We start from the raw sequence: 54269 nt of genomic DNA, 5'->3' as shown, positions 1-54269 counted from the left end.
TGTCCCAGCCTTCCGTTTCCGCTTTTTGCAGCAATATGGCACCCATGGCAGCGTCTTCCATAAAGACGCCACCACTCCCCATGCGGGGCTTGCAAATGCGGGATAAGCGGTTGAGGTTCTCATACACACCAGGGATATACTCAGGCAGTAGCGCCCCCTGAATTTGTGTTAAATCCCAATCGATAATTCTCAGCTCAGGTTCTTCTACGTAGTTGTACGTGTAGGCGAAATACACAAAACCGGTGCCGTCGTTTTCTTGACCGCCTTTCAGTGCGGTGTCTGCGATGGCAAAGATCAGATCACAGGTTTCCGGCATTGCTACCGGCTTGCCATCCACCAGCCATTTATTGATATCGAACAGCGCGTCTTTCGACCAGTCTACGAATTCAGCCAGAAACTCCTGCCGGAACACTCGGGGCTCGCAGTTCTTTTCCTCTAACGCCAATTCATCCGCAGGTACATACGGGTTGGATGAGGTCGGCGCGTAGTGCTCGAAGAAGCCCAGCTTTTTGTTGTTGCATAGCGCGTAGAAAAAGTTATTTTCGTCTATACCATCTGGCGTTGAGAACACCCATACATGCCCGCGAGGAACGAGCAGCGTTGGTTTGATAGATTTAGGCCAAATTTCCTCCAGCATCTCAGGGGCTTTTGTAAACGCCGCTTCGTCTATCAGGACAACCTCATATTCACGGCCACGTCCAGCCAACTTGTTATCGTTGGTTACCCAGAAGTCGATCTTGCCACCGTTCGTCAGCAGAATGCGCTTTTCGCTGCGTGACTGGCTTTTGATGAGTGGGGCCAGCAGTTCGACCAGCTTGTCGAAGATTTCCTGATACTGACGATACTCGGCGGTGAATACCCCCACACGCCCGCCAAACAGCTCTTCAAGGCCGGGCCGGGTAAAACTTGCCGTAGCATAGGTTGCGGCAATATTGCAGAGCATCGCCGTCTTGCCCCAGCGTCTGCCACACCGCACAACGTTAAATCGGTGGTCTAAGCCCGCCTGCCAAATGGTGGCCTGGCCGATATGCAGTTGGGGGAGATAGATGTCCAAAAATCACCCCTTTTTGGTTTTTTGCGGTTTTACTATCTACCGGGGAGTGGGAGTGCGTTATGAATCACAATGGGGAGTGTTCCTCCGAAGTTCTTGAGGTTATCAATTTCAGCCCGGAGTTTTTCATTTGTTAATTTTATTCTTTGAATATTGAGAGCAGATTTCTCTTTATTCTCTGCAGATTCTTCTTGTTTATTGCTGGTCTGTACGCTTAAGTGTTTATCCAATAGCTCAAGGTTCTTCACTTTATCCGGCCATCTGATCTTTTTCAGGATGCCAACCATGTCGCGATCGTCACCCTGACCTTCAAACATTTCAGCCAGATCAAAACCGCTAAGGTATCGCCGCCAGACAGGGGGCCAATCGGAAACATTTTTAATGCTCATGTCCTCGTGCAAAATGTCGAGTACATCCATTTGGTCTATTTCGTACAACCGTAACAGTACATAGTTGGCATCGATGCCGAGCTGGTCGATCCGTTCTTGCTTAAGCTGATTTATCCGGTTTTTTACGTCTGGCTCTAAAAGCATACGCGGCCCGGCGCTGTACGCTGTTTTTTCACTGTAACCAGCTCTTATGGCCGCGGGGCCTGCTTTGAGATCTACGATATATTCCCGGCAGAAAAGCTCTTTTCTAGCATTGAGTTTTTTTGCCATGTCTAGTTAGTTCTCTAATAGGTTTTAGATTTATGGTGCATTATCGAAGCCACTCGATGAATGGCTCCTGTAATGCCATAAAAAAAACCCGCTAAGTGCGGGTTTTATGAAAGTACTTAAATTAACTATTTTTACTAGTTATTTTCGTTAAACTTAACAATATCATCATACGCTGCATCGAAGTTGTCATCATCTGACTCATACCCGTAGTCGGGAACAAAATCTTCGTCGCCTTCTTCATCGAGGTCATCCTCTTCATCGAAGTCACCTTCTTCATCAAGGCTACCTTCTGACGCATCGCTATCTTCAGGGACTAACTCTTCGCCACAACCGTCTTCACAATCTTCGTTAATATCGTTTTCTTCTTCGAAAACATCATTTTCGCCAAAATCGCTCATGAGTCTGCCTCCTACTATAGTGTTAAGTCCTTTCGCCACCATTTTACCCAACTTTGCACGTAACATCTTGCCCTTTTCACTTGTGTTCCCGTTGCCACTTAATCAGCCCATCAATCCGAGAGGCGCATACATCAAGCTCGTTCTGGGCTACCTGCAGCGCTACGACGGCATCGCCGAAAGTGGTGCCAGTGAACGGGGTTTTCTCGCATAGCTGCGTATATACGGCTGGCGGGTACACGTAGATCAGCTTAGGGGGCGCTGGCGGTGGCTTTATCTTCTCTGCGCAGGATACGCTTAACATCATCAGGCAAAGGCTGATTACCAGCGTCGCTCGACTCCAATGCTTTGCGTAACGTTTTGTTTTCAGCATCGGCCTTTGCCCTCTTCTGCTGTTCAATCTTCAACTGTTCCTCAGTAGCGCGGCGGTCAACATCGGCGGCACCTTTTAGCGCGCTGATCGTTTCATCACGGCTTTCTATACCCTTCGACAACTCGGTATTAGCATCACTTAGCGTCTTGTTCGCCTCATTGGCGTTATTAAGCCGGTAGGTCAGTACCCCGTTAATGCCACCAAGAGCTATAGCCACCAGCAACGCACCAATTAACCCGTATTTGTTTAACGCTGTCATCCGGGTATCTCCACATGCGGCGCATCCAGGAACTTAGCAGGTTTGTCGTGCGGGTTGCCCGTCCAAGTGATACCAAAGCGCAGTTTCACTCCCAGCTCGGAACCAGCCTTGTGCATAGCGTCCAGCACCGGCAGCCAGCACTTATAATCACTCCAGTCAGCGCCTACGGGCAGCAGGTCTACCGCATTGCCAGTGAGGTGTCGGCTGTCCATCGTCTTGCTAACGCCTTTCCTCACGTTCTCACGCTGCTGCGCTTCCGTTCGAACACCCTCGATAACGATAAAATCGACAGTAGTGATCTCCAGCGCCCGGCGCACCACTTTGACTAGCGCCGGATTTACCCCCACAAGGCTCCCCTCGCTGCGCTGGCTGAATCTAAAATTACTTGTCATTTTTCTGATCCTTATCGTCCATAGGTGGTGTATTGGTCTTCATGCTGGCAAAAACCCGGAGAATGGCGAGACAGCGCTCTACGCCCATGCCGCCAATAACCACACCGACGATCAGCGCGTTATCCTGGCTCATACCGAATAACTCCAGTGAGTTGATAACACCCAATGTTATTAACAAACAGATCAGCCCCGCATAGAGCGCATCAAGCCACGATTTACCGTCACGCAGCGTTAATAGCGTCGCCATGCCGAACGCAGCAAAAGAGCCGTATACGGCGGGGGCGTTGAGTTTTATCCACATAAGAAACGCCTCGACTAAGCCGGGCGGCAGATTGTTGTTCATCGCCAAGGCTCCGGCGTTAGAAATGAAAAAGGCCCGCCGAAGCGAGCCTTTAGATAGGTTGATAATGGTTAAAGTGCGGTTATTTCTAGTCGCTTGCCCAGCGCCTTAAGTGCAGCCTCGATCGTATCGATTTTGGTCGCATGGTTAAGGGTCACGATGCGGTTAACTTCCTGCGGTCGCGTCCCCATGCGGCGGGCCAGTTCTGCCGGTGTTGTGCCGGTGGCGATCATGGCGTTAAGCAACAGCACCTTGGCCGCCACGCTGGCTGGCACATTGATAAACTCTTCGCCGTTAGCGCTTGGCATCGGTACAGGTCGCCGATCTTCAAAGTAAAAATCAAACGCCGTTACCAGGGCGTCTTGCGCCAACGATAGCGCATCTTCCTTGGTATCTCCGCCCGTTAATGCTTCCGGGATGTCCGGGAACGATACACACCACCCGGTTTCGTCATGCTCAAATTTTACGGGATATCGCATACTTGACTAAGTGAACCTTCGCGAGTAACCAGCCCCGGAAGGCTGGTTTATTATTTAAGGCCAAGTTGCTTAAGAATTGCTTTTCTCAGCGGCTCCGGTATTTCCTTCCCCGGATGCCTTGGCATTATCGTCTGCTTGCCGTTGAGGTAGATTTTCAAGTGGTTACTACCGTTTGAAAACTCCGCCCCTTGTGCTGCAAGCCAACGCTGGAACTCGCGTTGCTTCACTTCCTCCTCCTGTTTGTTTAACTTGAAATTATTATAAACATTTTTGTTTACGCAAGCAAGAGGCAATCTAAACATTTTTGTTTATTTCATGTTTTTAGGTTTCAGGGGGCCGTCATAGTTGGGACCAACTGCATATGTCAAACCACTAGCGAATCATTCGTAAGCGGTTTTTAATGGATAAACATATTATATTTATATAAATTATATACGCTCATCATCTATTAATGAGTACTTACCTTTTTCAGCTAAAATGTATGTGTACTTATCCACGTAAGCAATTCCAAGCTTGCTCTCATATTGGATTGTTACAATAATCTGATTTGGGAGTGAATTAGCCTGAATATATTGTGAATCCCCCAAGTTATATCTTCCGCTTTTTAGTGAGTGAGCGTTAAATCCATGAAATGGCGCAAAAGGTGGTTCAGTCATTACTAATACCTTCATCGCTTCCTCACCAGCCGACTCCAATACGCCGCGATATGAATAAGTATCCCCCCCAGTGATAGTTCCGGGTTCCACTGATGGGATCTTTATTCTTGGCTTATATTGATTCTCCTTTTCGAACTTAGCAGTATTTATACTTTCCTGATCCATTTTAAGTTGATCTCTCGCTACTGAAACCATATCACGATATTGATCAACCGAGTTTTTTAACTCAACAGCTTGCAACTCCAGAGCTCTAGTGTTTTGTTGTAATTCTTTCTGCTGCTGTAAATACCCCAAAACGAGCCAGAGGAAAGCCACCGGAGAAAAAACTCCCGCCAAAAAATCACCTAGCTCGTTCCATGATGTCATTACATTCAATTTCAATGAAGCTACGGTGATACCGAGTAATAAAAAATACACACCTGTTACTGTCACACCTACCCAGAAAGTTTTCATTTCCCTCTCCAAAAAAATTTCAGAGCAGGCATTAAACTCTTCTCATTTAATCTTGTCAATTAACAGCAGGTTACAATAATTATTTCAAATGCAATAGTTACTATTCGATGATTTCACATCATTCTATAACCGCTCCCAAACGAGCGAAAAATTGGTGATTTTGGGGACTTTTTAACATAATGGTCGTTACCCGCACCGCCGAAACAGCACTCATCCCGCTGACCAGGTGAACGCCTTATTTCTGGCGATCTTCTTTCCCGTTTAGCGTAAATCGGACTGCATAAACCGTGCATAAAACAGGGTGCTTTTTGCATAGCCTATTTTATCGCTGGAACGCCTGTTCTGGCATGTTTTGTGGGTTAACGAGCTGTGGTCTGACAATAAGCCGATCGACGGTTTCATGGGTCGCAAACGAGCAACCGCATTTAGCGTCCTGGCATTTGTGGTAGCGCTCTTTGGTCGTGGCGCTCAGGTAGCGGCTAGACCGCGTGTGTGCGGCCTTACCGCACGAGGGGCAATGCATCATGCTTTCAGCCTCCTACAAACGCAAAAAGCCCCGCACGATGGCGAGGCTCTTGGATGGGGTCAAATTGCATATACAATTTTAGACGTTAGAAGCATAGCACATGTTTTTGTGCGCACACAACAGGTTCAGATTCCAGCACCTCGGGATCCATATCAAGCCGGATCCCCAGCATCGCCAAGCACCCCTCTAGAAACGCCTCTGATGCCGCTAGTGACGTTCGCACACCGTGAACATTCTCACCTGTTGCGTCTGCGATATGGCGCAACGAGTGCCCGCCTATGAAGCGCTGGCCGAGGATCAGTAGGTCATCTGCACCACGCATCATACCCATATGCGCCACACAGGCGTCAATGGCCGCCCCGTCCTCGTCCGAGCAACCTGGTTTACTCCGTTTTGGTTCTGGCGTGCCGTAGGGGGTGACCGACAGCGCGGGCCAATCGACCAACGAACAATACTCTTCGCTCGCCGCCCACCGCCCCCACCGTTCTAAAACTTCCTGCATATTTCTGCGCATAGCAATTGACCTCAACATTTTTCAACAGCGTTTGTAAAAATTTACCGCTCGTCTTTCATTTTCAAACTTGCTAACCGCTTAAGCCTCCCGGAATAAGCCTCCCAGTTCGCTGCCGAATCCATGGGGTGCTGTGTATCGATGTACAACCAAACAGAACCGTCTTTTTGTGTAATTGGTGGCGGAGCCAGTGCATTAATCGTTGCTTGTGTCAGGCTCCGCTTAAAGAAAAACGAATCCCCCAAGGGGTTATAATCCCTATTGAAAACTTCCCAAGAGCCGTCTTCCTTGCGCCGAATGCCGTAAGGCATACACTGCCTAAAAATCAGGGACATATTTCCTTCTCCCAAGCCATTATTTGTAATTTTCTTCAAGTTAATTGCCGAGGTAACAGATAGGTAACAGATAAAAGGGTATCTGTTACCCTGCCTCGGCCCTTGTGCTATAAGGCTTTAGCTTACTTTAGGTAACAGGTAACAGTTACTATCACCCTATATACGTATGCGCATGTGTAATATACATCAAATACCCTCTCGCACGTATGTATAGGTTTAATCAACTGTTACCTGTTACCTTTTACTTCTAACCCTTTGTTTTATTAGATTTTTAATCAGGTAACAGATACCCTTTTATCTGTTACCTATCTGTTACCTTTTCAGATGGCATTCTGCAATTTTTCGCACGTTTCAAAAATTGCGCGTAATTCGTCGTTGCTGAACTTGCTGTTTTTTACAAGTATCCAGAAGCGATATCCGATCCCGTTAACTTTTACCAATTCGGTCGCCGGTCTTTTTGTTTGTTCTTTCAGGATACGTGTAATATGTTTTTGGTTAATTTCTGCATCTATCCCAACTTCTTTAATTATTTCATTAACGATTTGCTGGTAAGTCATTGCCGGTACCGGTGGGTTTTCCAATACGGCTAACACCGCGACCTCAACATCACTCTTATTGCTCTCTATCATCAGCTCACGCTCTTTTGTAAGCGGCGCACGCTGCCAATTGAAGCGATTAATATCAATACCCATCAGGTACCAGTACACTTGAGCGATGAAATCAGCGTCATTTAGCGCGCCGTATAGCTGGTTATAGTGGCTCTCGTCTGCGGCTTCGTCAGGGCCACCCAACACGGCGATACGGCGATCTTCAGGGGGTAATGCCAGCGCGTCAAAGTGGTTGGTGTAGAACAGGAAACCCGTGAAGATATCGATCGTCATTTTCTTACCGTATTTCCGGTTTACCTCAAACCGTGGCTCCGTCAGCACATCGCGGATCTTGTCGTTGACCTCATACCGCTTGTCGTTCTCCCTCACCTCATCAATGGTACATAGCAAGGTGTGGTAGAGATAATCGTGAAACTGGTTATCACACAGGATTTTCATGCGTGTACGGGCGCAATTCCACGCCCCCAACACTTTCTCCATCATTTGGCTAACCCACCCCCTACCAGTACCGTGGGCGCTGGCAACGTGCAGGATAGAGATCGGGCAACGACGCTCCGGGCGCTGAACCATCCAGGCAAGCCGCGCTATGAAAAATTCGCGCTGCCACTCATCAGGCACCAGGTAGGCCATATGGTTAAGGAACGTGGCAACCTTACTGGTATCAGCCGTTTTAGCGTGCTCAGGTAGATAGAACTCGTTGATCTCATAACGGCCGTCTGAGCGCTCAATAAGCCGCCCCTCACCCGGTTGGTACCCGGTAGCCTCCGCAACTTTTTTGGTCGGTCGCTCTATCCAAACCTTTGTAGCCGGTGTCGGGTTGCCCTTACCTATCGCGGGGAACTGGTACGGCGCCATGAGGTTTTTAAACGCTTTCATTTCCATCATGCAGTTGTAAGGCGGCCGGGATAAGTCACACACCTTGTCGCCATCGACCACATAGATAAACCGCTCTAAAAAATGGCTGGTCATGTCAGTATCGATATCGGTAAAGCCCTGGATCTTTTCCTCTACCGCGGCCAGATCCTCAAAATCACCATCACGAAAGCCAATAATATTAAGGAAATCGCCGTCGTTACGATGGGCGCAACTGGCGTGAAGGCATTTAAAATGCCCCAGTTCAAACCCGGCGGTGCTGGCAGGGAAATACACCGTTGATGTGGTATCGGTCGCCGAGCTGTGGCCGTCTTCAAACGGACAGCGGATGTAACGCTCACCGCTGGCGCCAAAATCCAACGTCCAGCCGTTGGCATCCAGGTAGTCGGCTATTTCATCCGTGGCGCCGGGCGTGCTTACACTGCGGTCACGCAGACGCCCTGCCCCCGCCTCATGAGAGGAAACAACGGGGAGCATATCGGCCAACGCAGACCAAAACGCCTCAAGCTGTTCAGGGGTAACAGGAAGCGGATCGGCGGGTAAACCACCATCCCACTGAATACGAACGCCAGACTCATGCACGCCTGCAGCAACAAACTGCTGGCCTTCGGCTAAAAATTCGACAAGTTCGCCCTCTTCTTCCAGCTTGTGAACGCGCTTACGGTAATCACCTTCGACGGCTATTAGGTACAGGCACTTGTTGCTGTTCTCCCGGTACCGACGCGGAGGCAATTCGCCAAAGTGTTTAATCGCCAGATCACGGATCACAAGCTGGTATTCAGCGCTTCGCACGTCGCAATCAATACCAAACCAACCGCGACCGGTACGAACGCAGATCCCGTAATCAGGCTCCCGCATCCACTTCTCAAGGTCAGCGTCACTCGCGGGGGGCTGCTGCGCCCAATCGCTGATCCCGGCAACCAAGCGCTTGCTGTTATAGATACTCGGCGTCTTGCCAAGCTTTTTCATTCTACTTAAAGGGGAAATGCTCGCGGATGGATTGCACACAACAGGCCGCAGCTCACCACCCCGCCCAAGGATCAGGTCGAAGTGGAACCATTCTTCGAGCGTCGCCCCCCAGCGTTCTTGTGGGGTCATGAGTTACGCCTTTTCTGAGGACGAGTTGCCTTTTACTTTGTCATGAAGGTCACGAAGTGCCTGGGCTACAGACACCCGCGGATCGGCAAGCTTGCCCGTTAAAATGCGGCTAATGGACGCCTGACTAATCCCCGTTTCGCGGCGGATATCAAGCTGGGTAAGCCCGGAATCAATAAGAGACTGCACAATATCTCTAGAGGTTACTTGCTGCATGGTGGTTTCCTCACTGCGTTAAATTCAACTATGGATTTAATCCTAATTCAGATTTGAATTCAATGCCAGTGTAGAATATTCAATATAGAATAATCGGCCATAACTTACACCAGCCAAAGGCATAGCCATGCACCACACAACAGATCGGGCCATTTCAAACATCAATCACCTTATGCAGAAGAACAACATCGCCACGGTTGCCGACCTAGCAAAGTTGATCCGAGTACCGCAACCAACCTTTCATCGGTTGATGTCAGGGGAAAACCAAGACCCGAAATACACGCTACTCAAACGCGTAGCGGATTACTTCAAAATCACAGTGTCTGAATTGGTAGAGAAAGATCTGCGTGTGGTGTCTGAAAATAACGTTATGGGGGATCCTGAAAACGTATCCTTTACGCGCATCCCTGTAATGGGTAGCGCCCAGCTTGGTAGCGAAGGGCATTGGGTACCACTTGATAACGGCGACGGGTTTATACATTGGCCTTCAGCGGACCCCGAAGCCTTCGCACTCCGTTGTACTGGCGATTCAATGAAGCCCCGCATTAAAGACGGCGAGTACGTTGTCATTGAACCAAATCACGGGTACCTCCCCGGCGATGAAATCCTCCTAGTAACCAAAGACGAACAAGTCATGATTAAGACCTTCCTTTACGAACGCGATGGCGTCGTGTTGGTCATGTCAGTAAACGAAGAACACCCCCCTCTAAAATTCCCCGTTGGGGACGTCGAACGCATACAGTACGTAGCCGGTATAGCAAAGGCTTCATTACACGGAACGTACTAACTTCCAAAGGGTTTAAAGTTGCCGCCAAACCTAAGCGGTAATTTTTTACATGTATAAATTCAAAATTGAATTGACAACGTATTCATGCTTGGTTATAAATCCATTATTGAATTTATGAAAATTCAAAATTGGTAGACGCCCCTTGGTGAGCGATGCAATCACCGAACAGCCATCCTCCGAGGGTGACCGACTGGACCCGCTCTTTCTCAACCAAGAGGAAAAGATCATGTAACAGATAACGCAGTGAACTTACCGCTGCCCTTGCAACACGCGAGGGCTTTGGCAAGACCACTAAAAAGGGGTAACGCTATGACTACCAAGCAAAATGCAAATGATTTAGCCAATACCGCACGTAGCGAAGCAGCCAACACTTCAAAACGTACTATTGCATCAATAATCACCAACTGGAATGAATGTGTTAAACAAGCAGGCTTCACCGGTGTATATGATTTCCCGACCACTGGTTACACCCGCAAGTCACAAATCATCGCCGACCTGGAACGTTGCGCCGAGCTGCTGGACGATTACTGTGAACCTAACCCTTACGCCCCGCGTACCGTTGAGCAGCAGACTCGCGAATTTAATGCCGCACTTACTCGCGTTCTGGATGCCGATGATGCTCACGCAGAAGCGCTGGAAGTTAACGATTCTTTCAATTGTTGCTACAACCGTGCGGGTTGGTTGCCCCAAGAAGCATTCACTACTCTGACAGCAGCAGATCGGTATGCAGCGATTAGCATGGCGCACACTGAGGCGCTGGTAATTAACACCCGCCAGGAAGCAGCGAAAAAGACTGTTTTAGGTAAGGTCGTTTCAGGCGCTACCAAGCGCGCAGAGTCCTATGGACGTTTTTATATCGGCTGCCATGTTTCACATATCAACGTCGATTGCGCCAAAAGCTATGGCGGAGCGCTGTCAACCAATGACATGAAGTACGGGTGCTACTCAGTCGCCGCTTTCAAGTGACAGAACCACTGTTAATTTCGGCTGTAGGATTTTAACGAGCTTTTTACTATGAGTCTTTGAAATACTCATCGACAACGTCACGGTACTCATCGTCAATGCGATAAGCTATTTGGGTTTTTCGGTCAACAATACGACGACGGTGAGAAGAACAGAGTATCCGCTGTTGAGAAAGGCTAGTGACAGCTACATCGTCAAGATCGAGCCAGAATGTATTGCAACCTTCCATAACGAAGGGCTTAAGCACCGCTTTTTCTGCTTCGTCCAGTTTTTCGATCATAGACATAAGAGCACTATGCTCTTTCTCCGCCTGAGTTTTTTGTTCCGCAGCTTCAGCGCGTTTTGCCAAACACGAACGGCACGCAGTCAACGCCCGTTGTGCAGCATCGACTATGGCAAAGGCAATAGCGAAAATGATAAGCAAACTTATATAGGGGATTTTGACTTTATCCTCTACCGCATTTGTAGCGCTCTCCGGTGACAAAAGCACTAACCCGATCCAGACGATTAATACGTACATGACCTTCACCACTGGCTCGCTGCCAAATATTTTGGCAACCCATGCTGAAATCCATTCGGGCATTTTTATCACTCACAAAACTGTAGGGGTAACAAAATGCTACCACAGAATCTCGCTGTAGGGGTATGGCGGGCGCCTGACAGATTAACACCCATAACAATAAAACTATGCAGTTCTCCCTTGCCCCACTCCGCTGGGGCTTTTTTCTATCTGAAAGCGCATCCAGCTAACGGCGGCGGGTGCACTCCCCAATAGGAAAGGAGTAACTCACATGAATTCCCTTAAACAGCAACAACACCGGTACCGACTGACCGGTGCGGATTTCCACACCCCAAAAACCCGTGGCCTGCTTTTTCCCGCAGCGCTGCTTTTATTGACAACTTTCATTCTCCTTGTAGCGAGGTAAATATGAGTCTGGAATTAGCACTGAAAGAAAACACCGAAGTAATGCGGCAGTTGATCGCGGCGCTTGCCGGTGGCAAGACCTTCACCGCCGACACACCACACCAACCCAAAGCGGACACCCCAACCGCCGACAGAGAGGCGACCAAACCCCGTAAGGGGCCGTTCTACTGGAAAGACATCGCGCAGGGAGTTCAAGGGGTTGCGGACACCGTAGAAGAACTACAGTTCATCCTTGACCGCGGCGCGGTAGAAACAACAAAGGTGGAATACCTGCAGCTACAAGAAGAGGCAAGTAAAGCCACGTTCAAGCCAGTAACGCTCGAAAGCCAACCGTTGCCAGTTGCTGTGGCGCTTGCCTACCTGTTTGGTGAGAAAGGTCGTGCCTTTAACGAGGAAATGATCACCGAAGCGATTGCCATCACGGAAACCGAAGACGGCAAAGAACGTGACGCGCAGATCGACGCGCTGACGATGGCACTCAAGGGCGTTCCGCGTGCCGCTAAGCTACACGGTGAAGGGGTATTCGACCTCGCGCTACAGATGTTTGAACATTGGAATGCGCTACCGGGTATCGCCGAACGCCGCACCTATGCCGAACTGTTGCTCGATACACCAAAAGAAGACCGCGCCAAGATCAAACCCGTTAAGCCGAAAGGCACCACCAAGCAGAAAGCAGAAACGCCGGATGTTGACCCTAAAGCGCTCTTTGCTGAGGCCGAACAACTGATCCTGACGCTGGCCAAAGGCGGCTACCGCAGTGAAGCCGTGAAGATCCTGGCCGACTTCGGCGCGACCCGCCTGGGTGCGGTTAAACCCGAAGACCTCCCGGCGGTAATTGCAGCCGCTGAGAAAGCGTTGGAGGGTTAACCATGCCAGACCAACATGCTCGATTATCACCATCCTCCGCCCACCGTTGGCTAAGGTGTGCGGGTAGCCTGGCGCTGGAGGCGGGTATTGAGGATAGCGGTTCTGAATTCGCTATCGAAGGCACCGCCGCCCACGCCATTGGTGAATGTGTTCTGCGTAATCGCCTGGATCCGACACTCGCGGGTAAACCGATGAAAGGCGGCCAGCAAGCCGCCGATTACATTGGTACCTACCCGCTGGCGGGCGGAGGTGAATGCGCAGACGCGGGGCCGCAAGTCACAGAAGAGATGGCGGAAAACGTTCAGATCTATGTCGATACGGTGTGGAATCTGGCGGAAGGTAACACATTGCTGGTCGAGCAACGTGTCGATTTCTCGGATGTGATAGGGGTACCGGAGCAATTCGGTACAGCCGACGCCGTTATCTTTGCCGGTACCGAACTGCAGATCCACGATTTGAAATTTGGCCGCGGCGTCAAAGTGGACGCAGAGAAAAACGAACAGCTACAGCTCTATGCCCTGGGCGCCCTCGATCAGTTCAGCCTCTTGTATGACTTCGTTCGCGTGCGTTTGTTCATTCACCAGCCACGGCTTAACCATTGCTCTGAGTGGGTTATCAGCGTTGAGGATCTGCGAGCGTTTGGCGAACGCGCCAAAGAGGCCGCCGCCGCCGCCATCACCACTGCCGCAATTGCAGAGTGTGAAGGCGTCGAAACATTACCGGCAGACGTGTTTACACCTGGCGAGAAACAATGTCGCTGGTGTAAGGCGGCTGGCGGTCGGTGTGCTGCTCAGGCGCAGAAACACCTTGATACTGTTGCGGGTGATTTTGTTGACCTCACGCAGCCGCTGGCCCCCCAGTTGGATGATTCCCCGCAGCGTATTAACGTACTCACCCCCGAGCAACTGGCAGACCTTTACGGACAGGCCGACGCTATCGAGGGCTTTTGCAAAGCCTTACGCGCCCGAGTAGATGCCGAGTTGAACGCCGGTCACCGCGTACCGGGATACAAGCTGGTCGAAGGCAAGCAAGGCAACCGGGCATGGAGCAGTGAGGAAGAAGCCGAAGCCTTGTTTAAGTCGTTCCGCCTTAAGAAAGAACAGTGCTACTCGTTCAAACTGATAGGCCCCGCCCCTGCTGAAAAGCTGTTGAAGAAAGCAAACCCGCGCCAGTGGGCAAAGCTAGAGAAAATAATCACCCGCCCGGATGGCAAAAACACCGTAGCGCCGGAAAGCGATCCGCGCCCGGCAATCACTATCAACCCTGTAAACGATTTTGAAGATGTAGACGCTATCGACGCGGATGCAGAGTCTCTTATCTAAGGAAATGCCCCATGAAAATTAAATTAGCTAACGTCCGTTTGGCCTTCCCTGAGCTGTTCGAAGCAAAGCAGTTTGACGGTGAAGGTGATTTCAAATTCTCCGCAACCTTCTTAATCCCCAAGAACCACCCCGCCAACAAAGAGATTGAAGCGGCGATCCTCTCGGTGGCTAAAGCTAAGTGGGGCGCGAAAGCCGAATCAATCCTCGCCTCTATCCGCGGCAATAACCAGAAATTTGGTTACCGCGATGGTGCTGAGAAACCGGAATACGATGGCTATGAGGGTTGCATGTACATTCGCGCCAGCAACAAGGCCCGCCCCCTTGTCATTGACCGCGACCGCTCCCCGCTGACCGCTGCAGATGGCCGCCCTTACTCCGGTTGCTACGTCAACGCAACGATCACCATTTTCGCCTACGAGAACAAGGGCAAAGGGATCAGCGCTTCGCTCGGCGGCGTCCAGTTCTTCAAAGATGGCGACGCCTTTGCCGGTGGCGGTATCGCCAGCGTTGACGAGTTTGACGAAGTGAGCGACGGCGCGGACGCCGAATTGATCTAACTCTTCCCACCCGGCCCGCGCCGGGTGCTTTTCCTACAAAAAAAACGCCATACTAAGGTTGCTGCGGATCCTTATTTCGGTAGTCTGAACAATCAAGCGTAAGTAAACGTCCGTTAATAGCCATTATTTTTTTTCTTGTTGGGTAGATAATCATTAAGAATATAGAAAAAAACACACATGCCAGTGCAAGGATAACGGCCTCTATCAAACTAACTTCCAACCCATCATACTTAAAGTAGGCCCACACCAAGAATGCTGTATAAACCAAATAAATAATCGAGGTAAGCCGAGCTAAAAAAGCTCTGCGTTTATATTGCCTATTAATTTCAAAATAAAACCTAACACCATTGAATTTTAAAAAACTCAATAAGTGGTTAATTCGCCACTGAGGTAATTTCAAATCTAGCCTACCCATTATAAAGATAAGATGTTGCCTAGCTCTTGAGTTATTAAAGCCAGTAAGCTGTTTCATTACTCTCTTACGTAATTCTCTTGAGATATATAGTTTTTGATGATCCGATAGATGCTCACCGTAGTCTTTATAATAATTATTTAGTTGTGTTATTTTGCTGGTTTTAAAAAATTGGAAAATTGATTGAAGCGCCTTCCAAATTGCCGCAACAATCGGAAGTATAGCGCCTAGGGTTTTCCATAGCTCATCCTTTATTAATAATTCCTCGTACATTCTTCATCCTTTAAAACGGTAAATAACATGCCTAATATACTTTGGCTTGACCTCGAAACCTACAGCGAAATACCCATTAAAAACGGTACCCACGCCTACGCGGAGGGTATCGAGATAATGCTGATTGCGTGGGCTATTGATGACGCCCCCATCAACGTTCACGACTTCACCGAAAGCAACATACTCCCCCCGCAACTGCTTACCGCGTTGGGCGATGAAGATGTCCTGATCTACGCCCACAACAGCCATTTTGACCGCACTATGCTACGTCACTCTCTACAGCGCCACCTACCCGGCGTAGTTGCGGGCGGTGTTGAGCGCTGGCGCGATACAATGGTGAAAGCACTGGCTCACGGTCTGCCAGGTGCGTTAGGGGCGCTATGTGAAGTGCTCAGTATCTCGCAGGACAAAGCAAAAGATAAGGAGGGCAAAGCGCTGATCCAGCTTTTTTGCAAACCTCGTCCCAAAGGCAACAAACTGCGTCGGGCAACCCGCAAAACGCACCCGGAAGAGTGGCAGCGTTTCGTGGCTTACGCCGGTCTTGATATTGAAGCAATGCGGGCGGTAGACAAAAAACTACCGAGCTGGAACTACCAAGGCAGTGAACTCGCGTTGTGGCACTTTGACCAGCATATCAACGATCGCGGCGTGTGTATGGACATTGAACTCGCAGAGGCTGCATTACGCACCGTTGACGCAGAACAAGCCATTCTGGCAAAGCGCACGCAGGACATGACAAACGATGGAGTGCAGGCGGCAACCCAGCGCGACGCTATGCTACGGCATATCGCCAGCGCGTTCGGCGTCGATTTACCCGATATGCAAAAGAGCACGCTTGAACGCCGCATAGCCGACCCTGATTTACCTGGCGCACTGCGAGAACTGCTGGCGATCCGTTTGCAGTCCAGTACCACCAGCACCAGCAAGTACAAAACACTGCTCAAAGGGGTAAGCAGTGATGGCCGGTTGCGCGGCACGTTGCAGTTTTGCGGCGCGTCACGTACAGGCCGCTGGGCCGGTCGCCTCTTCCAGCCTCAAAACCTCCCGCGCCCAACGTTCGCTCAAGGCGAACCGGACCAACAGGAACAAATAGACAGGGGAATCGAGGCCATCAAAAACGGATGTGCGGATTTACTCTACCCCAACGTAATGGAGGTTGTCAGCTCGTCGTTGCGCGGTTGCATCATGGCACCCAAGGGTAAAAAGCTGGTTGTGTCTGACCTATCAAACATCGAGGGGCGCGTGTTGGCCTGGCTGGCGGGGGAAGAATGGAAGCTGCAGGCGTTCCGCGATTTCGACGCCGGTACTGGGGCCGATCTCTACAAGTTGGCCTACGCCCGCGCCTTCAACATGTCGCCAGATGAGGTGACAAAAGACCAGCGGCAAATCGGTAAGGTGATGGAATTGGGCCTCGGCTACGGCGGCGGGGTGGCGGCGTTCGTCACCTTCGCCCTGACATATGGCCTCGACCTTGACAAGCTGGCCGACGCCGCCCTACCGAACATTCCGCTATCTATCCAGCGTGAGGCGCAAAGTTGGTGGCGTGCTTCTGTCCAGCAGAAGAAAACCTACGGCCTAAGCGAAAGGGTTTTCATTACCTGCGATTCGCTTAAGCGCATGTGGCGCAACGCTCACGTTGCTACCGTGCCGTTCTGGTATGACTTGGAAGACACCGTGCGCCGGGCGATAGCGTCGCCAAAGGTAACCCTACAATGCCAGCGGCTTAAGGTGCGTCGTGATGGTAGTTGGCTGCGTATCGCCTTGCCTTCTGGCCGTGCCGTCTGTTACCCCGGTATAGGGATTGAGGGCAGCAACTTAAGTTACATGGGTACCAACCCGTATTCACGTAAATGGCAGCGCTTGAAAACTTACGGCGGGAAACTGGTGGAGAACGTCACACAAGCCGCCGCCCGTGATGTCCTTGCCGGTAACATGCCATGCATTGAGGCCGCAGGTTATGACATCGTTCTGACGGTTCACGATGAAGTGATCACCGAAGCACCAGACACCGACGACTATTCACACGATGCGTTAAGCGCCCTACTCGCAACTAACCCCAAATGGGCCTTAGACCTGCCGTTAAGCGCTGGCGGATTTGAGGCTTACCATTACAGAAAGGATTAATTTAAATGAAAAGGTGTAAAACCTGTAATAAATACACTGGCGCGCCTAAACCGGTAACACTTGGCGACAAATGCGACTTTTCAATCTCAACCAGCAACGGGCGCACCACTCGGCACCGTGTCGTAACTGGCAAACTCTATCGTACATGGGCGGGTGGAGAATGCGACGTCCTGTACAGGGGAAAGCTATATCGTGCCGATTTGATAACTCACCCCGACGACCCATCACCAATTAGCCTGGCCTTGATCGGGCGCTGCACCTGCGTTTAATGAGGTAAACACATATGGCATTTGAAAACCATGACAGCCCGTTATATTTCCGGGTTGCGCGTGAGGCTGCCCAAATCGAGCGCGAAGGCGATTACCGCCGTGCTGCAAAGGTGTGGGTAAAAGCCTGCCGCTTATCACGCAACACCAAAAACCAAGCGTGGAGCGAAAACCGCTCCGACTTTTGTATCGCCCAAATAGCGCGGGAAAAGTTTAAAGAAGGGGTAAGCCATGCACTCACCACATAGTAACACCACTGCGATAACGAGCGTTGTCGCTGAAATGGACGCCCAAGATCATAAGTGGGGTGCTGACCGAAATCAGCACCCTTTTTTGTGGCTAACGATCTTGGTGGAAGAAGTCGGGGAACTCGCTCAAGCGGCGCTACACCGTGAGTTCGGTGGTCCAGCTTCGGCGGGATTCAGAATGGAGGCGGTACAGGTGGCTGCCGTAGCCCTACAGCTTATAGAGCAGATAGATAGAGAAACGGCGGCAGATAATGGCCTACATCCGTGAATCAGTGATCGAGGCCAATCTGGTTAAACAGGTCAAAGCGGCGGGCGGCACGGCGTATAAATTCACGTCACCCGGCCGCCGTGGCGTTCCCGATCGTCTGGTGCTTTTACCCGGTGGTCGTGCTGTTTTCGTTGAGTGCAAAGCGCCAGGAGAAACACCACGGCCAGATCAATTACGCGAACACAACCGGCTGCGGGCCTTGGGCTTTGCGGTGGTAGTGCTCGACAGTAAAAATATGGAGGGGATATTGTGAGTAAACGTGATGACCCACAACTACGGGTACGCATCCCGCAGGGTTTAAAAGACGCTCTGGAGAAAGCAGCCAGGGAAAACGACAGAACACTGACAGCTGAGATCACCCGGCGGCTATTGAAAAGTCTAGAGGATGATGGCCTCACTTTTTTGGAGGAAGATTGAGAACCTCCCTTAGCCGCTCTACCGCGGAGCGTAGCTCGTCTTTGTTTGCATCTGCATAATCTAATGCGTACTCACGCTCATACTTTTCTTTCCAGTATGTAGCCTCATCAGCCATATTCTCATAGAGAGACACAAATTCGTTGTAACCGTTACTATCCTGAACTAAAGCATCTTGATTTAACGTCGTTTCAAGCCTATCAACTATTTCTGCCGTAAGAGTCCGCATATTTTCCTTTGCTTTTTCCTCCAAATCGGCCTTTAGCCCCGCGGGGATTCGAACTCTTAGCTGCGGATCTTCTCTGCTCATAAATCTCACCTGGATGTTGCCTTAAGAAATTATGCCTCACGGTGAGGTTGACAGCAACGCCTCACGGTGAGTACAGTTATATGGTCCTCACCGTGAGGCGTAAGGAGATTAGCAACATGGCTATCAAGGTCACACAGTTACATCACGTTGATATTTTTCACTTTATTTCGGATTTTCTCGAGACAGCGAAGCTTCTCAGCTCCTTGGAAACAGGAAACCAGTTAGCTTTTGAACTGATTGATTTTGCGCAAAAAGCCGCTCAGGAGGCAGCAAATGCAAACGAACAGCTTTGAAATGAAAAACGCACCGGTAGTTGGCGCTACCAGTGCGTTCAAACAGCAATTAAGTGAGAACTTAACGGGGTATAGCTTAGCAAACCCCACCGATACTGTCATCACCATGTCTAGCCGTGAGATTGCCGACCTGGTCGAAGCGCGACATGATAGCGTTAAACGTACCATAGAACGCCTGGCGGAGAAAAGAGTAATTCAGCTTCCACCAACGGTGAATACTGAAATAATCAATGGGTTAGGGAAAAAACAACAATCTACAATGTATCAAGTTTGCAAACGCGACAGCTATGTAGTGGTTGCTCAACTTTGCCCTATATTTACCGCTCGCCTAGTGGACCGCTGGCAACTGTTAGAAGCGCAGGTATTATCCCCCTCCGTTGACCCTATGACCGCGCTTAACGACCCCGCAACCATGCGCGGCCTGTTGCTGGGGTATACCGAAAAAGTGCTTACCCTTGAAAATCAGGTGCAGAAAATGAAACCGGATGTTGACGCCCTACACCGTATCGCAAAATCGGATGGAGGTACCTGTATCTCAAACGCAGCCAAGGATCTTCAAATCAGGCCAAAAGACCTCTTCACTTACCTCAGTGCCAATAGCTGGATTTACCGTCGAGCAGGTGGCAAAAGTTGGCTAGCGTACCAAAGCAAGATCCAGGCGGGCCTGTTGGAGCATAAAGTTACCGTAATCACCCACGGTGATGGTACCGAAAAAACTGTCGAACAGGTTCTGGTCACGCCAAAAGGTTTAACCAAACTTTCGCAGTTAATAGCTGAGCTAGTAGTGTAATAAAAATCCCCCTTCCATAAATACCTTAGGAAGGGGGATTGTATTAAGGTTTCTTCGGCGGAGGGGCTACAGGGGTTGTCGCATCAGATGAAGGTGGCTTATATCCCCCTGTTGCAATTCCTCCTGGCTCGGTTCTACTCGGTTTAGCTGGGGTATACCCGAAATTATTATCACTTCCGCCATTACGTACATTTTTAATTTTATTAGTCATAACATTTTCCTTAATTTTTTAATTTAAGCCGTTGGTGTCATTTTAAAAAACTCAACGGTCCTGATATCTGAAGATAATATTAGTATACCCAGGGTATCCTCCCGAGAACGCTCAAACCCACCATCTCCATTTACAACCCAGTGCTCACTTAGATAAATTTGTTCTGGTTCAGGGGCACTAGAGGCAAAAGCATCACCACGATATGCACCACCTATTTTACTTCCATCATTCAAGGTAACAACGACCCAACAATTAAGCCTTAAGCTAAAAAAATAGTCCCATGGTTTCCCCGTTGGATGTGGGAGTCTTTTGGCAACAAGATCCCATTTTCTTAGTAAAATTAAGCATCCCGGATTTACGGAAGGAAAGACAAAAAGCAGGAAAAAGCCATACACATAAAATATTATACTTTCGCTATCAACATATCCGTTTGTATAGAAATAAAAAAACGGCAATCCCCAGACTGCATAATTAATGCAGCTATAAGCTACTGCATCAATCACTTGCTCTGAAGATGTTTTATTAACTGAAGGTATTAACACCGCATACACTTTCAAACTAATAAATCCGGGGATCACAAAAAACATGAAGATAAGAATTTTATTTAAATCCAAAATTTCCATAATACTCCCCTAAGAACAAATCCATATGGTAAATAAGGATACCTTAAAAGGTCATCTATGCAAAAAAAATTCACCCCCCGCCCCTACCAAGACCTGATCATCACCCACATCCACGACACGCCCCGAGCAAACGTCTGGGCCGGTATGGGTATGGGTAAAACGGTGGCCCTGCTCACAGCGCTGGAAGATCGGTTCATGGCGGGCAGCGAGACACAACCAGCGTTAGTGCTGGCACCGTTACGCGTGGCACGTTCGACTTGGCCCGACGAGGCCGACAAGTGGGACCACCTACGAAACATCGAAGTACAACCGATTGTAGGCACAGCGAATGAGCGACTGGCCGCGCTCAAAAACAGTAACGCGAGCGTGTACACGAGCAACTATGACAACCTCGTATGGCTGGTTGAACAGCTCGGCAATCGCTGGCCGTTCGGCACCGTGATCCCCGATGAGAGTACAAGGCTAAAGTCGTTCCGATTGCGGCAGGGTGGCAAGCGTGCTGCAGCGCTGGCGAAAGTGGCACATAAGCATGTCCACCGCTGGGCCAATCTCACCGGCACACCTGCACCTAACGGCCTGATCGACCTATGGGGGCAAGCCTGGTTTGTTGACCAGGGCGAACGCTTGGGCCGCACCTATGGCGCGTTTACGTCGCGTTGGTTCAACAGCATTCAGTTCCCCGGCCAGCAATGGTCGAAGCTGGAGCCCTGGCCCTTCGCACAGGAGCAAATGCAGGCAGCGCTAGCTGATGTGACTATCTCACTGGATGCCGCCGACTGGTTCGATATTGAAGAACCTATCCACAACGTGATCCGCGTTGATCTACCGGCCAAGGCTAGGCAGCAATACCAGGCAATGGAAAAGGAAATGTTTCTGGAGCTGGAAGGTAACGACATCGAAGCACCGAACGCGGCCGCCAAGACGGTGAAGTGTTTGCAGTTGGCGAGTGGGGCTATCTACACAGACGACCAAGGTAATTGGCAGGAAATACATGACGGGAAGCTACAAGTGCTAGAAAGCGTGATCAGTGAATCGGGAGGGATGCCAGTGCTGGTCGCTTACCACTGGAAACACGACCTCGCCCGGTTGTTGAAGGCGTTTCCCAAAGGCCGCCACCTGGACGACGATCCGCAAACGCTACGCGACTGGAACGCGGGAAAAATCCCGGTGTTGTTCGCCCACCCGGCAAGCGCTGGCCACGGCCTGAATATGCAGGACGGGGGAAACATTTTGGTGTTCTTCTCGCACTGGTGGGACTTGGAACAGTACCAGCAAATTATTGAACGCATTGGGCCAACCCGGCAGATCCAGGCTGGTTATAACCGCCCAGTGTGGATACACCACCTTACTGCCGTTGGCACCATGGATGAAATGGTAATGGAGCGGCGCAATTCTAAACGTGAAGTGCAGGATATCCTGTTAGAAGCAATGAAAAAGAGAGGCATGTGATGAACGAGCAGGTCATAAAATTACCCCCGGTGCTTATCACCCGAGAAAAAGTGCAGCAGTTACTTGGCGGCATGTCGAGAACGACGTTTTGGCGCAGGAAAAAACAGTGGGCAAAAGAGGGTAAGCCATTCCCCTCCCCAGCTCCTGGAACAAACCCGATCAACGGTGGCGAACAATACCGCTTCAGCGACGTTATGCGCTTCTTCCGGGATCACGGCTTCATTGATGATACACAGGCTGATATATGAGCGGCGAGGGTGTCGAGCGCCTCTTGCTGTTCTTTCAGGTATGAGTGCTGGTCATATACGGCAAGCACTCCCCCCAGCTTATGCCCAAGCACTTTTTCCGAAACATGGGGAGGTATGCCCAGCTCACTCATCTTTGTCTTAGCTGTTCGGCGTAAGTCATGCATTGCCCAGTCATGCACCCCCATCTCATTACGGATCTGTTCCGCAAGATTAAGCAGCACCCCTGCCGACATCGGCCGATCTTCCTTACTAACAGCAGGTGGGAAAAGTTGCTTGATGTCCGGGTATAGATTTATCGCTTCCTCAAGCAGTGCCACAGCATCCCTCGAAAGTCCCCTTTCAAACGGCTGGCGAGTTTTTGAGTTTTCCGCAGGAACTCGCCACGTTCTATTTTTTAAGTCAAACTCCCCCTTCTTCGCCTTTCTGAGTTCAACCCCCCTAGCGCCAGTTAACAGCAACAGTTTTACGAGCAGCTTGTTTTGATAGGTTATGCTGGATCCTTCCAGGGCATGCCAGAATCGGCCAATCTCATCGTCGCTAAAGTAACGTTTCACGACCTTAACCGGCGTTCCTACGTCGTTCACCCGCAATGCGGAGATCGGGTTAAGCTTTATCTTTTCCGTTCGGACGCAGTAGGCAAAGGCCTGCTTGAGCTTTGAGAGCATTATCCCTGCAAACGTCTCCGCGCCGTTCTCCCGCATTCTTTTGAATACAGGTTGCCAGTGGGATATCTGCATATCATCGACTACCATAGCGCCAACATAGGGCGATACGTGGCGAGCGAATGCCCTCTTCCAATACTCAAGTTTGACGAGTCGGGACGCCTGGGCACTCGCCGCCCAATGAGCCAAACAGGCATCTACCGTGGCCGCGCTTGTTTGCTTATCAAATGCCATGGCCTTAACGGTTATCGGATCTTTGCCCTCAGCAAGCGCCCGCTTGGCCTCCTGAACCATATCACGCGCATCTTTTAGTGATATGGCGTCATAAGTTCCCAGTGTCATGCGTCTGGCTTTACCAGCGTAACGGTAACGGTACTGAAAGACGATCAGCCCCAATGGGGTTATGCGGATGGATAGGCCACCGCCGTCCGGCATCTCAATTAATTTGGGGATTGGCTTGCCGTTGAGTTTGCGCAGCTTGGCGTCAGTGAGCACTGTGTACATCTCCGATTATGTACACTGATATGTACACAATTTTCATGGCTTGGACTGAAACAATGTAGTACAGATTGAAACATCACATTCAGTCTTTATCAAGCTACACAGCGATTTGAGGCGAGAAAATGAAACGGGGTGGGATTTAGTGAAACTGGGGGCATTGCTTACACGACAGATCACATGCAGTACAGATATTTTGATTAGTAATAAGTAAGTTATGCATCATATCTCGCCCACAATTGCCAGATTGGCGCACAACTTGATACGCCAATAAAACGCGTACCTTCAAGCGGCTGTTTACAGCCCCGTGGATAGTAACATTAAATTTGTAGCGGATAAATAAAGCGCAATCGCACCCGCATCAATAGGTTATTGCCGCCTACCGAAACAATTTGTAAGACTCCGTGAATATCACGATGCTTGACTTTTAAACATAGCACGGCCAAATTAATCCGGGTAAAATAATAAAATCCGGGTATAAAAAGGAAAAATACCATGGCCTCCGCCAAATGTACCGCATTTCTACGTTACCAGCGTGTCGCTACGGGCTCCTACGCCGAAGTCTCCAAAATGCTGGCAACGATCGATCTTTCAGCCGGTGGCCTGCTGGTGTTTGATGATGCCACTGGTGCGCAGGTCGATTACCCCTGGCCTGAAGGTTATACCTGGCCGCAACCTGAGGAAAACACCCCAGCACCTGAGGCAGAAGCTAACGCTCAACCCTCCGTTGGCCGGCCAAAGCTTGGCGTAGTGGCTCGTGAAGTGACGCTTCTCCCCCGCCATTGGGAATGGTTAGCACAACAGCGTGGCGGTGCCTCTGCGGCATTGCGTCGCCTGGTTGATGAAGCTCGGCACAATATGGCGGAGCAAGACCATGAGCGCCGGGCAAAAGAGAATGGCTACCGCTTTATGACCGCTATAGCCGGTTCTCTTCCTGGTTATGAAGAAGCGGTGCGTGCGCTGTTTGGCCATGATGGCAAACTTTTTGCCGAACGTATCGCATCCTGGCCAGCCGACATCCAGGCTCATCTGGCCTGGATGACCCGTGATGCGTTCACCTCTTGAGAGTGCAACGATAAGCACGATCAATGCTATTACACTCCTTTTAAGTGCAGGAAAACGTTAAATGCCAACCCGTTCGCAACAAGGGCAGATGCCGCTTTGGCGTATCTACCTGATCTTTTTAGTGCCGATGGTACTGTCCAACTTCCTGCAGGGATTTTCCGGCACCCTTAACGGCATCTATATCGGCCAAATGCTCGGCACTCATGCGCTGGCCGCCATTGCCGGTATGTTTCCCGTTGTCTTCTTCTTTATCTCATTGGTGATTGGCGTCGGCGCCGGGGCATCAGTGCTGATTGGGCAGGCATGGGGGGCCAATGAGCCGGAGAAGGTGAAAACCATCGCTGGCACGGCGCTGATGCTGGGCATCATCATTGGTTTGCTGGCCGCCGTGTTTGGCTCTCTGTTTGCGCGGCAGGCGTTACAAACTCTGGGCACGCCGCCAGATGTGCTGGAAGAAGCGGTTTCCTACGCCCGTATTATGATGCTGATCATGCCGCTGCTGCTGGTGTTTATTCTGTTCACTCAGCTACTGCGCGGCGTCAGCGATACGGTTTCTCCGCTGTTGGCACTGTTGCTGTCTACCAGCGTTGGCTTGTTGCTGACGCCAGCGCTGATCCTTGGCTGGCTGGGCTTGGCCCCGTTGGGCATTCAGAGTGCAGCCCTGGCTGGAATGGTGGGGAACGCGCTGGCCATGGTCTATCTGGCGCTGCGCCTGCGCCGTAAACAACACGTCCTGGCCCCCGACCGTGCCATGCTGGCCGCATTGAAGCTCAACCCAGTAGTACTACGCAAAGTGTTGCGCATTGGTTTACCGACCGGCTTGCAGATGGTGGTGATCTCGATCTCTGAACTGGCCATTCTGGCGCTGGTAAACCGCCACGGTTCAGATGCAACCGCAGCCTATGGGGCTGTTACACAGATCGTCAACTACGTGCAGTTCCCGGCGCTGTCGATCGCCATTACGGCTTCGATTCTCGGTGCTCAGGCGATCGGCGGTGGACATATGGAACGGATTAGCCCCATTCTGCGCACCGGGTTGATGATCAATTTCTGGCTGACCGGCACGCTGATTGTCTTGGGCTACGTGCTTTCACATTGGTTATTGGGCCTGTTCCTCACTAACCCTAACGTGCTGGCACAAGCAGAATATTTGTTACATATCATGCTGTGGAGCATGCTGGTATTTGGTTTTCAGGCGATTGTCGGTGGTATCATGCGTGCCAGCGGCGTCGTATTGGTCCCCGTGTCCATTTCAATTTTATGTATTCTGGTTGTGCAGCTACCTGCCGCCTACCTTCTCAGCAGCCACTTTGGCCTCGAGGGCGTATGGATGGCCTTCCCGATTGCCTATTTGGCCATGCTGGCGTTGCAGAGCGCTTTTTACAGGCTGGTATGGCGGCACAAAAAGATCGAGCGCTTGGTATAGCGTTGTTGATACAAAAGCGTGTTGAGTACGTTCACCGTCCATTATTTTTTGGGGTTTGTTTCTATGTTGACCATTCTGCAGTTGTTTCAAGCCATCGGGCTGGGACTGGTGTTGCTGCTACCACTGGCTAACCCACTCACCACCGTGGCGTTGCTGCTTGGCCTGTCGGGTAATATGACGAGCGAAGAACGTAATCAGCAGTCGCTGATGGCCTCGGTGTATGTGTTCTTTATCATGACGATAGCGTTCTACGCTGGTCAATTGGTCATGAAAACCTTCGGCATTTCCATTCCCGGCCTGCGCATCGCCGGTGGTTTGATTGTCGCCTTTATCGGTTTCCGCATGCTGTTCCCGCAGCAAACGGCGAGTGAAACGCCGGAGGTGGAAACCAAAAGCAAAGAGCTGCGCAAAAAGACCTCCGCCAATATCGCCTTTGTGCCCTTAGCAATGCCGAGCACCGCCGGGCCGGGTACTATTGCGATGATCATCAGTACTGCATCCAGTATCAAAGAAAACACGCTAGGCTTTGCCCATTGGGTGTTACTGGTGGCTCCGGTGGCGACGTTCCTGGTGGTTTCCGTGATTTTGTGGGCCTGCCTGCGCAGTTCGACCGGCATCATGCGCCTGGTGGGCAAGAGCGGCATTGAGGCCATCTCCCGCCTGATGGGATTCCTGCTGGTCTGTATGGGCGTTCAATTTATCATCAACGGCGTATTGGAAATTATCTCCACCTATACCCCAAACACGTTCTAAATAAACCTGCAACCAAGGCGTACCAAGGTGGTGCGCCTTAACCTCAGACGCAGGTCATGCGCTGGCTGCAGCAACAAATCGGCGAATTTGCTCTATATGTTGCGGGCCGTAAGCGCACTGCCCGACTTCGATCTTCGGTTTGTTGCGCCCATGGAAATCGCTGCCGCAGGTAACGAATGCCGCGCGTGCAGTGGCAAAATCATACAACTGACGAGCCAGTTCCGGCCCATGGTAACTGGAGAATACTTCAACCCCCATCACCCCTGCTTTCAGCATACGCTCAATCACCTGAGTGTGATCCTGCTTAACGTTGGCACCGATATGCGCCACGATCGGGATGCCACCATTCTGGCGGATCACCTCAACCATGTCGCTCATGGCCGGGTAGGTTACCGGCATGTAGCACACTTTGCCTGGCCCAAAAAAATCCCAGTAAAAGTTGATCAAAGGCATATCCGCTCTGGCGCCACCGGCACGATAAGGAACCAACAGCGGATGCTCGTCATTGCGCTCATCTTCCAGTATCACCTCCCCCATCTGCTCTTCCTGTGGAAGAGCGCCACCACACAGCTGCTGCAACCGCTGTTCATCCAGATAGAAATTCAGTTCACGCAGCTTTTCGAACTTTCTTGGCGTCAACTCCCGCTGGATCGCACTAAAATTCTGGTGGATCGCCACAAAGTCTTCACTGGGGGTAAAACCATATCCCAGCAGATGATAGTTGCGCCCCTCAAAGGTGCAGTCAATCTCAATACCGGACAACACATTCAGGCTGGATGAGGCTAAGGCTTTGGCTGCTGCTACCGAATAAGCGCTGTTATGGTCGGTTACGGCCAGTGTGCTGATCCCCTGCTCCTGGCAACGCGCGATCAGCACGTCAACCGGGAAGTCCGCATCATCGCTATAGTTGGAATGCATGTGCAGATCAATCTTTTCCATCTTATCTCCTCGGTTCCTGCTATCTGATTCGCACCATTGATTATGCTGGTTTTATCACAGGCCCATTTGGTCTTTTTGACCAAAGCACACTATGTTTAACCTGCAATTGAAGCACTGCGCTGGCCTGATGAATTTAATACCCATTGTATTACGAGACTAACAAGCCCGTCGGTGAAGTACATCTCAGCGATAGCACATCATCCGCAAGGCCCATCTGCGGTTCTACACGATGATTATATTGAGGGAACATCAATGCTAAAAACTCTTCACGCTTTCATTTATATTTTGCTGATTTGCTGGCTGGTTCCTGCCACGGCGGAGACCAATAACAACCCTCAAGTTCAGGTAAGCGACAGCGTTTCTTATCAGTTGATCGACCGCTGGAGCAGTGAGCGGTTAAACCAGATTCTCAATGTCGATACCCCTAAATTTGCCGGAGTGACGGTTAAATATACCCCGGCCCACAACGCCGTTAACCTGTATCGCGTAACCTATCATTCGGTGATCCCGGAGCTCGGCAACCGGCCAACGGTCGCTTCAGGCCTGCTGGCGATCCCAGATACCGCAGGTAAAACATTCCCACTCGTGTCTTACCAGCACGGCACGGTCTATGGAAAATATCAGGTTCCCTCATTCCCGGAACAGTCACCGGAAACCCAGTTGATGATCGCGCAGTTTGCCGGGCAAGGCTATGTGGTTATTGGTGCTGACTATTTTGGCTTAGGTGTTTCTACAGAGCCTGAAGGCTACATGGTGAAAGGCAGCCACCAGCAGGCCACTTATGACATGCTGGTGGCCGCCCAAAGCGTGCTCAAGCACATGGGGCTGAGCAACGATCGTCTGTTCCTTTCCGGCTGGTCACAGGGCGGTTTTGTGACCATGGCTATGCTTGAGAAGCTGGAGAGTGTCGGCATCAAACCTCAGGGCACCACCACCGCCAGCGCCCCCGTTGACGTGTTTGCTTTGATGAACGGTTTTCTATTTTTCCCGCGCAAATTTGACGCAAGTTGGTTGAACAGCATCGTGATCCTATCGGCTTTCGCTTACGAGAATTACTACGGGATTCCAGGGATGGCCCGCGCATTGCTCAATGACGAATATTACGAGGTCGCCAAGAAAGCCTATGAGCGCCAACCGTTCAATCCAGACGATATTCCTACCGATCTGCACAAACTGATACGGCCGGAATATTTCAACCCGCAATACTTTGCCAACTCGGCCTACGGCAAGCTGATCGCTACAGCCCAAGCCTATCGCTGGGTGATCCAGTCACCGGTTCGTAACTATTACGGCGAAACAGACGAAGCCATCACGGTTGGCGTTGGCCGTATGGCGATGACCTACGCACAAGCGATGGGCTCAGGTAATACCAAGGTTGAGGCGATCTCCACGGGGGATACCACGCACCGGGGCACCTTTGCGACCGCCGTGCCGCAGTGGAAATTGTGGTTCGATAGCAAATAATGCGCATTAAGCCGTTTGGCTTTCCTGCTAAACACAAGGCCCCGGTAAAGGGGCCTTGTAGCGATATGGAAAGACGTTGAGCTGATTACTCAGACATCGCCTGATAGGCGGTAGTGACCTTCCAAAGATAGCGCGGTGCCTGGGGTGCCGGGTGCTTCTTCTGGATATGTTTGTAAAACTCATCCGGGCTCATCTGGTTAATACGGTTTACCGCTACGCGCTTATCGGATGAGAATGTGCGCAGCATCGCCCCGGCGCCATTGACATAAGAAACAATGGTGGCATAGCGAAGCGTTTGTGGATCGGTAATCCCGGCTAGCTGCTGGCTTTGAAGAATATTGATATAGGCCGTTCCCAGATCAATATTAACCGCCGGATCCTTCAACTCACGTGAACTGGGTTGCCCATCTTTTCCTTTCATGCGATAGGCATCACGCCCGGCGGTTGACGCCTTCAGTTGCATTAATCCCACGGCATTTGAGGTGCTGACGACGTTCGGGTTAAACCCGGACTCCACCTGAATAATGGCTTTAATCAGCTTTTCATCAACACCATAGTTACTGGCTGCCTGACGAATATAATCACTATAAGCGACCGGTGTACCGGTACGGTTGCTGGATGTTTGCGGTGGAGGCTTGAGCCAGCCGCCCGATGTACCACTGCTTGCGGTGTTGCTGGTTGTCTGCGGATCGTTCGCGCAACCGGCTAATAATGAGATTGCCATCAGGCAAACGATTTTTGTTTTCACAGAATCCCTCGCTCCTTTTAATAAGTTGCTTAGCATATACAACCTGTAAGGACGCTTGCATGACTTTTTTGGTCTATTCTAAGGGTATCCATATATCAAGAGGTGATTTATGAGTCAATCTCCACCCACCTGTTTTGTGGTGACTTTCAACGTTCAGGAAGACGGTTTTACCGACATATCCAAGCTAAGCGGGCAGCTTACTCGCGAAGGTTTTACCACCACAGTCACGGATGAACGAGGCATTCGCCATCAACTGGAGAGCACCAGTTTTGCGTTGATTACGCCGTTAGATCAACAGGTTGTGCAACAACTGGCCCAGGGATTCGGCCATGCTGCCTTAGGCAAGCCCCCACAGGTTACCGTTGCCACCTCCCGGGACTACGTCAAGCGGTTACATGCTGATACATTAAAATAGCCTGATTCACCGTCGTGGAGTTCATCGCCGATCTTGGGCACGAAATCTGCGACGGTTCCCTGATCTCCTCTACCCTTTATTGCCGCTGATAAATATCAGGCCGGACGATATGCCAGGCAAAGTTCTCTTCATTAATTGGCTGATAACCCACTTTTTGATATAGCCACGGAGCACTGTTGGTCACCAACATAATGCGCCGCAGGCGTTGTAACACCGGATGCTCCAGCGAACACTCCATTAGCCAACGTGCCAATCCCTGCCGCTCAAATTCTGGCGTGACGAAAACGTCGCACAAATAACCAAACGTTGCATAGTCAGTCACCAAACGGGCAAAACCAATTTGCTGATGCGAATGGTAAAGCCCAAAACACAGGCTGTTTTCTATCGACAGGCACACCGTTGCCGATGAAATCCCTTTTGCCCAACTGCTAGTGGTCAAAAATGCGTGGGTAAACACCAGATCCAATTCACTCTTGTCGGTGCTGATGTGAAATACACCACGCTGCCACTGCATATTTTGCTCCATTTACCACTCCTGATACACACTGATTAAAGACACAGCGCACAAACATCGCTGAGCTGCCAGTAACTTGCAACAGTTTGCGTACTTAAATTAATCAATAGCGTATATACTTTGACCGGAACACGGCAGTGAAATTATCGTCAATAGTTGGTATGGCTGTGCGCCATGTCGTGTTTTCGCAATTGGAAAGACGCTAACCTAATGAAATCGCAGGCAACACAGAGGGGAATGACTATGTGGCAAGCCGTTAGTCGTCTGTTGAGTGAACATCTTGGCAGCGCAGAAATCCGCGAAAGGACTGAACTACCCGGGGGCGAAATTCATTCGGCGTGGCGCGTGAGTTACGGTGACAGCGAAGTGTTTGTGAAATGCGATACCCGCGAACTGCTGCCGATATTCACTGCCGAAGCCGATCAACTGGCCCTGTTGGCGCGCAGTAAGACCGTACGTGTGCCCGAAGTGTACGGTGTTGGCAGCGATCGCGATTACAGTTTTCTGCTGCTCGAATATCAACCGCTTAAACCCTTAGATGCCCATGGTGCACACCGTCTGGGCCAGCAGTTGGCTCGCCTGCATCAATGGAGTGAGCAACCACAATTCGGCTTGGATTTCGATAACGATCTTTCCACCACACCACAGCCTAATGCCTGGCAACGCCGCTGGGCCGAATTCTTTGCCGAACAGCGCATCGGTTGGCAATTGCAGTTAGCGGCGGAAAAAGGCATGACCTTCGGTGATATTGATGAAATCATCGACGTGGTGTATCTGCGGCTGCAAAACCACCAGCCACAGCCTTCCCTACTGCACGGTGATTTGTGGCCCGCCAACTGTGCGCTGGCCGCCGATGGACCATTCCTGTTCGATCCTGCCTGCTACTGGGGCGATCGCGAGTGCGATCTGTCCATGTTGCCGCTCTATCCAGACCTGCCCGCGCAGATTTACGATGGCTATCAAAGCGTCTGGCCGCTGGAGGCTGGCTTTATCGAGCGGCAACCGCTGTATCAGCTGTATTACCTGCTCAACCGCAGCAACCTGTTTGGTGGCCAACATTTGGTTAACGCCCAGCGCGCCGTCGACGCTCTGCTGCGTCCTGACGCCTTCTAAATCATCAGGGCGCTGCAAGCAGCGCCCTAACATTTCCCACCACTGCTACACAGCGCCCGCCATCTGCCCCAGCAGTTTAAGCACAAAATAGGCAATCACTGCGATGATCGCTGGCAGAATATACAACGGGAAATACTGCAGAAAGATGGTATGACGCGGCAGCGTAATCCGTTCTTCTAACTGCGCACGCGTTTGCCCGTCACTCCCTTTCGCCTGCTCTAAAATCATCTGATCTTCCAACCCTTCACGGATAAACTTCACCTGACGCGACATCCGCGCCCCGGAAGTCTGTAACGCCAAGCCCACAAAAATCAGAAAGTAGATGATGATGAACATCAGATTCGCCCCGCTGAACAGGCTTTTCTCCAGGTCCGGCACCGGCGAGTTGTACCAGAAAATATTCAGGAACGAGGTATTAAAACGTACCATATCCACGATAACGTGAACAAAATCCAGCATCACGGCGTTAATCCCTTTGGTTTTCTCACTGTGCTGATACACAAAGCTCAACAGCGAAACCAGCGTTGAAAGTAACGCCGGGATAAAAACCACCCATCCCAGAAGACGTTTCAGTATGGCAATGCGCCCAGCCTGTTGATACGTCATGTATTCCCCTTGTGTCAGTGACATAACCATAATGGGCTAAGTCTACCTGTAGTTAATGAAACTCGCCCACCGTTTTCTTTACCCAGCGCTGCCGGCAAAAATGTTAAACTGGCGAAAGCATAATCTTTTACCGGCGCAGTAGGAGTTACTCATTAATGACTTATTCACAACGCATAGATACCGCTATTTTTGACATGGACGGTTTGTTGATCGATTCAGAACCTCTGTGGTTGCAGGCGGAACTGGATATCTTTGGCGAGCTGGGGCTGGATCTCTCCGATCGCCACAAGCTGCCAGATACGCTGGGCCTGCGCATCGATCTGGTGGTGAAAATGTGGTACCAGTCAATGCCGTGGCAAGGCGTATCACAAGAAGAGGTGGCTGAACGTATTATCGAGCGGGCTATTGAACTGGTGCGCGAACAACGCCCGCTGCTGCCAGGCGTGCAGCAGGCGCTGGAGCTGTGCCGCAGCCTGGATCTGAATATCGGCCTGGCCTCTGCTTCGCCACTGCATATGCAGCGGCAGGTTCTGAAAATGTTCGATCTGGAAAGCTATTTCGATCAACTGGTTTCTGCCGAATATCTGCCCTACAGCAAACCACACCCCGAGGTTTACTTGATTGCTGCAGAGCGTCTGGGCAGCGAGCCTCAGCGCTGCATCACGCTGGAGGACTCCTTCAACGGCATGATCGCCACCAAAGCGGCACGTATGCGCTCGATTGTGATCCCAGCCCAAGAATACCATCAGGACCCCCGCTGGGCGCTGGCTGATTATAAACTGCACAGCCTTGAGCAGTTAACCGCCGATCACTTGGCGTAATCCTGCGGCATCGGCTCCTGCTGATGCCGTTTCTTTCTTCTCGCATGACATCGCACGCGCTTTTTACAGCAAAACCCCGACTGCGTCATAAAATAAATAAAACACCATTTCATTTTTATTGAATTCATTTATCAGCCGTTCTATGCTGGCGTTACAAAGAAAACGCCGGGCAACCGGTGACCGCTGTTACTGCCACACGGCGCAAGCTGGCGGTCCGGTGCTTTCTTCCTCAAGGGTGAATTTCAGAGAAGAGAGATATTGCTGATGGACGTTCGTCAAAGCATTCATAGTGACCAGGTTAAACAACTCGATACCGCTGGATTACGCCGCGAGTTCCTGATCGAAAACATCTTCGAAGCCGACAACTACACTATGACCTACAGCCATATTGACCGCATCATTATCGGCGGGGTTAAACCGGTGCATGCCACGGTCAGCATCGGTGACGATGTGGGTAAACAACTGGGCGTGGGCTATTTTCTTGAGCGCCGTGAGTTGGGCATGATTAATATCGGTGGGCCGGGTGTGGTGAAGGTGGACGAGCACACCTACGAAATTGGTCAGGAAGAAGCACTGTACGTGGGCAAAGGTGCACAGCACGTTACATTCAGCAGCGTGGATCCGCACAACCCCGCCAAGTTTTATTACAACAGCGCCCCTGCGCATACCCATTATCCAAATAAAAAGATCACTCTGGCCGAGGCCTCACCGCAAACGCTAGGGGACAACGCCACCAGCAACCGCCGCACCATCAATAAATTCATCGTGCCGGATGTCTTACCCACCTGCCAGCTCACCATGGGCTTGACCAAACTGGCAGAAGGCAACCTGTGGAATACCATGCCTTGCCATACCCATGAACGCCGAATGGAAGTGTATTTCTATTTCGACATGGACGAAGAAACCGCAGTGTTCCACATGATGGGGCAACCGCAGGAAACCCGCCATCTGTTGGTGCACAACGAACAGGCGGTGATTTCACCAAGCTGGTCGATTCATTCCGGCGTAGGCACCAAGCGTTACACCTTTATCTGGGGCATGGTGGGTGAAAACCAGGTCTTTGGTGATATGGACCACGTGGCTACCGGCGATCTGCGCTAACCCCCTTCAGCAATCATCGGTGCGGCGTATTTCGCTGTGCCACAAGAGAATGCAATCATGATTTTGAATTCCTTTGATCTCAAAGGCAAAGTAGCGCTAATCACCGGCTGTAATACCGGTTTGGGCCAAGGTATGGCGGTGGGTTTAGCTCAGGCCGGTTGCGACATTATCGGCATCAACCGCAGCGATCCGCATGAGACGATCGCTAAAGTAACCCAGCTCGGGCGCCGTTTCCTCAATCTGAAAGCCGATCTTGGCAAGATTGATGCCATTCCTGCCTTGTTGGAAGACGCCGTTCGCGAATGCGGCAAGATTGATATTCTGGTTAATAACGCGGGCATTATCCGGCGCGAAGACGCACTCAGCTTCAGCGAAAAAGACTGGGATGCGGTGATGGACGTCAACATCAAAACCCTGTTCTTTATGGCGCAGGCCGTGGCGAAGCAGTTCGTCAGCCAAGGGAACGGCGGCAAAATCATTAATATCGCCTCGATGCTCTCTTTCCAGGGGGGCATCCGTGTGCCCTCCTATACCGCCTCGAAAAGCGCCGTGTTGGGCATTACCCGCCTGTTGGCAAACGAATGGGCGCACTATGGTATCAACGTGAATGCGATCGCCCCTGGCTATATGGCCACCAACAACACTCAGCAACTGCGCACTAACGAAGAGCGTAATCAGCAAATCCTGGAGCGTATCCCCGCCGGGCGCTGGGGTACACCGGAAGACATTATGGGGCCGATCGTGTTTCTGGCCTCTGCCGCCTCTGACTATGTGAATGGTTATACCGTTGCGGTGGACGGTGGTTGGCTGGCACGCTGAACGCAGGTCTCAATACATTCACCAAGGCCCTGCATCCAGGGCCTTTTTATTGACTCAACTCATTGTAATACGCCGGAAAATAAACAATCAGTTACACGGTAACATCTTCCGCAACTGTAAAAAAAACCATATACTGGATAAATTAACAGTTTAGTAACCGGAATAACAACAGCATGACCGCGGAAGGACATCTTATTTTCTCTGTTGCCTGTTCGATCTTCGCCAAAAAGGCAGAGGTCACGCCCGAACTGGCCAACGGTGACTGGTGGCATATTATTCCTGCTGCCTTGCTGACATCGTTATTGCCAGATATCGACCACCCCAAATCTGTGCTAGGCCAGCGTCTGCGCTGGATCTCGATCCCAATGTCACGCGCTTTCGGCCATCGCGGCTTCACGCATAGCCTGCTGGCGATCCTCGGCGGTATGATGCTGTTCCGCTTAGACGTCCCCCAGAGTTGGCTAATCCCTATTGATGTGCTGCACGCAATGATCATCGGCTATTTCAGCCATTTATTGGCCGACATGCTGACCCCCGCAGGTGTACCACTGTTGTGGCCCTGCCGCTGGCGTTTCGGCCTGCCGCTGCTGAACTCGCAGAAAGGTAACCAACTGGAACGCGTCCTGTGCTTGTGCTTGGTGGCTTTTGCTCTCTATTGGCAGGGGGGATATACCTTTCCCGTACAGTCATATTTTGAACAAATAAAAAATATTCGATTGTGATCACAAAATTCCGGTGATTTTCTGTTCTTTACGCGTGCAGATTAAACAAATTTGCGCCGAAAGTTATATTCCATTCCATTTGGATATAAGTGAGCTTTCTCGCAAACTGTTACGATATTTGCATCGCTATACCTCGATGGGTAGCACCTTTATACCCTTCATACTTCAAGTTGCTTGGGTGTTGGCTGCACGCGTTCACCCTGGTCACATAGTTCTCTATGCTCCCAGGGGCTCACGCGCTTGCCGCCTACAAGCAACTCGAATTATTTTGGGTATAGACTATAAAAAGATGATTGGAGAGATGGGATGAATCTACCGCTCGTATTAAACGTGCTGGTTTTTGTCGCCCTGCTTTTGCTGTTGGCGCAAACCCGCCATACGCAATGGAGCCTGGCGAAGAAAGTGTTGGTCGGTCTGGTGATCGGCGTGCTATTTGGTCTGGCACTGCAAGGGGTTTATGGTTCAGATAACCCGGTGCTGAAAGAATCCATCACCTGGTTCAACATTGTCGGTAACGGCTATGTACAACTGCTGCAGATGATCGTGATGCCGCTGGTATTTGCCTCAATCTTGAGCGCGGTAGCCAAACTGCATAATGCCGCTTCTTTAGGCAAAATCAGCGTCCTGACGATTGGCACCCTGCTGTTCACCACGCTGATCGCCGCACTGGTAGGGGTATTCGTCACCAATCTGTTCGGCCTGACAGCCGAAGGCTTGGTGCAAGGTACGCAGGAAAGCGCGCGTCTTTTAGCGATTGAGAACAATTACGTAGGTAAAGTGGCCGATCTGACCGTGCCACAGCTGGTATTGTCATTTATACCGAAAAACCCCTTTGCCGATCTCACCGGTGCCAACCCGACGTCAATTATCAGCGTAGTGATTTTTGCCGCCTTCCTGGGCGTGGCATCTCTGCAACTGCTGAAAGACGATACAGAAAAAGGCCAACGTGTGCTGGCGGCGATCGATACCCTGCAAGCCTGGGTGATGAAGCTGGTGCGTCTGGTAATGAAGCTCACCCCATACGGTGTGCTGGCGCTGATGACCAAAGTGGTTGCCGGTTCCAACATTCAAGACATCATCAAGCTGGGTAGCTTCGTGGTAGCCTCTTATCTTGGCCTGGCGATGATGTTCGCCGTTCACGCTCTGTTGTTGGCCGTTACCGGGGTTAACCCGTTGAAATTCTTCCGCAAGGTGCTGCCGGTTCTGACCTTTGCCTTCACCAGCCGCTCCAGCGCCGCCAGTATTCCGCTGAACGTGGAAGCACAAACCCGTCGTTTGGGTGTGCCAGAATCCATCGCCAGCTTCTCAGCCTCTTTTGGTGCCACTATCGGGCAGAACGGCTGTGCAGGCCTGTATCCTGCCATGTTAGCGGTGATGGTCGCGCCGACCGTGGGTATTAACCCGCTAGACCCGATGTGGATCGCCACGCTGGTAGGGCTCGTGACTATCAGTTCTGCCGGTGTCGCCGGCGTCGGCGGCGGTGCAACCTTCGCTGCCCTGATTGTTTTACCGGCGATGGGCTTACCGGTAACGCTGGTTGCCCTGCTGATCTCCGTTGAACCCTTAATCGACATGGGCCGTACCGCATTGAACGTCAGCGGTGCGATGACCGCAGGCACCGTCACCAGCCAATTGATGAAGCAGACCGATAAATCCATCATGGACGCTGAAGACGAAGTGGACCTGGCTCATCGGTAAAGATTTATCGCAGTAACAAAAAAACCGGCGGCATTAAATCAATGCGCCGGTTTTTTTATTGCAGTCACACAGAGTAAGCGATTAAAACGGGTAGTCGTGAAACCCCATCTGCTCTGAAATCAGACGAGCGGCAGTGTGCAACTGTGCCACATAGCCCTCTTTAGCTTCTTCAGAGAAACGAATCGTTGGGAAGGAGATACTCAGGCCGGCGATAACCACACCAAAGCGGTCAAACACCGGAACCGCGATGCAGCGCAGCCCTTCTTCCTGCTCCTCAATATCTTCACCAAACCCCTGCTCGCGCACTTTATCCAGCACAGGCAAAAGCGCCTTGGCGCTGACGATGGTGTGAGGGGTGCTGCGAGTGAACTCGACGTGCGAAAGGATCTCTTCCACTTCACCGCGATCGCGCCATGCCAGCAGCACTTTACCAATGGCGGTGCTGTGCAGCGGGTTACGGCGACCAATGCGCGAGTACATACGCAGGTTATACATCGAATCAATTTTATGGACATAAACAATGCTGTCTTCATCCAGCGCACCCAGGTGAATAGTTTCACGCGTCTGGTTTGACAGTTCACGCATCTGGATGTCAGCACTGCGGATCAGATCGACGTTTTGCAGCGATTTGGCCCCCAGCTCAAATAATTTCAAGGTGAGGGAATACTTCTCAGACTCCCCTTCCTGAGCCACATAGCCCAGCGACTTCATCGTCTGCAGGAAACGGTAAACGGTGCTTTTGGACATCATCACCCGCTGAGAAAGTTCGGTAATACCAATCTCGCGTTCGTCGCCCAATGCCTGCAAGATGCCAAACACTTTCAGCACTGATGAGACCGAATCCGGTTGCTTGTCTAGATCTGCGTTAGCCATGGTCAATACCTTACTCACCTGTTTTTGTTTTAGGAAATTTGAACAAGAGTTTCAGTATAATCGGAACATTTCACCCCGCGCAACGAAAGTTAAGGAATAATGACCAGCAATGAAGCAATTAGCGACACACTTCTCACCACTTTTTACACTTAGCGGGGAAAGGAGAAGTGCATTCAGCAGCAAATATGATTAGCATATTAATATTCCCCCTGTTTATAAATATCTTAACTATGACGCGTTCTTGTTCCGATGGTCTCCCCGCCCCACAGCGGTATGGCGCGATCCTTGCCATTGCGTTGGGCATTACCGTTTCCGTACTTGACGGTACGATCGCCAACGTCGCTCTGCCGACGATTGCCCGCGATCTACAGGCTAGCCCAGCCAGTTCGATTTGGGTGGTGAATGCCTATCAATTGGCGGTGGTTATTTCGTTATTGTCACTGGCCTCACTCGGCGATCTGATTGGCTATCGTCGTATTTATCAGGCCGGTCTGCTGGTCTTCAGCATTACCTCGCTGTTCTGCGCACTGTCTGATTCACTGGTCACGCTAACCATTGCACGTGTGCTGCAGGGCTTTGGTGCAGCGGCAATCATGAGCGTCAATACCGCCCTTATCCGCATTATCTACCCACAGCGCTTTCTTGGCCGCGGTATCGCCATCAATTCGTTGATCGTGGCTTGTTCTTCCGCTGCCGGCCCCACGATCGCCGCTGCTATTCTCGCTGTCGCTTCGTGGCAGTGGCTGTTTGCCATCAATTTGCCGATCGGGATCGTTGCCTTGCTGTTGGGAATGAAATTTTTGCCGGCAAACAGCCAGAAAAAGAGCAGCCAGCGGTTTGATCCTACCAGTGCCGTGATGAACGCATTGACGTTTGGCCTGTTGATCACCGCCATCAGCGGTTTTGCCCAAGGGCAGAGCCTGCTGTTGATCGCCGCTGAAGTTGCCGCATTATTGGTGATTGGCTATTTCTTTGTGCGCCGCCAACTGGATCAGGAGTCCCCTCTCTTACCCGTGGATTTGCTACGCATTCCTATCTTTGCCCTATCAATGGGCACCTCGATCTGTTCTTTTACCGCACAGATGCTGGCAATGGTGTCGCTACCCTTTTTCCTGCAAGGTGCCTTGGGCCGTGACGAAGTGGCCACCGGCCTGTTGTTAACCCCTTGGCCACTGGCGATCATCGTAGTCGCGCCGATTGCTGGCCGCCTGGTGGAACATGTTCACGCCGGATTGTTAGGGGGCATCGGTCTGGCGACCTTTGCTCTTGGCCTGTTTTTGTTGGCGATGTTGCCAGCCGCTCCAACGGATCTGGACATCATTTGGCGTATGGTTCTTTGCGGCATAGGGTTCGGGCTGTTCCAGTCCCCCAATAATCACACCATCATTTCTGCCGCACCGCGACATCGTAGCGGCGGTGCCAGCGGTATGCTCGGCACTGCGCGCCTGCTGGGGCAAACCTCGGGCGCAGCGCTGGTTGCCCTGATGTTTAACCTGTTCCACAATAACGCCACTCACGCCTCGCTGGTGCTTGCTGGTGCCTTTGCCAGTGTGGCAGCCGTAGTAAGTTGCCTGCGCATCACCCAACCCCTTTCAGTGCCCCCTACACGCACTGATGAGCCTGACTCAGCGACATAAAAAAACCCCGGAAAACCGGGGCTTTTATTAACTGCTGATTATGACTTCAGATATTGGCCGGAACGCAGCGCTTCAATACGCTTGTCCAACGGTGGGTGTGACATGAACAATTCGCTGAACGACTTGGATTTGCCGTTAATACAGAATGCCATCATGCTGCCCGCTTCCTGCGGTTCATAGCTGGTTTTTAAGCGTTGCAGTGCAGCAATCATCTTCTCGCGGCCCACCAGTTTGGCTGAACCGGCGTCAGCATGGAACTCACGGTGACGCGAGAACCACATGGTGATAATGCTGGCCAGAATCCCAAACACCAGTTCCAGCACCATCGAAACACCGAAGTAAATCATCGGGTTGCCGTTACCTTCACCTTCACCGTCGCGGTTACCCATAAAGCCTGCGGCCACTTGCGCAATCAGGCGCGAAATAAAGATCACAAAGGTGTTCACTACCCCTTGAATCAGGGTCATGGTCACCATGTCACCATTGGCAACGTGGCTGATTTCGTGCGCAATAACCGCTTCGGCCTCATCACGGCTCATGCCTTGCAGCAGACCGGTGCTGACCGCCACCAACGAAGCATCACGGCGCGCGCCAGTGGCGAACGCATTGATATCCGGTGCGTGATAGATCGCCACCTGTGGCATGGCAATACCTGCCTGCTGTGACTGACGGCGCACCGTTTCCAACAGCCAGTTTTCAGTTTCGTTACGCGGTTGTGTGATCACTTCGCCACCGACGGAACGCAGCGCCATCCATTTCGACATCAGCAGCGAAACAAAGGCACCACCGAAACCGAATAAACCGGCCATGATCATTAGGCCCTGGACGCTACTGGATCGGATTCCTGTCAGGCTGAGTACCAACCCGAAAACCAACATCACCGCCAAGTTGGTGAGCAGGAACAGAGCTATACGCATCATAGAATGTTTACTTCCTCATAAATGTTAACAAAACACGGCCTCAGATACTCTGATCGTATGGGCATTTGTCACAGTTTCAAGAGTTATGCGCCATTAACCTACTAAAAATACGAAACTTTACAAAAACGACACTCAATAACGTCTCTGTAAATTGTAAACGATTGTTGCGAAAACGTGTTAGGCCTTAAAACAATTATAGAGGGGAAATCATGTTGAACACTGTAATAAAAAACGCACCTCAAAAGGTGCGTCAGACTGCGGACAAAGCCCGATATTCGGGTGAGCGTGCCTAAGGGGTCGTTGCGGCGCAAGCCGCCAACAAATTTGCCGGGAGCAAATTTGAACGACATTAAGTCGGCCCGTAGAGGGGGACACAAGGATGTGTCCCATCATAGCCCCTCGGTGCACTAGGCCCGAGTATCCAGATTGAAAGCTACTTTGTCATCAACCTCACGCACCCCGAAAGATGCGTTTCCATTCAGAATCCAACACATTACTTGGCTGGGGCTGCTGCTTGCTGCGAGGGTTGCTGTTTCTCGATATTGGCGAGATCCAAAGCAATCCTAACCGTTTCATCCAGATACGGATCCGGATCTTTGTAATCCTTCGGAACATTATCCAGGGACTTCAACGGTTTCTTCCCTTCACGCTGCAAGCGTTCGTTAATGCGTTTCAAGCGCGTCGCATCATCGTCATGGTTCTCTTTCTCGCGCGTGGCCAGATTGAGAGAAATGATGTTTTTCTTAGCCTTCAACGCTTTGTAATGAGCGATATCCTGCGCGATAAACTGGAACTCGGGATCCTTAGCAATACGCTGCTCGTGATCTTTCAGCAGTTGCGGTTCGAACGGCTTCATATCCCCCGTCTTGGTGTAGGTAGCCGCATTGATGCTATCCCATGGCATAGCGTTGTCTTCGAAGCTTTCACCGGTTTCCGCCGGATCGATACCGGTCGGCATCAGAATATCTGGCGTTACGCCTTTACGCTGAGTGCTGCCACCATCAACACGGTAGAACTTCTGAATGGTATACTGCACAGAGCCTAACGCAGGCCATTCAGGGCGCAGCATTTGATCGTAAATACGGTTCAACGAACGGTACTGCTGCACCGTGCCTTTACCAAAGGTAGGCTCACCCACGATCAAAGCACGGCCATAGTCTTGCATCGCGGCCGCGAAGATCTCAGAGGCCGAAGCACTGAAACGGTCAACCAGCACCACCAGAGGCCCTTTGTAATACACCACGCCATCAGTATCCGCATCTTCACGGATTTTGCCGTTGTTATCGCGCACTTGCACCACCGGGCCGCTTGGAATAAACAGGCCAGAAAGCGATACGGCTTCCGTCAGTGCCCCACCACCGTTGGATCGCAGGTCAATGATCAGGCTATCAACGTTCTGCTTAGCCATCTTTTGCAACTGAACCTTGACGTCATCAGTCAGCCCAACATAGAAACCAGGAATGTCCATTACCGCGACTTTCTGGTTACCCACGGTCTTGATGGTCATTTTCACCGCACGGTCTTCCAGGCGGATACGCTCACGGGTCAAGGTCACCACACGAGTCTTGGTGCCCTTACCTGCGGGCAGGATCTCCAAGCGCACTTTGCTGCCTTTTGGCCCTTTAATCAGGGAGACGACGTCGTCCAGGCGCCAGCCAATGACATCCACCATCGGTTTACCCGTTTGGCCAACGCCAACAATACGATCGCCCACGGTAATGCTTTTGCTCTTCGCCGCCGGGCCGCCCGGCACCATGGAGTTGATCACCGTATAATCATCATCCATCTGCAGCACGGCACCGATGCCTTCCAACGACAGGCTCATTTCGGTATTGAATTGCTCGGTATTGCGTGGAGACAGGTAATTGGTGTGCGGATCAATCTCATGCGCGAAAGCCGTCATGATCAGCGTGAAGACGTCTTCGCTGTTGCTTTGCGTCAGGCGTTTGATCGCGAATTGATAACGCTTGGTCAGCGTATCACGGATTTCTTGTTCGGTTTTGCCGGTCAGCTTCAGGTTGAGCTGATCATACTTGACCTTGGCATCCCACAGGCGATCCAACTCGGCTTTATCTTTCGGCCACGGCGCTTTGCTGCGGTCGATATCAATCGTGTCATCGCCGGTGAAGTTCATCGGTTTTTCCAGCAGCGACAGCGCATACTGGTAGCGCTCAAAACGGCGCTTCTGCGCCAGATTGAACAAGGCATAAGGGGTGCTCAGCTTGCCAGATTTCAGCTCTTCCCCCAACGTGCTGCGCTTGTCGGCAAACTGCGCCACATCGGAAGCCAGCAAAACGTTATGGCTGTAATCCAGCATATTCAGGAAACGATCGAAGATCTTGCCTGAAAAATCTGCGTCAAGGGCAAACTGACGGTAATGAGAGCGAGTGAAGCGCGAAGTCACGCGCTCACTCACGGTAGCATGTTGCGGTTCCTGCTCAAGCTGCGGCAGTTGATCGATGCGGATGTTGGCTGTATCCGCTCCGAAACTGACCCCAGCCCACAGCAGAGCCACAGCTGCTGTTAATCTGACAAATTTGTTCATGCCTTGGTTGGTCTCCGTATCAGAACTGCAAGTGTTCTGCGCGCACAATCATCGCCAGACCGGAAGAAAGTTGCACACGTACGCCGTCTTTAGCGATTTCAAGTACGGTGGCATCCATCGCACTCTTCCCTGCTCTGACTTTGATTTCCTGGCCAATTTGCAGTTTAGAGATATCCGTGACAGGCACATGACGCGGCTGGCTTTCCTCTTTTACTGGACGAGGTTCACGAGCGGGTTGTGGGCGAGTTTGTGGGTGCGGCTTGCGGTTCTCTGGCGCTGCTCCACCTTCGCGACGTGCCGCTGGTTTTTTACCGGCAGGACGCGGACGACGAGGTTCGGCGGTAGCAGTTTCACCGGCGGCTTCACGTTTTTTGGCGTTTTGCTCAGCACGCTGTGCCTGAACGCGTGCTTTGGCCTCTTCAAGCTGTTGGCGAGCATGATCGACATGCTGCTGCTCCAATTCACCGCACGGATTGCCGTCAAGGTCAACGCGCTGGGCGCCAACTTTAACACCGTACAGGTAACGCCAGCTTGAGGTATACAGGCGCAGGGCGGAACGAAGCTGCGTTTTGCTAAGGTTTTCTTCCCCTTGCACACGCTCAACCAGATCCTGAAAAATACCGATTTTCAGCGGACGTGCTTCGCCTTCGGCACTAAAGCAGAGCGGGAAACGCTCGGCAAGAAAAGCAATGACTTCTTTACTAGAGTTCAACTTAGGTTGATTTTCCATGAAATTTCCTGATTACAACGGGTTGCCAACAAGCCGCAGGCATGAACAGGCGTCATTATAATGACGCTAACGCTAAATGCCACGTTAACCGTAGATCAACTTGCCGCTACAGTGACGTATTTCGCACAATTGCATTGTGCCAACTGCGCACAAAGCCCCGCCACCACTGCTTTCAGGCCGATTTCGTCCTGTTCATCGAAGCGTTGATAAACTGTGCTGTCGATATCCAGAACACCGATGATCTGGCCACTCACTTCAAGCGGCAGCACAATTTCGGCATTGCTGGCCGCATCGCAGGCAATATGCCCAGGGAACGCATGGACGTCGCCGACACGCTGCACCGCGTTTTCGGCCACCGCCGTGCCACAGACCCCTTTGCCCACCGGAATACGTACGCAGGCGATCTTGCCCTGGAACGGGCCGAGCACCAGTTGTTGACCATCCATCAGGTAAAACCCGACCCAATTCACGTCATCCAGCCGTTCATTAAGTAACGCACTGGCATTGGATAAGGCGGCGATAAAATGAGTTTCCCCTTCCAGCAGCGCACCCAGATCGCGTTTTAATTCCGCGTAGAATTGTTCTTTAGTCATTATTAACCGTTCATACGTTCAGAGAGCCTAAGCTTAGCCCTAATAAAATAAGCATTAAATGCCTATAGCTACAAGGTTAATCATCTGTTGCTTCACAAAACCCTGCTCAACAGGGTATGTTTGCCACGCTGAGATCGTTTAAAACCGGCTTTACTGGCCACTTTTGTATCAGCCAGGTTTATTTACCAGCGACGCTGAGTCTATCCGCAAGCTTCCGAGCCGCCTTTTGATGATGAAGATACATGCCATGACTGGCCGCCTGTCCAAAGCTCGCCATCAGCGCTGCGGTGAATGCGACCTGCTGTTCACGCTGCCGTCGTTGAGCAAAAATCAGGCTGCCTACTGCCCACGCTGCAATGCCAAAGCGATCCCTGGCCGCGACTGGTCAATGACCCGTTTGACCGCCATGGCGATCGCCATGCTGCTCCTGATGCCATTCGCTTTTACCGAACCGCTAATCAGTATCCGTTTACTGGGCACGCGTATCGACGCCAGCCTGCTGGAAGGCATCTGGCAAATGAGCAGCCAGGGCGATCCGATCACAGCCAGTATGGTGGCATTCTGCACTCTGGGTGCGCCGCTGACACTCACCCTGTCATTGCTGTATCTGCGTTTCGGCCACGCGCTCGGCATGAACCTGCGCCCGGTGCTGCTGATGCTGGAGCGGCTGAAAGAGTGGCTCATGCTGGATATTTATCTGATTGGCATGGCGGTTGCGGCTATCAAGGTCAGGGAGTATGCCGACGTTCAGGCTGGCAGCGCGTTAATTGCCTATTTATCGCTGACGCTGCTCAGCATTCTGACGCTGATCCACCTGAACCTAGAACAACTGTGGGATCGTTACTACCCGCAGGAACAGCCTGAAGGCAAACCAGAAGTGCTGCACGCCTGCTTGTCGTGCCATTTCACCGGCTATCCGGATGAACGCGCTCGTTGCCCACGCTGCCATATTCCCATGTATCGCCGTCAGCCCTATAGCCTGCAGAAAACCTGGGCCGCGCTGATCGCCGCCATCATTTTACTGATACCGGCCAATCTGCTGCCGATCTCGATCGTTTATGCCAACGGCGTGCGTATGGAAGACACCATCTTCTCTGGCGTCGTCTCCCTGGCCACTTCCGGCAACCTGCCGATTGCGGCCATCGTGTTTATTGCCAGCGTACTGGTGCCTTTTACCAAGATCATGGTACTGCTCACCCTATTATTCAGCATTCATTTAAAAACCTCACACAGCCTGAAAACGCGGATCCGCCTGCTGCGGCTGGTAGCCTGGGTTGGTCGTTGGTCGATGCTGGATCTGTTTGTTATTGCGTTAATGATGTCACTGGTTAATCGTGACCAACTGTTATCTTTCACTATGGGGCCGGCAGCCTTTTACTTTGGTTCGGCGGTCATTTTAACTATCCTTGCCGTACAGTGGCTGGACAGCCGATTGATTTGGGATGCACATGCAACAGGAAACGCCGAATACGCCGATTGAGGCGCGGGTCAAAAACAAGCGCCGTATTTCGCCATTCTGGTTAATGCCGTTTATCGCCCTGCTGATTGCCGGCTGGCTGGTGTACAACAATTTCCAGGAGCGTGGTAATACCGTCACCATTGATTTCCAATCAGCGGCTGGCATCGTTGCGGGCCGTACGCCTGTGCGTTATCAGGGGGTCGATGTAGGCACCGTGCAAAGCATTTCGCTGAGCCAGGATCTGCGCAGCATCGTGGTAGAGGCCAGCATCAAGAGCGATCTCGAAGACTACCTGCGCGAAGGCACACAATTTTGGCTGGTGACGCCCAAAGCCTCGTTGGCCGGGGTTTCCGGCCTGGATGCGCTGGTTGGCGGCAACTACATCGGCATGATGCCGGGCCGTGGCAAGCCACAAACCCACTTCACCGCGCTGGATACTCAACCGAAATACCGTCTCAATACCGGCGAATTGATGATCCACCTGCGTGCGGACGATCTCGGCTCACTGAACACGGGCTCACTGGTCTATTACCGAAAAATTCCGGTGGGCAAAGTCTATGACTACACCATTTCTGAAGGTAACCAGGGCGTGATCATCGATGTCCTGATCGATCGCCGTTTTGCCAAGCTGGTTAAAGACAACAGCCGTTTCTGGAATGTTTCCGGTTTTAAGGGCGATGTCAGCCTGGCTGGGGCTTCGCTGCAAATGGAAAGCCTGGCCGCGCTGGTCAACGGGGCGATCGCCTTTGACTCACCGCCTGACGGCAGCCAGGCCGAGGCCGACCACAGTTACGCCTTATACCCGGATCTGGCCCGCAGCCAGCGCGGTGTGAATATCACGCTGGATCTGCCTAGTGGCAGTAATCTGAGCGAAGGCCGCACGCCGCTCATTTATCAAGGGCTGCAGGTCGGCACCCTCACTCGCCTGGCGCTACAGCAAAACAGCACAGTCACCGGCGAACTGACCCTCGATCCTTCGGTGGTAGATTTGATGCGCAGCGGCACCCGAATTGAAATGCGTAATCCGAAAATCAGCCTGAACGACGCCCGCTTAAGCCAGTTATTGACTGGCACCACGCTGGAACTGGTGCCGGGCGAAGGCGAGCCGCAGCAGCATTTCACCGTGCTCGACAGCAATAAAACCCTGCTGCAACAGCCGGGTGTGCTGACGGTGACGCTGAATGCCCCGCAGAGTTACGGTATTGACGCTGGGCAACCGCTGATCGTGCACGGCATCAAAATTGGCCAAATCCTCACCCGCACGCTGACCGATAACGGCGTAACCTTTAGCGCCGCGATTGATGCACAGTATCGCCATCTGGTGCACCATGACAGCAAGTTTGTGGTAAATAGCCGCGTAGAAGTGAAAGTCGGGCTAGATGGTGTACAGCTGCTAGGCGCCAGCGCACAGGAGTGGCTCGACGGTGGCGTGCAGCTTATCCCCGGCAGCAAAGGGGAACCGGCAGTGCAATATCCGCTGTTCAGCAATGCTGAAAAGGCCGCAGCCGGGATCGTCGGCAACATGCCAGCAGCGACCCTGACGCTGGCCGCAGCCAGCCTGCCGGACGTACAGACCGGTTCTGTCGTGCTGTACCGTAAGTTCCAGGTAGGTGAAATCGTTAACGTGCGGCCAAAGGCCAACGAATTTGAAGTCGACGTTTATATCAGCCCGGAATACCGCAACTTGCTGACCAACGAGAGCATTTTCTGGGCCGAAGGCGGAGCCAAAGTACAGTTGAACGGCAGTGGCCTGACCGTGCAGGCCTCTCCGCTGAACCGCGCTCTGAAAGGGGCCATCAGTTTCGACAACCTACAGGGCGTCACGCTGGATAAAGGTGCCAAACGCGTACTCTACGCCTCCGAAACCAGCGCGCGCGCCGTCGGTAGCCAGATTACCTTGCGCACTTACGACGCCAGCAAGCTATCGCCCGGCATGCCGCTGCGTTACCTCGGTATAGATATCGGCCAGGTGGAATCACTCAAGCTGGCGCCTGAACGCAATGAAGTGCTGGCAAAAGCGGTGCTGTATCCTGAATATGTGCAAACCTTCGCCCGCCTTGGCAGCCGCTTTGCCATCGTTTCACCGGAGATCTCCGCCGCCGGGGTGAATAACCTCGACACCCTGCTGCAGCCCTACATCAACGTTGAGCCGGGCAATGGCCGCACATTGCGTACTTTCGAACTGCAGGAGGCCAGCATTACGGACTCCCGCTATCTGGATGGCTTAAGCGTGATCTTGGATGCGGCGGAAACCGGTTCGCTGCAAATCGGCACGCCGGTGCTGTTCCGCGGGATCGAAGTAGGCACGGTCACCGGATTCTATCTAGGTGCAATGTCTGACCGAGTGCATGTTTCACTGCGTATCAGTAAAAAATTCCAGCATCTGGTGCGTAGCAACAGCGTATTCTGGCTTGCTTCCGGTTATAACCTGCAATTTGGCCTGACCGGTGGTGTGATCAAAAGCGGCACTTTCCAACAGTTTATCCGCGGGGGAATTGCCTTCGCCACGCCGCCAAGCATCCCTCTGGCCCCACAAGCAACGCCGAACAAACACTTCCTGCTCGACGCAGAAGAACCCAAAGGCTGGCGTACTTGGGGAACGGCAATCCCCAGAGATTAATCCCTCACTTCTCCGCTGGGCTCGAGATATTGAGCCCAGCGGATATTCTCAGCGCAAGAGTTTATGCTAAACTAGCCCCTTCGATTTTTTTCCGCCCTGAGAGCTCCCTGTGGCTAAACCTGCACCTGCTTTTTTGCCCCCCGCTTTTCTCGACGCCACCCGCGCCATCATGCCAGACCACCTATCCATGGACGATTTCATCGCCGCTTGTCAGCGCCCACTGCGCCGCAGCCTGCGGGTGAATACGCTGAAGATCGGCGTCACCGATTTTCTGGCGCAAGTAAAAGACTATGACTGGCGGTTGGAACCCATTCCCTGGTGCGCCGAAGGTTTCTGGATCGAGCGTGATGATGAAGCGTTGCGGCTAGGCAGTGCTGCAGAACACCTCAGCGGGCTGTTTTACATTCAGGAAGCCAGCTCCATGCTGCCGGTGAGCGCGCTGTTCGCCTACCAGGATACACCGCACCGGGTATTGGATGTCGCCGCCGCTCCGGGCTCCAAAACCACGCAGATCGCCGCACTGATGGGAAACCGTGGCGGCATCGTGGCTAACGAATACTCCGCCAGCCGGGTCAAGGTGCTGCATGCCAACATCAGCCGCTGCGGCGTCAAAAACGTCGCCTTGACCCATTTTGATGGCCGGGTATTTGGCGCGGCGCTGCCAGAAAGCTTTGATGCCATTCTGCTGGATGCCCCCTGTTCGGGCGAGGGTGTAGTGCGTAAAGATCCTGATGCCATGAGCAATTGGTCGGCAGAAAGCGTCGCCAGCATCGCCGCCACCCAACGAGAACTGATCGACAGCGCGTTTCACGCCCTGGCACCGGGTGGGGTTATGGTTTATTCCACCTGCACGCTTAACGCCCAGGAAAATCAGCAGGTCATCAACGCTCTGCTGGCCACCTATGGTGATGCCGTGAGCATCGAACCGCTGGGTGAGTTGTTCCCTGGTGCAGAACAGGCGTTAACCGCCGAAGGATTCCTGCATGTTTTCCCGCAGATTTACGACAGCGAAGGTTTTTTCGTCGCTCGTCTACGCAAGAATCATGCGGTCCCCCGCTTAGCCAAACCCAGCTATCAGGTCGGCAAATTTCCCTTTACTCCGCTTTCCGCTAAAGAGACGGCACAAATCGCTCAGGCTGCCGCGGCGTCTGGGCTGATGTGGGATGAAACCGGCAAGCTCTGGGCTCGTGACAAAGAGATCTGGTTATTCCCGGCAGAACTGGAAGCGTTGATTGGCAAAGTGCGGTTTTCACGCATTGGCCTTAAGCTGGCGGAACGTTTCCCAAAAGGGTTCCGCTGGCAGCATGAGGCAGTGATTGCCTTAGCCGCTGGCGACAGCAAACACACCTTTGAACTGGATGCTGAACTGGCGCAGGAGTGGTTCCATGGTCGCGATCTGTATCCGCAACAGCCGCCGCAACGCGACGAATGTATCGTCACCTACCAGCAACAGCCGCTGGGCATTGCCAAACGGATCGGCAGCCGGATTAAGAATAATTTGCCACGGGAACTGGTTCGCGATGGCACCTTGGATTTTCATCAATGAAAGGGGCTGAACAACGGTAGCTTGCCCGCTCCCGCCTTTTATGTGGCATTTTTTGTTCCGTTAGCTATGCTCATACAGGCGACCTCAGACTGGTCACACCTCCTACCACCCGCTTGAGCAAGGAGTTCCAATGGGCAAAACCGTTGTAAAAATAGGCAGCTTTGAGGTCGATGACGCACATTTAACGTCCGCGTCTGAACATGCCGAAGGGAAAACCACGCTTGCGATCCCCTGCAAATCCGATCCCGATTTGTGTATGCAACTGGACGGCTGGGATGAGCATACCAGCATCCCCGCCATGCTGGATGGCAAACAGTCGCTGCTGTACAAGCAGCATTACGATCGGCAGGCGGATGCCTGGGTGATGCGGCTGGAATAAGCGGATACAAAAAACGCGCTGTGTTCCCGCTGAGGGCACAGCGCGCGGCTATGCAATATCGCTTAAAACTTTTCGATCACCTTAAAATGCATCAATACCAGCATCATGTCCGGTGAAAACAGATCGTACTCTTCAAAAAAGCGCTGGTGTTCTTTACGCCAATAGGCCAGCGAACGATCGCCCTCACCTTCGGCCATGGCATGAACCTCATCCACCTGATCATAAGTGCTCATACTCACGCGGGTCAGTTCTATGGCGCAAACCGGCTCGTTCTTACCGTCAACCACGACAAAAACGTCACCAGGCTGTGGGATCCCCTCACCGTCCAGATTGGAACAGGTCGCCGTTTTTACGCCGTCCAGCACCAGTTTAGCCAGCTCATCCGCCTGCTGTTCAGTATCACCAAACGCCCAACGCTCTATATCTTCATATTTTGCTGCAAATGCCATCGCTTTACCTTTCTCAATAAAACCCGTGATGTACGCAGGATAGCACACCTGCACCTAGCGTATTATCCCTCGCGCCCAAGAGATAGTCTGACATTTTTTATGCAATTTTAGGGTAAATCCCTGTGCGTAGCCCGCTACAGCAGGCATACTGTGCAGCAGATATCTTCACTCGCCGCTGGGCCAACCTAATGAACAAAGCAGAGAAAGACCCTGATGACACCTTCAGTGATTTACTGAAATTCGTTTCTTTTGCCGTTATTGCGGTTTTCGGCCTGGGTATCGGATATCTCTGCGCCTGAATGGATAAGGAGGCAAAATTGCCAAGCAAGCGTATGCGCACCAAACATTGGAAAATGTTTGTGATCCTGCTGTTGATCTGCCTGGCATTAATGCTACTGCGCTGGGCGGCGATTGCCTTCAGTTAGTTTGGCCGTGGGTTCCAGCAGTTCTCGCAAATAGGCGATGCGCGCCTCGCCTTGGGGTAACCACAGCCGGCACCAGCGATTCTGCACTTCTTCCCGCCAGCTGAGGCGATAGTATTCTTCCAGTTGTTCGACCAGTTTCATTGCGTCATCCTCCCGTTGTTTGACACCAGCAGTATTGAATAGCAAAACAAGAAGAAATACTGACGGATTGCTTTTTATCCTTCCGGTTTTATTTTTGTTCAACACCGCAAGTAGCGAACCTGACAGGCAACTGCTACATTGACCAAAAGTCCCCCAACCCGAGGTTAGCAATGAAGTTCTCGGAGCAGGAGATAAAGCCCGTTTGGGATGAAGTTGCGCGGTTGATTGGCGACAGCGTGATGCAGTTGCGCCATCGCGGCGAGGTTTTATCGGTAGAGACACTGGCCAGACATCTGGCACAGCAACTGGCAGCAAGCCACGACATTGAACGCCGCATTCTGATCGGTGCCGCTATCAACATGCTGAAAGACGGCAAGTGAATCGCCAGCACGATGACTGGCGATTCTAAGAAAACCCGAGGTATGCAAGCCCGGCCTTTCTTAAGGCATGCTTGCATACAAAATAAGTTTGTTTTAATAGGAATTATCGGGAAATAGACGATTAGCCTGCAAAAACACCCTGACGCGACAATAGGTTTCTACCGTTAATCCACGTTATTATTCTCCCTGTTTAAAAAAGAGCTCGCACGGGTAATAAATTATCTTCCCTTTAAATTTTAAATATAATAAAACGTCGTTTTGTTATTTTTAATCAACAAAAACAGAGAATTAAAAATCCATCCATCTCCATGCCAATTCAATTCGTCTTACTGTTCTTATATTATTGCTAATTAGCTATTACCGGCCCTGGGTTATTAAAATCATCAGTCGAACAGCTAATGTTATGCTATAGTAGCGACTTGGTTAATAAATAGAGCCGGAACGGTAAAAGCTGAATCCGGTCAGCCGTAACCGAGCCCCATTTTATACGTGACACCGTAAAAAAATGGGCAGAACATAGCCAATAAGGAAGTAGATATGTCTTCAACTGTTACCCCACAAACTCTCACTCGTTACGGTATTCATCACGCTAGCGAGATCGTTTACAACCCTAGCTACCAACAACTGTTTGCCGAAGAAACCCGCACCGACTTGCCCGCATTGGAACGTGGCACGCTGACCCAGTTAGGTGCGGTCAACGTCGATACCGGTGAATTCACCGGCCGTTCACCGAAAGACAAATACATTGTGCGTGATGACACCACGCGCGATACCGTCTGGTGGGCTGACAGCGGCACCGGTAAAAACGATAACCAACCGCTTTCGCCTGAGGTCTGGCAGCATCTGAAAACCCTGGTAGGCAATCAGCTTTCCAATAAACGCCTGTTTGTTGTGGATGCGTTTTGCGGTGCCAATGCCGATACCCGGCTGAAAGTGCGTTTTATCACCGAAGTGGCCTGGCAGGCGCATTTCGTCAAGAACATGTTTATCCGCCCTTCGGAGCAGGAACTGCAGGATTTTGAGCCCGATTTTGTGGTGATGAACGGCGCCAAATGCACCAACCCCGACTGGCAACGGCAGGGCATGCATTCAGAGAACTTTGTCGCTTTCAACCTGACCGAACGTATGCAGTTGATAGGCGGGACCTGGTACGGCGGTGAAATGAAAAAGGGGCTGTTCTCGATCATGAACTACCTGCTGCCGCTGAAAGGCATCGCCTCAATGCACTGTTCGGCCAACGTCGGGGAGAAAGGCGATGTGGCTATTTTCTTCGGCCTGTCTGGCACCGGTAAAACCACGCTTTCGACCGATCCGAAACGCCAGCTGATTGGCGACGACGAACACGGCTGGGATGATGATGGGGTGTTCAACTTTGAAGGGGGTTGCTACGCCAAAACCATCAAGCTTTCCGCCCAGGCCGAGCCAGAGATTTATCAGGCGATCCGCCGTGACGCTTTGTTGGAAAACGTTCAGGTGCTGGCCGACGGCAGCATCGATTTTGACGATGCCAGCAAGACCGAGAATACGCGCGTTTCCTACCCGATTTACCATATCGAAAACATCGTTAAGCCGGTTTCTAAAGCCGGGCATGCCAAGAAAATCATTTTCCTGACGGCGGATGCCTTTGGCGTATTGCC

At 51.7% G+C, this 54269-nt stretch carries 65 protein-coding genes (2 of these 65 cut by a window edge); 33 read left to right on the top strand and 32 right to left on the bottom strand.

Annotated elements, in window-relative coordinates; genetic code table 11:
- The 15 genes from BMI79_RS00815 to BMI79_RS00745 all read right to left on the bottom strand — a co-directional run.
- Window positions 1-1054: the 5' portion of a terminase large subunit gene (locus BMI79_RS00815; protein WP_076939942.1), read on the bottom strand. The gene continues 269 nt to the left of window position 1, outside the view; only the first 1054 of its 1323 coding nucleotides appear in the window; its start codon is at window positions 1052-1054; the stop codon falls past the left edge of the window.
- Window positions 1055-1086: 32 nt separating this feature from the next.
- A complete protein-coding gene (locus BMI79_RS00810; RefSeq protein ID WP_083704339.1) occupies window positions 1087-1710 on the bottom strand; it encodes a terminase small subunit in 624 nt (207 codons plus the stop codon).
- A 134-nt stretch (window positions 1711-1844) separates the two neighbouring features.
- A complete protein-coding gene (locus tag BMI79_RS00805; RefSeq protein ID WP_076939941.1) occupies window positions 1845-2108 on the bottom strand; it encodes a hypothetical protein in 264 nt (87 codons plus the stop codon).
- A gap of 76 nt (window positions 2109-2184) precedes the next feature.
- Window positions 2185-2409 carry an Rz1-like lysis system protein LysC gene (gene lysC, locus BMI79_RS24520; protein WP_083704338.1) on the bottom strand — a complete coding sequence of 75 codons (225 nt, stop codon included), beginning with the start codon at window positions 2407-2409 and terminating at the stop codon, window positions 2185-2187.
- Complete coding sequence (locus tag BMI79_RS00795; RefSeq protein ID WP_076939939.1) at window positions 2357-2737, bottom strand: DUF2570 domain-containing protein; 381 nt, start codon at window positions 2735-2737, stop codon at window positions 2357-2359. Before BMI79_RS00795 ends, lysC begins: the two co-directional genes overlap by 53 nt.
- Complete coding sequence (locus BMI79_RS00790; protein ID WP_076939938.1) at window positions 2734-3129, bottom strand: M15 family metallopeptidase; 396 nt, start codon at window positions 3127-3129, stop codon at window positions 2734-2736. The genes BMI79_RS00795 and BMI79_RS00790 overlap by 4 nt, the downstream gene beginning before the upstream one ends.
- Window positions 3119-3472 (bottom strand): phage holin family protein, encoded by a 354-nt coding sequence (locus BMI79_RS00785; RefSeq protein WP_076939937.1) that lies wholly within the window; start codon window positions 3470-3472, stop codon window positions 3119-3121. Before BMI79_RS00785 ends, BMI79_RS00790 begins: the two co-directional genes overlap by 11 nt.
- 68 nt (window positions 3473-3540) lie before the next feature.
- On the bottom strand, window positions 3541-3948 hold the full coding sequence (locus tag BMI79_RS00780; RefSeq protein WP_076939936.1) for a type II toxin-antitoxin system HicB family antitoxin: 408 nt from the start codon (window positions 3946-3948) through the stop codon (window positions 3541-3543).
- Between the two features lie 50 nt (window positions 3949-3998).
- A complete protein-coding gene (locus BMI79_RS00775; RefSeq protein WP_076940373.1) occupies window positions 3999-4175 on the bottom strand; it encodes a type II toxin-antitoxin system HicA family toxin in 177 nt (58 codons plus the stop codon).
- A 201-nt stretch (window positions 4176-4376) separates the two neighbouring features.
- On the bottom strand, window positions 4377-5057 hold the full coding sequence (locus BMI79_RS00770) for a hypothetical protein (protein WP_076939935.1): 681 nt from the start codon (window positions 5055-5057) through the stop codon (window positions 4377-4379).
- A gap of 322 nt (window positions 5058-5379) precedes the next feature.
- A complete protein-coding gene (locus BMI79_RS00765; RefSeq protein ID WP_076939934.1) occupies window positions 5380-5583 on the bottom strand; it encodes an ogr/Delta-like zinc finger family protein in 204 nt (67 codons plus the stop codon).
- 85 nt (window positions 5584-5668) lie between these two features.
- A complete protein-coding gene (locus BMI79_RS00760) occupies window positions 5669-6097 on the bottom strand; it encodes an antiterminator Q family protein (protein ID WP_076939933.1) in 429 nt (142 codons plus the stop codon).
- 41 nt (window positions 6098-6138) lie between these two features.
- Window positions 6139-6468 (bottom strand): hypothetical protein, encoded by a 330-nt coding sequence (locus tag BMI79_RS00755; protein WP_244157298.1) that lies wholly within the window; start codon window positions 6466-6468, stop codon window positions 6139-6141.
- A gap of 281 nt (window positions 6469-6749) precedes the next feature.
- A complete protein-coding gene (locus BMI79_RS00750) occupies window positions 6750-9008 on the bottom strand; it encodes a DUF5906 domain-containing protein (protein ID WP_076939931.1) in 2259 nt (752 codons plus the stop codon).
- 3 nt (window positions 9009-9011) lie between these two features.
- On the bottom strand, window positions 9012-9221 hold the full coding sequence (locus BMI79_RS00745) for a helix-turn-helix transcriptional regulator (RefSeq protein WP_076939930.1): 210 nt from the start codon (window positions 9219-9221) through the stop codon (window positions 9012-9014).
- A 127-nt stretch (window positions 9222-9348) separates the two neighbouring features.
- Here BMI79_RS00745 and BMI79_RS00740 point away from each other — a divergent pair, with 127 nt between their 5' ends.
- Both BMI79_RS00740 and BMI79_RS00735 read left to right on the top strand, forming a co-directional pair.
- Window positions 9349-10008: a S24 family peptidase gene (locus BMI79_RS00740; protein ID WP_076939929.1), complete on the top strand. Its 660-nt coding sequence runs from the start codon at window positions 9349-9351 to the stop codon at window positions 10006-10008.
- Window positions 10009-10317: 309 nt separating this feature from the next.
- On the top strand, window positions 10318-10974 hold the full coding sequence (locus BMI79_RS00735) for a hypothetical protein (RefSeq protein WP_076939928.1): 657 nt from the start codon (window positions 10318-10320) through the stop codon (window positions 10972-10974).
- Window positions 10975-11020: 46 nt separating this feature from the next.
- On the opposite strand, the gene BMI79_RS00730 is transcribed toward BMI79_RS00735, so the two are convergent.
- A complete protein-coding gene (locus tag BMI79_RS00730) occupies window positions 11021-11554 on the bottom strand; it encodes a super-infection exclusion protein B (protein WP_076939927.1) in 534 nt (177 codons plus the stop codon).
- A gap of 345 nt (window positions 11555-11899) precedes the next feature.
- On the opposite strand from BMI79_RS00730, the gene BMI79_RS00725 reads away from it, so the two are divergent.
- From BMI79_RS00725 to BMI79_RS00715, 3 genes are read left to right on the top strand one after another with little or no spacing between them, the layout of a single operon-like run.
- A complete protein-coding gene (locus BMI79_RS00725) occupies window positions 11900-12763 on the top strand; it encodes a hypothetical protein (RefSeq protein WP_076939926.1) in 864 nt (287 codons plus the stop codon).
- Between the two features lie 2 nt (window positions 12764-12765).
- Window positions 12766-14085, top strand: coding sequence for a DUF2800 domain-containing protein (locus tag BMI79_RS00720; protein ID WP_076939925.1), 1320 nt, complete (start codon window positions 12766-12768; stop codon window positions 14083-14085).
- 11 nt (window positions 14086-14096) lie between these two features.
- Window positions 14097-14642, top strand: a complete 546-nt coding sequence (locus BMI79_RS00715; RefSeq protein WP_076939924.1) for a DUF2815 family protein — start codon at window positions 14097-14099, stop codon at window positions 14640-14642.
- A 52-nt stretch (window positions 14643-14694) separates the two neighbouring features.
- Here BMI79_RS00715 and BMI79_RS00710 read toward each other — a convergent pair whose 3' ends face one another.
- The gene (locus BMI79_RS00710; RefSeq protein WP_076939923.1) at window positions 14695-15327 is read right to left on the bottom strand and encodes a hypothetical protein; all 633 of its coding nucleotides are present in this window, start codon (window positions 15325-15327) and stop codon (window positions 14695-14697) included.
- A gap of 27 nt (window positions 15328-15354) precedes the next feature.
- On the opposite strand from BMI79_RS00710, the gene BMI79_RS00705 reads away from it, so the two are divergent.
- The 4 genes from BMI79_RS00705 to BMI79_RS00685 all read left to right on the top strand — a co-directional run bounded on the left by BMI79_RS00705 (window position 15355) and on the right by BMI79_RS00685 (window position 18650).
- Entirely contained in the window at window positions 15355-17451 is a 2097-nt protein-coding gene (locus BMI79_RS00705) for a DNA polymerase (protein ID WP_076939922.1), read from the top strand.
- Between the two features lie 283 nt (window positions 17452-17734).
- Complete coding sequence (locus BMI79_RS00700; RefSeq protein ID WP_076939921.1) at window positions 17735-17965, top strand: ANR family transcriptional regulator; 231 nt, start codon at window positions 17735-17737, stop codon at window positions 17963-17965.
- Between the two features lie 251 nt (window positions 17966-18216).
- Window positions 18217-18486 (top strand): PDDEXK family nuclease, encoded by a 270-nt coding sequence (locus BMI79_RS00690; protein ID WP_076939919.1) that lies wholly within the window; start codon window positions 18217-18219, stop codon window positions 18484-18486.
- Window positions 18483-18650, top strand: coding sequence for an Arc family DNA-binding protein (locus tag BMI79_RS00685; RefSeq protein WP_076939918.1), 168 nt, complete (start codon window positions 18483-18485; stop codon window positions 18648-18650). Before BMI79_RS00690 ends, BMI79_RS00685 begins: the two co-directional genes overlap by 4 nt.
- Here the strand turns inward: BMI79_RS00685 and BMI79_RS00680 are convergent.
- Window positions 18628-18957, bottom strand: coding sequence for an Arc family DNA-binding protein (locus BMI79_RS00680; protein ID WP_076939917.1), 330 nt, complete (start codon window positions 18955-18957; stop codon window positions 18628-18630). The two genes, BMI79_RS00685 and BMI79_RS00680, sit on opposite strands and share 23 nt — an antisense overlap.
- 116 nt (window positions 18958-19073) lie before the next feature.
- Here BMI79_RS00680 and BMI79_RS23965 point away from each other — a divergent pair, with 116 nt between their 5' ends.
- On the top strand, window positions 19074-19250 hold the full coding sequence (locus tag BMI79_RS23965) for a hypothetical protein (RefSeq protein ID WP_167370509.1): 177 nt from the start codon (window positions 19074-19076) through the stop codon (window positions 19248-19250).
- The gene (locus BMI79_RS00675; protein ID WP_341865646.1) at window positions 19231-20040 is read left to right on the top strand and encodes a phage antirepressor KilAC domain-containing protein; all 810 of its coding nucleotides are present in this window, start codon (window positions 19231-19233) and stop codon (window positions 20038-20040) included. The genes BMI79_RS23965 and BMI79_RS00675 overlap by 20 nt, the downstream gene beginning before the upstream one ends.
- A 43-nt stretch (window positions 20041-20083) precedes the next feature.
- On the opposite strand, the gene BMI79_RS23735 is transcribed toward BMI79_RS00675, so the two are convergent.
- Both BMI79_RS23735 and BMI79_RS24160 read right to left on the bottom strand, forming a co-directional pair.
- Window positions 20084-20251, bottom strand: a complete 168-nt coding sequence (locus BMI79_RS23735) for a hypothetical protein (protein ID WP_158069101.1) — start codon at window positions 20249-20251, stop codon at window positions 20084-20086.
- Between the two features lie 23 nt (window positions 20252-20274).
- On the bottom strand, window positions 20275-20874 hold the full coding sequence (locus tag BMI79_RS24160; protein ID WP_076939916.1) for a DUF6338 family protein: 600 nt from the start codon (window positions 20872-20874) through the stop codon (window positions 20275-20277).
- Between the two features lie 57 nt (window positions 20875-20931).
- Between BMI79_RS24160 and BMI79_RS00665 the strand changes: the two genes are divergently transcribed.
- Both BMI79_RS00665 and BMI79_RS00660 read left to right on the top strand, forming a co-directional pair.
- Window positions 20932-22323 (top strand): DEAD/DEAH box helicase, encoded by a 1392-nt coding sequence (locus BMI79_RS00665; protein WP_076939915.1) that lies wholly within the window; start codon window positions 20932-20934, stop codon window positions 22321-22323.
- Window positions 22323-22571 carry a hypothetical protein gene (locus BMI79_RS00660; RefSeq protein ID WP_076939914.1) on the top strand — a complete coding sequence of 83 codons (249 nt, stop codon included), beginning with the start codon at window positions 22323-22325 and terminating at the stop codon, window positions 22569-22571. The genes BMI79_RS00665 and BMI79_RS00660 overlap by 1 nt, the downstream gene beginning before the upstream one ends.
- Here the strand turns inward: BMI79_RS00660 and BMI79_RS00655 are convergent.
- Window positions 22535-23737 (bottom strand): tyrosine-type recombinase/integrase, encoded by a 1203-nt coding sequence (locus BMI79_RS00655; RefSeq protein ID WP_083704337.1) that lies wholly within the window; start codon window positions 23735-23737, stop codon window positions 22535-22537. The genes BMI79_RS00660 and BMI79_RS00655 overlap by 37 nt on opposite strands.
- 489 nt (window positions 23738-24226) lie before the next feature.
- Here BMI79_RS00655 and BMI79_RS00650 point away from each other — a divergent pair, with 489 nt between their 5' ends.
- The 3 genes from BMI79_RS00650 to BMI79_RS00640 all read left to right on the top strand — a co-directional run bounded on the left by BMI79_RS00650 (window position 24227) and on the right by BMI79_RS00640 (window position 26975).
- On the top strand, window positions 24227-24796 hold the full coding sequence (locus BMI79_RS00650) for a DUF2239 family protein (protein WP_076939913.1): 570 nt from the start codon (window positions 24227-24229) through the stop codon (window positions 24794-24796).
- 61 nt (window positions 24797-24857) lie between these two features.
- Complete coding sequence (locus tag BMI79_RS00645; RefSeq protein ID WP_076939912.1) at window positions 24858-26222, top strand: MATE family efflux transporter; 1365 nt, start codon at window positions 24858-24860, stop codon at window positions 26220-26222.
- 63 nt (window positions 26223-26285) lie between these two features.
- Window positions 26286-26975, top strand: a complete 690-nt coding sequence (locus BMI79_RS00640; protein WP_076939911.1) for a MarC family NAAT transporter — start codon at window positions 26286-26288, stop codon at window positions 26973-26975.
- Window positions 26976-27029: 54 nt separating this feature from the next.
- On the opposite strand, the gene BMI79_RS00635 is transcribed toward BMI79_RS00640, so the two are convergent.
- Complete coding sequence (locus tag BMI79_RS00635) at window positions 27030-27914, bottom strand: PHP domain-containing protein (RefSeq protein WP_076939910.1); 885 nt, start codon at window positions 27912-27914, stop codon at window positions 27030-27032.
- A gap of 252 nt (window positions 27915-28166) precedes the next feature.
- On the opposite strand from BMI79_RS00635, the gene BMI79_RS00630 reads away from it, so the two are divergent.
- Window positions 28167-29378, top strand: coding sequence for an alpha/beta hydrolase (locus BMI79_RS00630; protein WP_076939909.1), 1212 nt, complete (start codon window positions 28167-28169; stop codon window positions 29376-29378).
- 85 nt (window positions 29379-29463) lie between these two features.
- Here the strand turns inward: BMI79_RS00630 and BMI79_RS00625 are convergent, their stop codons facing one another.
- A complete protein-coding gene (locus BMI79_RS00625) occupies window positions 29464-30162 on the bottom strand; it encodes a transglycosylase SLT domain-containing protein (RefSeq protein WP_425272334.1) in 699 nt (232 codons plus the stop codon).
- A 73-nt stretch (window positions 30163-30235) separates the two neighbouring features.
- Between BMI79_RS00625 and ghoS the strand changes: the two genes are divergently transcribed.
- Window positions 30236-30541, top strand: a complete 306-nt coding sequence (gene ghoS / locus BMI79_RS00620) for a type V toxin-antitoxin system endoribonuclease antitoxin GhoS (protein WP_076939908.1) — start codon at window positions 30236-30238, stop codon at window positions 30539-30541.
- A gap of 76 nt (window positions 30542-30617) precedes the next feature.
- On the opposite strand, the gene BMI79_RS00615 is transcribed toward ghoS, so the two are convergent.
- Window positions 30618-31067 (bottom strand): GNAT family N-acetyltransferase, encoded by a 450-nt coding sequence (locus BMI79_RS00615; protein ID WP_076939907.1) that lies wholly within the window; start codon window positions 31065-31067, stop codon window positions 30618-30620.
- Between the two features lie 231 nt (window positions 31068-31298).
- On the opposite strand from BMI79_RS00615, the gene BMI79_RS00610 reads away from it, so the two are divergent.
- Window positions 31299-32168, top strand: coding sequence for a fructosamine kinase family protein (locus tag BMI79_RS00610; protein ID WP_076939906.1), 870 nt, complete (start codon window positions 31299-31301; stop codon window positions 32166-32168).
- 45 nt (window positions 32169-32213) lie between these two features.
- Here BMI79_RS00610 and BMI79_RS00605 read toward each other — a convergent pair whose 3' ends face one another.
- A complete protein-coding gene (locus tag BMI79_RS00605; RefSeq protein ID WP_076939905.1) occupies window positions 32214-32774 on the bottom strand; it encodes a YniB family protein in 561 nt (186 codons plus the stop codon).
- Between the two features lie 155 nt (window positions 32775-32929).
- Here BMI79_RS00605 and hxpB point away from each other — a divergent pair, with 155 nt between their 5' ends.
- The 5 genes from hxpB (at window position 32930) to BMI79_RS00580 (ending at window position 37935) form a co-directional block, all read left to right on the top strand.
- The gene (gene hxpB / locus BMI79_RS00600) at window positions 32930-33595 is read left to right on the top strand and encodes a hexitol phosphatase HxpB (RefSeq protein WP_076939904.1); all 666 of its coding nucleotides are present in this window, start codon (window positions 32930-32932) and stop codon (window positions 33593-33595) included.
- Between the two features lie 264 nt (window positions 33596-33859).
- The gene (gene kduI, locus BMI79_RS00595; protein WP_076939903.1) at window positions 33860-34696 is read left to right on the top strand and encodes a 5-dehydro-4-deoxy-D-glucuronate isomerase; all 837 of its coding nucleotides are present in this window, start codon (window positions 33860-33862) and stop codon (window positions 34694-34696) included.
- Between the two features lie 57 nt (window positions 34697-34753).
- Window positions 34754-35515: a 2-dehydro-3-deoxy-D-gluconate 5-dehydrogenase KduD gene (kduD, locus tag BMI79_RS00590; RefSeq protein ID WP_076939902.1), complete on the top strand. Its 762-nt coding sequence runs from the start codon at window positions 34754-34756 to the stop codon at window positions 35513-35515.
- A 173-nt stretch (window positions 35516-35688) separates the two neighbouring features.
- Window positions 35689-36237, top strand: coding sequence for a metal-dependent hydrolase (locus tag BMI79_RS00585; protein WP_076939901.1), 549 nt, complete (start codon window positions 35689-35691; stop codon window positions 36235-36237).
- A gap of 306 nt (window positions 36238-36543) precedes the next feature.
- Complete coding sequence (locus BMI79_RS00580; protein ID WP_076939900.1) at window positions 36544-37935, top strand: L-cystine transporter; 1392 nt, start codon at window positions 36544-36546, stop codon at window positions 37933-37935.
- An 81-nt stretch (window positions 37936-38016) separates the two neighbouring features.
- Here BMI79_RS00580 and kdgR read toward each other — a convergent pair whose 3' ends face one another.
- Complete coding sequence (gene kdgR, locus BMI79_RS00575; protein ID WP_076939899.1) at window positions 38017-38808, bottom strand: DNA-binding transcriptional regulator KdgR; 792 nt, start codon at window positions 38806-38808, stop codon at window positions 38017-38019.
- A 230-nt stretch (window positions 38809-39038) separates the two neighbouring features.
- Between kdgR and BMI79_RS00570 the strand changes: the two genes are divergently transcribed.
- Window positions 39039-40445 carry an MFS transporter gene (locus tag BMI79_RS00570; protein ID WP_076939898.1) on the top strand — a complete coding sequence of 469 codons (1407 nt, stop codon included), beginning with the start codon at window positions 39039-39041 and terminating at the stop codon, window positions 40443-40445.
- 38 nt (window positions 40446-40483) lie between these two features.
- On the opposite strand, the gene htpX is transcribed toward BMI79_RS00570, so the two are convergent.
- The 4 genes from htpX to BMI79_RS00550 all read right to left on the bottom strand — a co-directional run bounded on the left by htpX (window position 40484) and on the right by BMI79_RS00550 (window position 45233).
- Window positions 40484-41365, bottom strand: coding sequence for a protease HtpX (htpX, locus tag BMI79_RS00565; protein ID WP_076939897.1), 882 nt, complete (start codon window positions 41363-41365; stop codon window positions 40484-40486).
- Window positions 41366-41858: 493 nt separating this feature from the next.
- Entirely contained in the window at window positions 41859-43910 is a 2052-nt protein-coding gene (gene prc / locus BMI79_RS00560; RefSeq protein ID WP_076939896.1) for a carboxy terminal-processing peptidase, read from the bottom strand.
- Window positions 43911-43929: 19 nt separating this feature from the next.
- A complete protein-coding gene (proQ, locus tag BMI79_RS00555) occupies window positions 43930-44640 on the bottom strand; it encodes an RNA chaperone ProQ (protein ID WP_076939895.1) in 711 nt (236 codons plus the stop codon).
- Between the two features lie 95 nt (window positions 44641-44735).
- A complete protein-coding gene (locus BMI79_RS00550; RefSeq protein WP_076939894.1) occupies window positions 44736-45233 on the bottom strand; it encodes a GAF domain-containing protein in 498 nt (165 codons plus the stop codon).
- A 232-nt stretch (window positions 45234-45465) separates the two neighbouring features.
- Between BMI79_RS00550 and yebS the strand changes: the two genes are divergently transcribed.
- The 4 genes from yebS (at window position 45466) to BMI79_RS00530 (ending at window position 51237) form a co-directional block, all read left to right on the top strand.
- Entirely contained in the window at window positions 45466-46713 is a 1248-nt protein-coding gene (gene yebS / locus BMI79_RS00545; protein WP_076940369.1) for a membrane integrity lipid transport subunit YebS, read from the top strand.
- A complete protein-coding gene (locus BMI79_RS00540; RefSeq protein ID WP_076939893.1) occupies window positions 46682-49312 on the top strand; it encodes a PqiB family protein in 2631 nt (876 codons plus the stop codon). The genes yebS and BMI79_RS00540 overlap by 32 nt, the downstream gene beginning before the upstream one ends.
- A 109-nt stretch (window positions 49313-49421) precedes the next feature.
- The gene (gene rsmF / locus BMI79_RS00535) at window positions 49422-50858 is read left to right on the top strand and encodes a 16S rRNA (cytosine(1407)-C(5))-methyltransferase RsmF (RefSeq protein ID WP_076939892.1); all 1437 of its coding nucleotides are present in this window, start codon (window positions 49422-49424) and stop codon (window positions 50856-50858) included.
- Between the two features lie 130 nt (window positions 50859-50988).
- Window positions 50989-51237, top strand: coding sequence for a DUF1480 family protein (locus tag BMI79_RS00530; RefSeq protein ID WP_076939891.1), 249 nt, complete (start codon window positions 50989-50991; stop codon window positions 51235-51237).
- Between the two features lie 62 nt (window positions 51238-51299).
- On the opposite strand, the gene BMI79_RS00525 is transcribed toward BMI79_RS00530, so the two are convergent.
- The gene (locus tag BMI79_RS00525; RefSeq protein WP_076940368.1) at window positions 51300-51686 is read right to left on the bottom strand and encodes an ASCH domain-containing protein; all 387 of its coding nucleotides are present in this window, start codon (window positions 51684-51686) and stop codon (window positions 51300-51302) included.
- A 122-nt stretch (window positions 51687-51808) separates the two neighbouring features.
- Here BMI79_RS00525 and BMI79_RS23730 point away from each other — a divergent pair, with 122 nt between their 5' ends.
- Window positions 51809-51985 carry a hypothetical protein gene (locus BMI79_RS23730; protein ID WP_156292381.1) on the top strand — a complete coding sequence of 59 codons (177 nt, stop codon included), beginning with the start codon at window positions 51809-51811 and terminating at the stop codon, window positions 51983-51985.
- Complete coding sequence (gene yniD, locus BMI79_RS24455; protein ID WP_425272333.1) at window positions 51986-52111, top strand: small membrane protein YniD; 126 nt, start codon at window positions 51986-51988, stop codon at window positions 52109-52111.
- On the opposite strand, the gene BMI79_RS23960 is transcribed toward yniD, so the two are convergent.
- Window positions 52079-52252: a hypothetical protein gene (locus BMI79_RS23960; RefSeq protein WP_167370508.1), complete on the bottom strand. Its 174-nt coding sequence runs from the start codon at window positions 52250-52252 to the stop codon at window positions 52079-52081. The genes yniD and BMI79_RS23960 overlap by 33 nt on opposite strands.
- A 170-nt stretch (window positions 52253-52422) precedes the next feature.
- Between BMI79_RS23960 and BMI79_RS00520 the strand changes: the two genes are divergently transcribed.
- Together BMI79_RS00520 and pckA are read left to right on the top strand one after the other, a co-directional pair.
- Window positions 52423-52632: a hypothetical protein gene (locus BMI79_RS00520; protein ID WP_076939890.1), complete on the top strand. Its 210-nt coding sequence runs from the start codon at window positions 52423-52425 to the stop codon at window positions 52630-52632.
- A 537-nt stretch (window positions 52633-53169) separates the two neighbouring features.
- On the top strand, window positions 53170-54269 hold the 5' portion of the coding sequence (pckA, locus tag BMI79_RS00515; RefSeq protein ID WP_076939889.1) for a phosphoenolpyruvate carboxykinase (ATP). It continues 517 nt past the right edge of the window; the window shows 1100 of its 1617 coding nt (coding positions 1-1100); it begins with the start codon at window positions 53170-53172; its stop codon lies beyond the right edge, outside the window.

This window comes from Serratia oryzae (assembly GCF_001976145.1).
Lineage (GTDB): Bacteria > Pseudomonadota > Gammaproteobacteria > Enterobacterales > Enterobacteriaceae > Chania > Chania oryzae.
Note: the sequence above shows the minus strand (reverse complement) of the source record. Positions and strands in the feature narration are given on the sequence as shown.

Excerpts from the sequence above, each read along its gene's own strand:
- BMI79_RS00810 (WP_083704339.1), bottom strand. The coding sequence starts at position 1,710 with ATGGCAAAAAAACTCAATGCTAGAAAAGAGCTTTTCTGCCGGGAATAT.
- BMI79_RS00805 (WP_076939941.1), bottom strand. The coding sequence starts at position 2,108 with ATGAGCGATTTTGGCGAAAATGATGTTTTCGAAGAAGAAAACGATATT.
- lysC (WP_083704338.1), bottom strand. The coding sequence starts at position 2,409 with ATGTTAAGCGTATCCTGCGCAGAGAAGATAAAGCCACCGCCAGCGCCC.
- BMI79_RS00795 (WP_076939939.1), bottom strand. The coding sequence starts at position 2,737 with ATGACAGCGTTAAACAAATACGGGTTAATTGGTGCGTTGCTGGTGGCT.
- BMI79_RS00790 (WP_076939938.1), bottom strand. The coding sequence starts at position 3,129 with ATGACAAGTAATTTTAGATTCAGCCAGCGCAGCGAGGGGAGCCTTGTG.
- BMI79_RS00785 (WP_076939937.1), bottom strand. The coding sequence starts at position 3,472 with ATGAACAACAATCTGCCGCCCGGCTTAGTCGAGGCGTTTCTTATGTGG.
- BMI79_RS00780 (WP_076939936.1), bottom strand. The coding sequence starts at position 3,948 with ATGCGATATCCCGTAAAATTTGAGCATGACGAAACCGGGTGGTGTGTA.
- BMI79_RS00770 (WP_076939935.1), bottom strand. The coding sequence starts at position 5,057 with ATGAAAACTTTCTGGGTAGGTGTGACAGTAACAGGTGTGTATTTTTTA.
- BMI79_RS00765 (WP_076939934.1), bottom strand. The coding sequence starts at position 5,583 with ATGATGCATTGCCCCTCGTGCGGTAAGGCCGCACACACGCGGTCTAGC.
- BMI79_RS00760 (WP_076939933.1), bottom strand. The coding sequence starts at position 6,097 with ATGCGCAGAAATATGCAGGAAGTTTTAGAACGGTGGGGGCGGTGGGCG.
- BMI79_RS00750 (WP_076939931.1), bottom strand. The coding sequence starts at position 9,008 with ATGACCCCACAAGAACGCTGGGGGGCGACGCTCGAAGAATGGTTCCAC.
- BMI79_RS00745 (WP_076939930.1), bottom strand. The coding sequence starts at position 9,221 with ATGCAGCAAGTAACCTCTAGAGATATTGTGCAGTCTCTTATTGATTCC.
- BMI79_RS00740 (WP_076939929.1), top strand. The coding sequence starts at position 9,349 with ATGCACCACACAACAGATCGGGCCATTTCAAACATCAATCACCTTATG.
- BMI79_RS00735 (WP_076939928.1), top strand. The coding sequence starts at position 10,318 with ATGACTACCAAGCAAAATGCAAATGATTTAGCCAATACCGCACGTAGC.
- BMI79_RS00730 (WP_076939927.1), bottom strand. The coding sequence starts at position 11,554 with ATGCCCGAATGGATTTCAGCATGGGTTGCCAAAATATTTGGCAGCGAG.
- BMI79_RS00725 (WP_076939926.1), top strand. The coding sequence starts at position 11,900 with ATGAGTCTGGAATTAGCACTGAAAGAAAACACCGAAGTAATGCGGCAG.
- BMI79_RS00720 (WP_076939925.1), top strand. The coding sequence starts at position 12,766 with ATGCCAGACCAACATGCTCGATTATCACCATCCTCCGCCCACCGTTGG.
- BMI79_RS00715 (WP_076939924.1), top strand. The coding sequence starts at position 14,097 with ATGAAAATTAAATTAGCTAACGTCCGTTTGGCCTTCCCTGAGCTGTTC.
- BMI79_RS00710 (WP_076939923.1), bottom strand. The coding sequence starts at position 15,327 with ATGTACGAGGAATTATTAATAAAGGATGAGCTATGGAAAACCCTAGGC.
- BMI79_RS00705 (WP_076939922.1), top strand. The coding sequence starts at position 15,355 with ATGCCTAATATACTTTGGCTTGACCTCGAAACCTACAGCGAAATACCC.
- BMI79_RS00700 (WP_076939921.1), top strand. The coding sequence starts at position 17,735 with ATGGCATTTGAAAACCATGACAGCCCGTTATATTTCCGGGTTGCGCGT.
- BMI79_RS00690 (WP_076939919.1), top strand. The coding sequence starts at position 18,217 with ATGGCCTACATCCGTGAATCAGTGATCGAGGCCAATCTGGTTAAACAG.
- BMI79_RS00680 (WP_076939917.1), bottom strand. The coding sequence starts at position 18,957 with ATGAGCAGAGAAGATCCGCAGCTAAGAGTTCGAATCCCCGCGGGGCTA.
- BMI79_RS23965 (WP_167370509.1), top strand. The coding sequence starts at position 19,074 with ATGGCTATCAAGGTCACACAGTTACATCACGTTGATATTTTTCACTTT.
- BMI79_RS00675 (WP_341865646.1), top strand. The coding sequence starts at position 19,231 with ATGCAAACGAACAGCTTTGAAATGAAAAACGCACCGGTAGTTGGCGCT.
- BMI79_RS23735 (WP_158069101.1), bottom strand. The coding sequence starts at position 20,251 with ATGACTAATAAAATTAAAAATGTACGTAATGGCGGAAGTGATAATAAT.
- BMI79_RS24160 (WP_076939916.1), bottom strand. The coding sequence starts at position 20,874 with ATGGAAATTTTGGATTTAAATAAAATTCTTATCTTCATGTTTTTTGTG.
- BMI79_RS00665 (WP_076939915.1), top strand. The coding sequence starts at position 20,932 with ATGCAAAAAAAATTCACCCCCCGCCCCTACCAAGACCTGATCATCACC.
- BMI79_RS00660 (WP_076939914.1), top strand. The coding sequence starts at position 22,323 with ATGAACGAGCAGGTCATAAAATTACCCCCGGTGCTTATCACCCGAGAA.
- BMI79_RS00655 (WP_083704337.1), bottom strand. The coding sequence starts at position 23,737 with ATGTACACAGTGCTCACTGACGCCAAGCTGCGCAAACTCAACGGCAAG.
- BMI79_RS00650 (WP_076939913.1), top strand. The coding sequence starts at position 24,227 with ATGGCCTCCGCCAAATGTACCGCATTTCTACGTTACCAGCGTGTCGCT.
- BMI79_RS00645 (WP_076939912.1), top strand. The coding sequence starts at position 24,858 with ATGCCAACCCGTTCGCAACAAGGGCAGATGCCGCTTTGGCGTATCTAC.
- BMI79_RS00640 (WP_076939911.1), top strand. The coding sequence starts at position 26,286 with ATGTTGACCATTCTGCAGTTGTTTCAAGCCATCGGGCTGGGACTGGTG.
- BMI79_RS00635 (WP_076939910.1), bottom strand. The coding sequence starts at position 27,914 with ATGGAAAAGATTGATCTGCACATGCATTCCAACTATAGCGATGATGCG.
- BMI79_RS00630 (WP_076939909.1), top strand. The coding sequence starts at position 28,167 with ATGCTAAAAACTCTTCACGCTTTCATTTATATTTTGCTGATTTGCTGG.
- BMI79_RS00625 (WP_425272334.1), bottom strand. The coding sequence starts at position 30,162 with ATGCTAAGCAACTTATTAAAAGGAGCGAGGGATTCTGTGAAAACAAAA.
- ghoS (WP_076939908.1), top strand. The coding sequence starts at position 30,236 with ATGAGTCAATCTCCACCCACCTGTTTTGTGGTGACTTTCAACGTTCAG.
- BMI79_RS00615 (WP_076939907.1), bottom strand. The coding sequence starts at position 31,067 with ATGGAGCAAAATATGCAGTGGCAGCGTGGTGTATTTCACATCAGCACC.
- BMI79_RS00610 (WP_076939906.1), top strand. The coding sequence starts at position 31,299 with ATGTGGCAAGCCGTTAGTCGTCTGTTGAGTGAACATCTTGGCAGCGCA.
- BMI79_RS00605 (WP_076939905.1), bottom strand. The coding sequence starts at position 32,774 with ATGACGTATCAACAGGCTGGGCGCATTGCCATACTGAAACGTCTTCTG.
- hxpB (WP_076939904.1), top strand. The coding sequence starts at position 32,930 with ATGACTTATTCACAACGCATAGATACCGCTATTTTTGACATGGACGGT.
- kduI (WP_076939903.1), top strand. The coding sequence starts at position 33,860 with ATGGACGTTCGTCAAAGCATTCATAGTGACCAGGTTAAACAACTCGAT.
- kduD (WP_076939902.1), top strand. The coding sequence starts at position 34,754 with ATGATTTTGAATTCCTTTGATCTCAAAGGCAAAGTAGCGCTAATCACC.
- BMI79_RS00585 (WP_076939901.1), top strand. The coding sequence starts at position 35,689 with ATGACCGCGGAAGGACATCTTATTTTCTCTGTTGCCTGTTCGATCTTC.
- BMI79_RS00580 (WP_076939900.1), top strand. The coding sequence starts at position 36,544 with ATGAATCTACCGCTCGTATTAAACGTGCTGGTTTTTGTCGCCCTGCTT.
- kdgR (WP_076939899.1), bottom strand. The coding sequence starts at position 38,808 with ATGGCTAACGCAGATCTAGACAAGCAACCGGATTCGGTCTCATCAGTG.
- BMI79_RS00570 (WP_076939898.1), top strand. The coding sequence starts at position 39,039 with ATGACGCGTTCTTGTTCCGATGGTCTCCCCGCCCCACAGCGGTATGGC.
- htpX (WP_076939897.1), bottom strand. The coding sequence starts at position 41,365 with ATGATGCGTATAGCTCTGTTCCTGCTCACCAACTTGGCGGTGATGTTG.
- prc (WP_076939896.1), bottom strand. The coding sequence starts at position 43,910 with ATGAACAAATTTGTCAGATTAACAGCAGCTGTGGCTCTGCTGTGGGCT.
- proQ (WP_076939895.1), bottom strand. The coding sequence starts at position 44,640 with ATGGAAAATCAACCTAAGTTGAACTCTAGTAAAGAAGTCATTGCTTTT.
- BMI79_RS00550 (WP_076939894.1), bottom strand. The coding sequence starts at position 45,233 with ATGACTAAAGAACAATTCTACGCGGAATTAAAACGCGATCTGGGTGCG.
- yebS (WP_076940369.1), top strand. The coding sequence starts at position 45,466 with ATGAAGATACATGCCATGACTGGCCGCCTGTCCAAAGCTCGCCATCAG.
- BMI79_RS00540 (WP_076939893.1), top strand. The coding sequence starts at position 46,682 with ATGCAACAGGAAACGCCGAATACGCCGATTGAGGCGCGGGTCAAAAAC.
- BMI79_RS00530 (WP_076939891.1), top strand. The coding sequence starts at position 50,989 with ATGGGCAAAACCGTTGTAAAAATAGGCAGCTTTGAGGTCGATGACGCA.
- BMI79_RS00525 (WP_076940368.1), bottom strand. The coding sequence starts at position 51,686 with ATGGCATTTGCAGCAAAATATGAAGATATAGAGCGTTGGGCGTTTGGT.
- yniD (WP_425272333.1), top strand. The coding sequence starts at position 51,986 with ATGGATAAGGAGGCAAAATTGCCAAGCAAGCGTATGCGCACCAAACAT.
- BMI79_RS23960 (WP_167370508.1), bottom strand. The coding sequence starts at position 52,252 with ATGAAACTGGTCGAACAACTGGAAGAATACTATCGCCTCAGCTGGCGG.
- BMI79_RS00520 (WP_076939890.1), top strand. The coding sequence starts at position 52,423 with ATGAAGTTCTCGGAGCAGGAGATAAAGCCCGTTTGGGATGAAGTTGCG.